The sequence below is a fragment of the Alsobacter sp. P4_H11 genome, from assembly GCF_056400925.1.
The window spans coordinates 1-55,409 of the sequence record NZ_JBFUKI010000004.1 but is presented as its reverse complement, the minus strand read 5'-3'; the positions used below and the strand labels follow the sequence as shown (position 1 = coordinate 55,409).

55 protein-coding genes (1 of these 55 running past the window's edge) are annotated in these 55,409 nt (G+C 68.4%); 28 read left to right on the top strand and 27 right to left on the bottom strand.

Annotation, left to right across the window (positions count from 1 at the left end):
* Together trxB and AC1DSZ_RS08045 are read right to left on the bottom strand one after the other, a co-directional pair.
* Positions 1-46, bottom strand: partial view of a thioredoxin-disulfide reductase gene (trxB, locus tag AC1DSZ_RS08050; protein WP_476837868.1) — the start only. It extends 917 nt beyond the left edge of the window; 46 of the gene's 963 nt are visible here — the first part of the coding sequence; it begins with the start codon at positions 44-46; the stop codon falls past the left edge of the window.
* A 39-nt stretch (positions 47-85) separates the two neighbouring features.
* Positions 86-1,072 carry a mitochondrial fission ELM1 family protein gene (locus AC1DSZ_RS08045; RefSeq protein WP_476837867.1) on the bottom strand — a complete coding sequence of 329 codons (987 nt, stop codon included), beginning with the start codon at positions 1,070-1,072 and terminating at the stop codon, positions 86-88.
* A 108-nt stretch (positions 1,073-1,180) separates the two neighbouring features.
* Between AC1DSZ_RS08045 and AC1DSZ_RS08040 the strand changes: the two genes are divergently transcribed.
* From AC1DSZ_RS08040 to AC1DSZ_RS08020, 5 genes are all read left to right on the top strand, one after another.
* On the top strand, positions 1,181-1,642 hold the full coding sequence (locus AC1DSZ_RS08040; protein ID WP_476837866.1) for an Lrp/AsnC family transcriptional regulator: 462 nt from the start codon (positions 1,181-1,183) through the stop codon (positions 1,640-1,642).
* Positions 1,643-1,752: 110 nt separating this feature from the next.
* Positions 1,753-2,844 (top strand): ABC transporter substrate-binding protein, encoded by a 1,092-nt coding sequence (locus tag AC1DSZ_RS08035; protein ID WP_476837865.1) that lies wholly within the window; start codon positions 1,753-1,755, stop codon positions 2,842-2,844.
* A gap of 273 nt (positions 2,845-3,117) precedes the next feature.
* Entirely contained in the window at positions 3,118-4,791 is a 1,674-nt protein-coding gene (locus AC1DSZ_RS08030) for an ABC transporter permease (protein ID WP_476837864.1), read from the top strand.
* Positions 4,784-5,845: an ABC transporter ATP-binding protein gene (locus AC1DSZ_RS08025; RefSeq protein ID WP_476837863.1), complete on the top strand. Its 1,062-nt coding sequence runs from the start codon at positions 4,784-4,786 to the stop codon at positions 5,843-5,845. The genes AC1DSZ_RS08030 and AC1DSZ_RS08025 overlap by 8 nt, the downstream gene beginning before the upstream one ends.
* A gap of 139 nt (positions 5,846-5,984) precedes the next feature.
* Positions 5,985-7,751 carry a M14 family metallopeptidase gene (locus AC1DSZ_RS08020; RefSeq protein ID WP_476837862.1) on the top strand — a complete coding sequence of 589 codons (1,767 nt, stop codon included), beginning with the start codon at positions 5,985-5,987 and terminating at the stop codon, positions 7,749-7,751.
* Here AC1DSZ_RS08020 and AC1DSZ_RS08015 read toward each other — a convergent pair whose 3' ends face one another.
* The gene (locus AC1DSZ_RS08015) at positions 7,752-8,006 is read right to left on the bottom strand and encodes a hypothetical protein (RefSeq protein ID WP_476837861.1); all 255 of its coding nucleotides are present in this window, start codon (positions 8,004-8,006) and stop codon (positions 7,752-7,754) included.
* A 75-nt stretch (positions 8,007-8,081) separates the two neighbouring features.
* On the bottom strand, positions 8,082-8,675 hold the full coding sequence (locus AC1DSZ_RS08010; RefSeq protein ID WP_476837860.1) for a hypothetical protein: 594 nt from the start codon (positions 8,673-8,675) through the stop codon (positions 8,082-8,084).
* A gap of 91 nt (positions 8,676-8,766) precedes the next feature.
* On the opposite strand from AC1DSZ_RS08010, the gene AC1DSZ_RS08005 reads away from it, so the two are divergent.
* Positions 8,767-8,976 (top strand): hypothetical protein, encoded by a 210-nt coding sequence (locus tag AC1DSZ_RS08005; RefSeq protein ID WP_476837859.1) that lies wholly within the window; start codon positions 8,767-8,769, stop codon positions 8,974-8,976.
* A gap of 119 nt (positions 8,977-9,095) precedes the next feature.
* Entirely contained in the window at positions 9,096-9,548 is a 453-nt protein-coding gene (locus tag AC1DSZ_RS08000) for a BLUF domain-containing protein (RefSeq protein WP_476837858.1), read from the top strand.
* 6 nt (positions 9,549-9,554) lie between these two features.
* On the opposite strand, the gene flbD is transcribed toward AC1DSZ_RS08000, so the two are convergent.
* From flbD to AC1DSZ_RS07965, 7 genes are all read right to left on the bottom strand, one after another.
* The gene (flbD, locus tag AC1DSZ_RS07995; protein ID WP_476837857.1) at positions 9,555-10,916 is read right to left on the bottom strand and encodes a sigma-54-dependent transcriptional regulator FlbD; all 1,362 of its coding nucleotides are present in this window, start codon (positions 10,914-10,916) and stop codon (positions 9,555-9,557) included.
* 11 nt (positions 10,917-10,927) lie between these two features.
* Positions 10,928-11,275, bottom strand: a complete 348-nt coding sequence (gene fliN / locus AC1DSZ_RS07990) for a flagellar motor switch protein FliN (protein ID WP_476837856.1) — start codon at positions 11,273-11,275, stop codon at positions 10,928-10,930.
* 15 nt (positions 11,276-11,290) lie between these two features.
* Positions 11,291-11,908 carry a FliH/SctL family protein gene (locus AC1DSZ_RS07985; RefSeq protein WP_476837855.1) on the bottom strand — a complete coding sequence of 206 codons (618 nt, stop codon included), beginning with the start codon at positions 11,906-11,908 and terminating at the stop codon, positions 11,291-11,293.
* Between the two features lie 37 nt (positions 11,909-11,945).
* Positions 11,946-13,595, bottom strand: coding sequence for a flagellar basal-body MS-ring/collar protein FliF (gene fliF / locus AC1DSZ_RS07980; RefSeq protein ID WP_476837854.1), 1,650 nt, complete (start codon positions 13,593-13,595; stop codon positions 11,946-11,948).
* 164 nt (positions 13,596-13,759) lie between these two features.
* The gene (gene sciP, locus AC1DSZ_RS07975; RefSeq protein ID WP_188519295.1) at positions 13,760-14,035 is read right to left on the bottom strand and encodes a CtrA inhibitor SciP; all 276 of its coding nucleotides are present in this window, start codon (positions 14,033-14,035) and stop codon (positions 13,760-13,762) included.
* Positions 14,036-14,146: 111 nt separating this feature from the next.
* On the bottom strand, positions 14,147-14,818 hold the full coding sequence (locus tag AC1DSZ_RS07970) for a flagellar hook assembly protein FlgD (RefSeq protein ID WP_476837853.1): 672 nt from the start codon (positions 14,816-14,818) through the stop codon (positions 14,147-14,149).
* Positions 14,819-14,835: 17 nt separating this feature from the next.
* Entirely contained in the window at positions 14,836-16,020 is a 1,185-nt protein-coding gene (locus tag AC1DSZ_RS07965) for a flagellar hook-length control protein FliK (RefSeq protein WP_476837852.1), read from the bottom strand.
* Between the two features lie 726 nt (positions 16,021-16,746).
* On the opposite strand from AC1DSZ_RS07965, the gene mnmA reads away from it, so the two are divergent.
* From mnmA to spdA, 3 genes are read left to right on the top strand one after another with little or no spacing between them, the layout of a single operon-like run.
* Entirely contained in the window at positions 16,747-17,928 is a 1,182-nt protein-coding gene (gene mnmA / locus AC1DSZ_RS07960) for a tRNA 2-thiouridine(34) synthase MnmA (RefSeq protein WP_476837851.1), read from the top strand.
* 1 nt (position 17,929) lies between these two features.
* Positions 17,930-18,574: a class I SAM-dependent methyltransferase gene (locus AC1DSZ_RS07955; RefSeq protein WP_476837850.1), complete on the top strand. Its 645-nt coding sequence runs from the start codon at positions 17,930-17,932 to the stop codon at positions 18,572-18,574.
* Positions 18,571-19,374: a 2', 3'cyclic nucleotide phosphodiesterase SpdA gene (gene spdA / locus AC1DSZ_RS07950; RefSeq protein WP_476837849.1), complete on the top strand. Its 804-nt coding sequence runs from the start codon at positions 18,571-18,573 to the stop codon at positions 19,372-19,374. Before AC1DSZ_RS07955 ends, spdA begins: the two co-directional genes overlap by 4 nt.
* Here spdA and AC1DSZ_RS07945 read toward each other — a convergent pair.
* Positions 19,371-19,607, bottom strand: coding sequence for a hypothetical protein (locus AC1DSZ_RS07945; RefSeq protein WP_476837848.1), 237 nt, complete (start codon positions 19,605-19,607; stop codon positions 19,371-19,373). The two genes, spdA and AC1DSZ_RS07945, sit on opposite strands and share 4 nt — an antisense overlap.
* A 188-nt stretch (positions 19,608-19,795) precedes the next feature.
* Here AC1DSZ_RS07945 and AC1DSZ_RS07940 point away from each other — a divergent pair, with 188 nt between their 5' ends.
* Entirely contained in the window at positions 19,796-20,041 is a 246-nt protein-coding gene (locus tag AC1DSZ_RS07940; RefSeq protein ID WP_476837847.1) for a hypothetical protein, read from the top strand.
* A 3-nt stretch (positions 20,042-20,044) separates the two neighbouring features.
* On the opposite strand, the gene AC1DSZ_RS07935 is transcribed toward AC1DSZ_RS07940, so the two are convergent.
* Both AC1DSZ_RS07935 and AC1DSZ_RS07930 read right to left on the bottom strand, forming a co-directional pair.
* Positions 20,045-20,452, bottom strand: a complete 408-nt coding sequence (locus AC1DSZ_RS07935; RefSeq protein WP_476837846.1) for a (R)-mandelonitrile lyase — start codon at positions 20,450-20,452, stop codon at positions 20,045-20,047.
* 128 nt (positions 20,453-20,580) lie between these two features.
* Positions 20,581-21,060 carry a response regulator gene (locus AC1DSZ_RS07930; RefSeq protein ID WP_476838154.1) on the bottom strand — a complete coding sequence of 160 codons (480 nt, stop codon included), beginning with the start codon at positions 21,058-21,060 and terminating at the stop codon, positions 20,581-20,583.
* Between the two features lie 188 nt (positions 21,061-21,248).
* Here AC1DSZ_RS07930 and AC1DSZ_RS07925 point away from each other — a divergent pair, with 188 nt between their 5' ends.
* Positions 21,249-21,479, top strand: coding sequence for a hypothetical protein (locus tag AC1DSZ_RS07925; RefSeq protein ID WP_476837845.1), 231 nt, complete (start codon positions 21,249-21,251; stop codon positions 21,477-21,479).
* Between the two features lie 45 nt (positions 21,480-21,524).
* Here the strand turns inward: AC1DSZ_RS07925 and AC1DSZ_RS07920 are convergent, their stop codons facing one another.
* A complete protein-coding gene (locus AC1DSZ_RS07920) occupies positions 21,525-21,809 on the bottom strand; it encodes a hypothetical protein (protein WP_476837844.1) in 285 nt (94 codons plus the stop codon).
* 189 nt (positions 21,810-21,998) lie between these two features.
* On the opposite strand from AC1DSZ_RS07920, the gene minC reads away from it, so the two are divergent.
* The 3 genes from minC to minE all read left to right on the top strand — a co-directional run bounded on the left by minC (position 21,999) and on the right by minE (position 23,865).
* On the top strand, positions 21,999-22,709 hold the full coding sequence (gene minC, locus AC1DSZ_RS07915; protein ID WP_476837843.1) for a septum site-determining protein MinC: 711 nt from the start codon (positions 21,999-22,001) through the stop codon (positions 22,707-22,709).
* 71 nt (positions 22,710-22,780) lie between these two features.
* Positions 22,781-23,596 (top strand): septum site-determining protein MinD, encoded by an 816-nt coding sequence (minD, locus tag AC1DSZ_RS07910; RefSeq protein WP_476837842.1) that lies wholly within the window; start codon positions 22,781-22,783, stop codon positions 23,594-23,596.
* The gene (gene minE, locus AC1DSZ_RS07905; RefSeq protein ID WP_476837841.1) at positions 23,593-23,865 is read left to right on the top strand and encodes a cell division topological specificity factor MinE; all 273 of its coding nucleotides are present in this window, start codon (positions 23,593-23,595) and stop codon (positions 23,863-23,865) included. The genes minD and minE overlap by 4 nt, the downstream gene beginning before the upstream one ends.
* Before the next feature lie 188 nt (positions 23,866-24,053).
* Here minE and AC1DSZ_RS07900 read toward each other — a convergent pair whose 3' ends face one another.
* From AC1DSZ_RS07900 to AC1DSZ_RS07885, 4 genes are all read right to left on the bottom strand, one after another.
* Positions 24,054-25,163, bottom strand: coding sequence for a mandelate racemase/muconate lactonizing enzyme family protein (locus tag AC1DSZ_RS07900; RefSeq protein ID WP_476837840.1), 1,110 nt, complete (start codon positions 25,161-25,163; stop codon positions 24,054-24,056).
* 7 nt (positions 25,164-25,170) lie between these two features.
* Positions 25,171-26,319 (bottom strand): iron-containing alcohol dehydrogenase, encoded by a 1,149-nt coding sequence (locus AC1DSZ_RS07895; RefSeq protein WP_476837839.1) that lies wholly within the window; start codon positions 26,317-26,319, stop codon positions 25,171-25,173.
* A 62-nt stretch (positions 26,320-26,381) separates the two neighbouring features.
* Positions 26,382-28,400, bottom strand: coding sequence for a hydantoinase/oxoprolinase N-terminal domain-containing protein (locus tag AC1DSZ_RS07890; protein WP_476837838.1), 2,019 nt, complete (start codon positions 28,398-28,400; stop codon positions 26,382-26,384).
* 202 nt (positions 28,401-28,602) lie between these two features.
* Positions 28,603-31,116, bottom strand: coding sequence for a GcvT family protein (locus AC1DSZ_RS07885; protein WP_476837837.1), 2,514 nt, complete (start codon positions 31,114-31,116; stop codon positions 28,603-28,605).
* A gap of 277 nt (positions 31,117-31,393) precedes the next feature.
* Here AC1DSZ_RS07885 and AC1DSZ_RS07880 point away from each other — a divergent pair, with 277 nt between their 5' ends.
* The 4 genes from AC1DSZ_RS07880 (at position 31,394) to choV (ending at position 36,564) form a co-directional block, all read left to right on the top strand.
* The gene (locus AC1DSZ_RS07880; protein ID WP_476837836.1) at positions 31,394-32,938 is read left to right on the top strand and encodes a trimethylamine methyltransferase family protein; all 1,545 of its coding nucleotides are present in this window, start codon (positions 31,394-31,396) and stop codon (positions 32,936-32,938) included.
* 422 nt (positions 32,939-33,360) lie between these two features.
* Positions 33,361-34,305, top strand: a complete 945-nt coding sequence (locus tag AC1DSZ_RS07875) for a choline ABC transporter substrate-binding protein (RefSeq protein WP_476837835.1) — start codon at positions 33,361-33,363, stop codon at positions 34,303-34,305.
* 198 nt (positions 34,306-34,503) lie between these two features.
* Entirely contained in the window at positions 34,504-35,358 is an 855-nt protein-coding gene (gene choW, locus AC1DSZ_RS07870) for a choline ABC transporter permease subunit (protein WP_476837834.1), read from the top strand.
* A gap of 3 nt (positions 35,359-35,361) precedes the next feature.
* A complete protein-coding gene (choV, locus tag AC1DSZ_RS07865; RefSeq protein ID WP_476837833.1) occupies positions 35,362-36,564 on the top strand; it encodes a choline ABC transporter ATP-binding protein in 1,203 nt (400 codons plus the stop codon).
* A 193-nt stretch (positions 36,565-36,757) separates the two neighbouring features.
* Here the strand turns inward: choV and betA are convergent, their stop codons facing one another.
* The 5 genes from betA to AC1DSZ_RS07840 form a co-directional block, all read right to left on the bottom strand.
* Complete coding sequence (betA, locus tag AC1DSZ_RS07860) at positions 36,758-38,440, bottom strand: choline dehydrogenase (protein WP_476837832.1); 1,683 nt, start codon at positions 38,438-38,440, stop codon at positions 36,758-36,760.
* A gap of 360 nt (positions 38,441-38,800) precedes the next feature.
* Entirely contained in the window at positions 38,801-39,205 is a 405-nt protein-coding gene (locus AC1DSZ_RS07855) for a GFA family protein (RefSeq protein ID WP_476837831.1), read from the bottom strand.
* Positions 39,202-40,254 carry a GlxA family transcriptional regulator gene (locus AC1DSZ_RS07850; RefSeq protein WP_476837830.1) on the bottom strand — a complete coding sequence of 351 codons (1,053 nt, stop codon included), beginning with the start codon at positions 40,252-40,254 and terminating at the stop codon, positions 39,202-39,204. The genes AC1DSZ_RS07855 and AC1DSZ_RS07850 overlap by 4 nt, the downstream gene beginning before the upstream one ends.
* A 98-nt stretch (positions 40,255-40,352) precedes the next feature.
* Complete coding sequence (locus AC1DSZ_RS07845) at positions 40,353-41,429, bottom strand: hypothetical protein (RefSeq protein ID WP_476837829.1); 1,077 nt, start codon at positions 41,427-41,429, stop codon at positions 40,353-40,355.
* A gap of 112 nt (positions 41,430-41,541) precedes the next feature.
* The gene (locus tag AC1DSZ_RS07840; RefSeq protein WP_476837828.1) at positions 41,542-42,132 is read right to left on the bottom strand and encodes a DUF1134 domain-containing protein; all 591 of its coding nucleotides are present in this window, start codon (positions 42,130-42,132) and stop codon (positions 41,542-41,544) included.
* A gap of 138 nt (positions 42,133-42,270) precedes the next feature.
* Here AC1DSZ_RS07840 and AC1DSZ_RS07835 point away from each other — a divergent pair, with 138 nt between their 5' ends.
* The 5 genes from AC1DSZ_RS07835 (at position 42,271) to AC1DSZ_RS07815 (ending at position 47,137) form a co-directional block, all read left to right on the top strand.
* Positions 42,271-42,750 (top strand): YHS domain-containing (seleno)protein, encoded by a 480-nt coding sequence (locus AC1DSZ_RS07835; RefSeq protein WP_476837827.1) that lies wholly within the window; start codon positions 42,271-42,273, stop codon positions 42,748-42,750.
* A 108-nt stretch (positions 42,751-42,858) separates the two neighbouring features.
* Positions 42,859-43,506 (top strand): histidine phosphotransferase ChpT, encoded by a 648-nt coding sequence (gene chpT, locus AC1DSZ_RS07830; RefSeq protein WP_476837826.1) that lies wholly within the window; start codon positions 42,859-42,861, stop codon positions 43,504-43,506.
* A gap of 114 nt (positions 43,507-43,620) precedes the next feature.
* Positions 43,621-46,242, top strand: coding sequence for a hybrid sensor histidine kinase/response regulator (locus AC1DSZ_RS07825; RefSeq protein WP_476837825.1), 2,622 nt, complete (start codon positions 43,621-43,623; stop codon positions 46,240-46,242).
* Positions 46,239-46,766 carry a chemotaxis protein CheW gene (locus AC1DSZ_RS07820; RefSeq protein ID WP_244643937.1) on the top strand — a complete coding sequence of 176 codons (528 nt, stop codon included), beginning with the start codon at positions 46,239-46,241 and terminating at the stop codon, positions 46,764-46,766. The genes AC1DSZ_RS07825 and AC1DSZ_RS07820 overlap by 4 nt, the downstream gene beginning before the upstream one ends.
* Positions 46,763-47,137 carry a response regulator gene (locus AC1DSZ_RS07815; RefSeq protein WP_188519323.1) on the top strand — a complete coding sequence of 125 codons (375 nt, stop codon included), beginning with the start codon at positions 46,763-46,765 and terminating at the stop codon, positions 47,135-47,137. The genes AC1DSZ_RS07820 and AC1DSZ_RS07815 overlap by 4 nt, the downstream gene beginning before the upstream one ends.
* A 76-nt stretch (positions 47,138-47,213) precedes the next feature.
* Here AC1DSZ_RS07815 and ctrA read toward each other — a convergent pair whose 3' ends face one another.
* A complete protein-coding gene (ctrA, locus tag AC1DSZ_RS07810; protein ID WP_188519324.1) occupies positions 47,214-47,915 on the bottom strand; it encodes a response regulator transcription factor CtrA in 702 nt (233 codons plus the stop codon).
* A gap of 364 nt (positions 47,916-48,279) precedes the next feature.
* Here ctrA and fliI point away from each other — a divergent pair, with 364 nt between their 5' ends.
* Both fliI and fliJ read left to right on the top strand, forming a co-directional pair.
* Positions 48,280-49,617: a flagellar protein export ATPase FliI gene (gene fliI / locus AC1DSZ_RS07805; RefSeq protein WP_476837824.1), complete on the top strand. Its 1,338-nt coding sequence runs from the start codon at positions 48,280-48,282 to the stop codon at positions 49,615-49,617.
* Between the two features lie 63 nt (positions 49,618-49,680).
* Positions 49,681-50,100: a flagellar export protein FliJ gene (gene fliJ / locus AC1DSZ_RS07800; RefSeq protein WP_188519326.1), complete on the top strand. Its 420-nt coding sequence runs from the start codon at positions 49,681-49,683 to the stop codon at positions 50,098-50,100.
* A 54-nt stretch (positions 50,101-50,154) separates the two neighbouring features.
* On the opposite strand, the gene AC1DSZ_RS07795 is transcribed toward fliJ, so the two are convergent.
* Positions 50,155-50,763 carry a GNAT family N-acetyltransferase gene (locus AC1DSZ_RS07795; protein WP_476837823.1) on the bottom strand — a complete coding sequence of 203 codons (609 nt, stop codon included), beginning with the start codon at positions 50,761-50,763 and terminating at the stop codon, positions 50,155-50,157.
* Between the two features lie 84 nt (positions 50,764-50,847).
* Here AC1DSZ_RS07795 and copM point away from each other — a divergent pair, with 84 nt between their 5' ends.
* Positions 50,848-51,210 carry a CopM family metallochaperone gene (gene copM / locus AC1DSZ_RS07790; protein ID WP_476837822.1) on the top strand — a complete coding sequence of 121 codons (363 nt, stop codon included), beginning with the start codon at positions 50,848-50,850 and terminating at the stop codon, positions 51,208-51,210.
* 167 nt (positions 51,211-51,377) lie between these two features.
* Entirely contained in the window at positions 51,378-52,409 is a 1,032-nt protein-coding gene (locus AC1DSZ_RS07785) for a lysylphosphatidylglycerol synthase transmembrane domain-containing protein (RefSeq protein ID WP_476837821.1), read from the top strand.
* A 20-nt stretch (positions 52,410-52,429) separates the two neighbouring features.
* Here the strand turns inward: AC1DSZ_RS07785 and flhA are convergent, their stop codons facing one another.
* Positions 52,430-54,574 carry a flagellar biosynthesis protein FlhA gene (gene flhA / locus AC1DSZ_RS07780; RefSeq protein ID WP_476837820.1) on the bottom strand — a complete coding sequence of 715 codons (2,145 nt, stop codon included), beginning with the start codon at positions 54,572-54,574 and terminating at the stop codon, positions 52,430-52,432.
* Positions 54,575-55,409 lie beyond the last annotated feature (835 nt).

Sequence of the window (55,409 nt, the reverse complement as noted above, 5' to 3'; positions counted from 1 at the left end):
CGGGGCCCGAGCCGAGGATGATGAGCTTGGAATGCAGAGCGGACATGTGGCGTCTCATCGAGCGGGGAGCGACGCTCAGATCGATTTAGGCGGGGGTGCTCCGATGCCGCGCGAACGCGGAGGCGATCGCCGAGGCGATTTCCGGAGTGCTATCTAATGCCGGGTATGCATAGCTTTCAAGCCGCCCTTGAAAGGAACGCACAGCTCCGAGGGCCTTTAGCGCAATAATTTGACCTGAGACGCGGCTGGCCGACCCCGGCCTGCGCTCGGACGGCTCGAAGACCAGCACTGGCCTGCCGGTCGCGCAGGCCTCGCCGACCATGTTGGTGGAGTCGGCCGTCGCCACAACGGCGTCCGCCAGCCCCAGCATGGGCACGTAGGGGTTGTCGCCCTCGCCGTCCCAGAAGAACCCGCCCTTGCTGCGCACTATGCTCTTCACCCCCTCGCGCAACGCCCCCGGCGTGCGCCGTGAGGCGGTCGCCATCAGCCCCGCTCCGGTCTGCGCCAGCGCGGCGACCTGGGCGGTGAGCCGGACGATGTCCTCGCCGCTGAACCGGTGCCCCCGGCTGTCGCCGCCGAGCAGCAGCGCCACGCGCGGCCGCGGCAGATCGGCGAGGCGCGGGTCCGGCTTGGCGCGCGCGGCCGCGATCCGCTCCGCCGTGATCCTGTGCGGCGACGTCACGGTGGCGAGCACGTTGGGCCCGCGCAGACGGTCATGCGCCGGGACCCAGATGAAATCCGCCGCGCCCCGGCCCGTGCGCGGATCCTTCAGGAACACCGTGAACGTCTTGCCGCCGGACGCCCGCTTCACCGCCGCGAGCGCCGGAACCGCGCGCCTGCCGCTCGCGATGGCGATGTCCGGCAACGGCCCCGCCAGCGGCCCGCCCTCGCGCCCCGGCGCTTCTCGGGGGTCGACGGGCCCCCACGGCGCCAGCCACGCCCAGGGCGCCCGCGGCGCGACGTGGCGCAGCTCGGGCGACAGGCCGAGCGCCTCGGCGACGCCCAGGCACTGGCCCTCGTCGCCGGCCTTGCCGTCCGTGATGATCCAGCAGGTGGTCGCGGGTGGAAGCATGGAGGGCGAGTCGCACGGAAAAGCCCGCCCGGCAAGGCCCCGCCCTTCCCCACCGCCCGGTTCACGTCTAAACAGAAGCCCGATTTTGCGCCGCAGCGGAAACCGCCCTTGCCCACACGCCTCGACGACATCGACCTCAAAATCCTCCGCGAGCTGCAGGCCGATGGGCGCATGACCAATGTCGAGCTCGCCAAGCGCGTCGGCATGTCCGCTCCACCCTGCCTTAGGCGCGTGCGGGCGCTGGAGGAAGCCGGGATCATCAAGGGCTATCGCGCGCTCGTGGACGAGAAGACGCTCGGCTTCGAGATCGTGTTCTTCGCCTTCGTGCATCTCTCCAGCCAGGCCGAGGGCGACCTCGCCGGCTTCCAGGCGCGAATCCGCGACTGGCCGGCCGTGCGCGAATGCTGGACGCTCTCGGGCGACATCGACTTCATGCTGAAATGCGTCGCCCCGGACCTGCGCGCCTTCCAGGCGCTGGTGGCCGAGCTCACCGCCCTCGCCAATGTCCGCACCATCCGCACCGCCGTGGCGCTGGACAACGTCAAGGACGAGGCCATCGCGCCGATCTGACGATCACGCCGACCTCGCGAGGGCCTGACAGGTTCACGACAGGTTCACGCGCTAATCCTTGCCGTAACGGGACAGCGATCCCGGAAACGGAAACCCAAGGAGATATCGCGATGAAGCTCGCCCTCCCGCTCGCCTCTGGCCTTGCGCTTGTGATGACCGCCGGCCTCGCGGCCGCCCAGGTCCCGGCCGGCTACCCGGCCGACTACGCCCAGACCATCGAAGCCGCCAAGAAGGAAGGCAAGGTCGTGGTGTACGGCACCACCGACGCCGCCGCCGCCAACTTCCTGGTGAAGGACTTCGAGGCGCTCTACGGCATCAAGGTCGAGTACAACGACCTCAACTCCACCGAGCTCTACAACCGCTTCATCGCCGAGGCCGCCGCCGGCCAGGGCACCGCGGACGTGACCTGGTCCTCCGCGCAGGACCTCCAGATCAAGCTCGCCAACGACGGCTACGCGGCGACCTACAAGACGCCGGAAGGCGCCGCCATCCCGTCCTGGGCCAACTACAAGGACACCGCCTACGGGGTGACCTACGAGCCCGTCGCGATCGTCTACAACAAGCGCCTGGTTCCGGAAGGCGACGTGCCGAAGACGCACGCGGACCTGCTGAAGCTGCTGCAGACCAAGACCGACGCCTACAAGGGCAAGGTCACGGCCTATGACCCCGAGCGTTCTGGCGTCGGCTACCTGTTCTTCACGCAGGATGACCTCGCCTTCAAGCAGGCCTGGGACCTGTTCAAGGCCATGGGCAAGGCCGAGATGAAGCTCTACACGTCCGCCGGCGCGATGATCGAGCGCGTCACCTCGGGCGAGCACACCATCGGCTACGGCGTGTTCGGCTCCTACGCGCTGTCGCGCTCCAAGAAGGACGCGAATATCGGCATCGTCCTGCCGAAGGACTACACGCTGATCGCCTCGCGCGTCGCGTTCCTGTCCAACAAGGCCAAGAACCCGAACGCCGGCAAGCTCTTCCTCGACTACATGCTGTCGAAGCGCGGCCAGACGATCATCGCCAACCAGGCCGAGCTCTACTCGCTGCGCGACGACGTGCAGGGCGAAGCGACGGTCGCGAAGGTCAAGGAGCAGGTTGGCGACGCCATCCGGCCGATCAAGATCGACGCGGATCTTTCGGCCAACCTCGACACCATCAAGCGGCTGAAGTTCATCAAGCAGTGGCAGGCCGCCATGAAGGGCAACTGAGCCTCGCCGGATAGCGATCGCTCACTAGCCGAACCCAACACACCCGAACCCTCATCCTGAGGAACATCGCCCCTTGGCGATGTGTCTCGAAGGACGAGGGACTCCAGCGCGCACAACGACCCAGCGCACTGGACCCCCTCGTCCTTCGAGACGCAGGCCCAAACGGGCCTGCTCCTCAGGATGAGGGGCGTTGTTTGCCCAATCGAAACAGATCCAGACGCAGGCCCTCCCGGCCTACGTCCTCTCCCCTCCGGCCGCGCCGGGAGACCCGCCATGCTGCGTTTCGCGACATTCCGCTTCGCCGTGCTGGCCATCATGGCGTCCGCCGTGATCGCGCCGATCGGCCTCATCATCTACCAAAGCTTCCTGGACGGTCCTTTCTTCACCCCCAACGTGAAGTGGACCCTGGAAGCCTACCAGTTCGTGATCGAGGACGACGAGTTCTGGGACGCGCTGCGCACCTCCATCATCGTGGCCAGCGGCATGACAGCCATCGCGGTGCCGCTGGGCGTCATCCTGGCCTTCCTGCTGGCCCGCACGGACGTTCCCGGCAAGTGGATCCTGGAGCCGCTGGTGCTGGTGCCGATCTTCATGTCGGCCGTGGTGCTGGCCTTCGGCTATGTGGTGGCGCTCGGCCCGGTGGGCATCTTCTCCACCTTCGTGAAGGGCATGATCGGCACCGTGCCGTGGAGCATCTACTCGGTCACGGCGATCACCATCATCGCCGGCCTCACGCACGTGCCGCACGTCTACCTCTACACGTCGGCGGCCCTGCAGAACCTTGGCGCCGACCTCGAGGAGGCCGCCCGCACCACCGGCGCCTCACCGCTGCGCGTCGCCGTCACCGTCAGCCTGCCGATGGTGACCCCGGCCGTGCTCTACGCGGCCGTGCTGATCTTCTTCCTGGGCTTCGAGCTCTTCGGCCTGCCGCTCGTGCTGGGCGATCCCAAGGGCGTGCTGGTGCTGGCCACCTACCTCTACAAGCTCACCAACAAGCTCGGCGTGCCGTCCTACCAGCTCATGGCCGTGGTGGTGGTCGCCATCATCCTGATCGCGATCCCGCTCGTGTACCTGCAGCGCCTTTTGCTGTCGCAGAGCAACAAATACGTTTCCGTGCGCGGCAAGGCCGCCAAGCGCGCGCCGCTGCGGCTCGGCGGCCTGCGCTGGCCGGCCTTCGGGCTCATCATCCTGTGGTTCGTCGTGACCGTCGGCATCCCGGTGTTCGGCATCCTGCTGCGGTCCTTCGTGACCACCTGGGGCGAAGGCGTGCGGCTCTCGGAAGTGCTGACGCTGTCGCACTATCGCGACCTCGTCGACTATCCCAACGCCATGCACGCCATCGTCAACACCATCCTGATCGGCGTGATCGGCGGGGGCCTCGCGGTCGCCTGCTACACGGCCGTGTCGCTCGCCATGCATCGCTGGCGCTCGGGCTGGACCCGGATCGCCGACTACCTGGTGATGATCCCGCGCGCGATGCCGGGGCTCGTGGCCGGCCTCGCGATGCTTTGGCTGTTCCTGTTCCTGCCGCCGCTGCAGCCGCTGCGCGCCACGCTGTTCTCGGTCTGGCTGGCCTACACCATCGTGTGGCTCGCCTACGGGACGCGCCTGGTGGCCGGCACCATGCTGCAGATCGGTCCCGAACTGGAGGAAGCCGGGCGCTCCGTTGGCGCCACGGCCGGGCGCGTCGCCCGCGACGTCACGGTGCCGCTGGCGCGCTCCGGCATGATCGCCGCCTGGGTGCTCATCTTCCTGATCTTTGCCCGCGAATACTCCACCGGCATCTACCTGCTCGGCCCCGGCACGGAAGTGATCGGCTCGCTCATGGTGTCCCTGTGGGGCACCGGCGCGATCGACCTCGTCTCGGCCCTCGCGGTCATCAACATCGTGATCATCTCGGTGGGCCTCGGCCTCGCCCTGCGTCTGGGAGTGCGCCTCCATGGCTGACCTCGTCATCGACAACATCAAGCTGAGCTACGGCTCCGTCGACATCCTGAAGGGCGTCTCGATGACGCTCGAAAAGGGCCAGATCGTCGCCCTGCTTGGCCCCTCGGGCTCCGGCAAGACAACGCTGCTGCGCTGCGTCGCCGGCCTCGAGGAGCCCTATGCGGGCCGTATCGTGATCGCCGGCAAGACGCTGTTCGACGGCGCCAAGGGCATCAATCTCCCGCCGGAGGAGCGCGGCCTCGGCCTCGTGTTCCAGTCCTACGCGTTGTGGCCACACAAGACGGTGTTCGACAACGTCGCCTATCCGCTCAAGCTGCGCGGCGTCTCGGGCGCGGACGTGAAGACCCGCGTCGCCAAGGCGCTGGAAAGCATCGGCATCGGCCATCTCGGCGCGCGCTTCCCGCACCAGCTCTCGGGCGGCCAGCAGCAGCGCGTGGCGCTCGCCCGCGCGTTGGTCTACGAGCCGCCCGTGATCCTGCTGGACGAGCCGCTCTCCAACCTCGACGCCAAGCTGCGCGAGGAAGCCCGCGTCTGGCTGCGCCAGCTCATCAGCGAGCTCGGCCTGTCGGCGCTCTGCGTCACGCATGATCAGGTCGAGGCCATGGCGATGGCGGACCGCATCCTCCTGCTCAACGGCGGCGTCGTGGAGCAGCAGGGCACGCCGGAGGAGATGTACGGCCGGCCGGCCACGCTCTTCGCGGCCGAGTTCATGGGCGCCAACAACCGCCTTCCCGGCAAGGCCGTGAGCGTATCGGGCGACGCCGCCACGCTGGTGGTGGGCGACACCCGTCTTGACGGCCTGCCCTGCGGGCCCGTGCAGGAGGGCGACAGCGCGCTCGGCATCGTGCGCCTCGAGCAGGTGCGCGTGGCCGACGGCCCCGGACCCAACCGGCTGCGCATGACGCTGACGGCCGAGATGTATCTCGGCGAGCGCTACGAACTCCTGTTCAAGCGCGACGACGTGACGGTGCGGATCTTCTCGCCCACCCGCATCGCGGGCGGCGAGCATTGGCTGGAGTTCCCGCGTAGCGCGTTCTGGGTCTGCAAAGCCTGACGCCGACGCGAGCGCCCGGACCGCGAGCCTCCCGGCTCGCCTCTTCCGGCGCCAAGCATGCGAGCCGGAGGCTCGCGGTCCAGTATTGACGAGTTTGCACTCTTCCCCGCCCCGGCTAGCCTGGGCGTGGAGGAAATCCATGGCGGTTCTGCTCGATCTCGAAATCCCGCGCACGCTCGACCTCCTGGTCGAGCGCCTGTCCGCGCCCGCCCTGAAGGGCGCTGACGTGGAGGCGTGGGTGTTCGAGGGCGCGGACCGTCGCGCCGCCGCCGAGCGCGCACTGTCGGCGCAAGGCGTGTCGGCGCGCATCAGAAGCGCCTACAAGCCGCTGTTGGACGACCTGCTGCCGGACATCAAGGCTGGCGAACTCCAGGCCGTAACGCTCCGCTATCCGGTCTGCTCCGGCGCGTCCGAGCGGCGCTTCCTCACGGAGGCCTATCCGCTTGCGGCCCTGCTGCCCGAGGGCGGCTTCACGGCGCAACCCGGCGCATCCACGACCTTCTACGAAGCCGACCTGCGCTTCGCCGACGGCCTCACCGAGACGCGCCGCATCTTCGCCCCGAACGCCAGTCGTCGCGACGCGCTCGGGCGCGAGACGCGCTCCCCCTGCGCGTGGCTGCGCATCGCCGGCGCCGGCGACCCCGATCTCGATTGCGACGAACCCATCCGGTCAGACCTCGCGCTTGCGTATGACGCAGCCATGGCGGCCGTGACCGGGCATGACTGGGGTAGGTCGGAGCCCTTCTTCGACCGCCTGCGCATCGAGGTCTGGATCGGCGGCGTCGAGCGGCAATTGCCGTTCATGCATGAGCGCATGAGCACACGGGAGGCGCTGCACGAGGACCTGTATTTCTCGCTGCTGGAGTGGTTCCAGCACCTGACCGGCCGCCCCGAGGGCGACCGCACCTTGCGGCCCGGCCAAATCATCCCGGACATTCGCTCTGCCGACGGGCCGACCAGGGTGCGGGTATCCGTCGAGCCCCATGAGCCAGCCGCCGCGCTGGACGCGGCGCTCCCGCCGGCCTGGGATCGCTGCGAGGCCGCTCCGCCCCTCGCGCAAGTCTACGCCAGCCTCGCCGAGATTGCGGGCGCCCCCGTCGGGGCGACGTCCCGGCAGGGCCGGGCGGTTCGCGGCGTGATCGTCGAGGGCTCGGGCCCACCCATTCTTCTCACCGGCGGCCAACACGCCAACGAGACCTCCGGCGTCGTCGGCGCGCTGCGGGCCGGGGCTGCACTCGCCAGCGCGGGCGCGGCCTTTGCGTTGATCCCGGTCGAGAACCCCGACGGCTACGCACTGCACCAGCACTTTATCGTCGAACATCCCGAGCACATGCACCACGCCGCGCGCTACACGGCGCTGGGCGACGACCTGGAATACCGCGTCGCGCCGCCGCTTTACGAGCAGGAGGCCCGCAACGCCGCGCGGACGCGGACCGGCGCTGAGCTCCACATCAACCTGCATGGCTACCCGGCGCACGAGTGGACGCGCCCGCTGAACGGCTACCTTCCACGCGGCTTCGAGAACTGGGCCCTGCCCAAGGGTTTCTTCCTGATCCTGCGCCACCATGGCGGCCTGGAGACCTACGGACGCGAATTCCTCGAGCGGTTGACCGCGCAGCTTGCCGAAGATCCCGATCTCGCCGCGCTGAACCGCGCCCAGATCGGCGCCTACGAGGCCCATGCGGGCCCGATCGGCTTCCCGGTTTTGAACGGCATAGCCTGCGCGCTGGTGGAGCGTTCGGCCCAGCCGACGCCGTTGCAGCTCATCACCGAATATCCGGACGAGACGATCCACGGCGAAGCTTTCAAGCTTGCGCACCGCGTGCAGATGAACGCCGCGCTTATCGCCCACGCGATTTTCGCCGGCGATGTCGAAGCCGGGCGCTGGCCTGTCGCAGCAGCGTGATCAGGCGCGAATATCGAGCGTACGTCCCACGACGCTGGCGCCGGCCGCAGGCTGGGCCCCATCGATTCGGCTCGCCGCCAGCGACCCTCCGAAGGTCACCGCCTCGCGGGTCTCGGACACACCGGCGTCTGCCTTGGCCTTCGCCGCCTTGGGGTCGACGTCGCCAGGCTTCGCGTTTGGATTTTCGCCGCGCTTCGCCTTGGCGATGTCCGCGCAATCAGCGCATGCGTAGCCGTTGACGATGGTGAGCGACATGCCTCGACCCCGACGCAGCGTCAACCACCGCGGATGGCGCGGCGTCCACCATGGAAGGCGAGCGTGAACGCACCCTTAGCGTCTGGCCACGCTCACGAAGCTGTGACGCCCTGCCGTGGAGGAGCCCTGCGGCGGATCGGCCGAAAGCCGCAACCGAGCCGCTGCCGGGACGTTGAGGCTGCGAACCTTGACCCCCCGGGAGGCCCCGATGGCCAGCCAATACCGCACCGTCTCGCTCCGCCGCTCAACGGCGTCCCTCATGTTGGGCTGCGCCTTGTCGGTCGCGGCCGCCATCGCGCCGGGCTTCGCGCAGAGTTCTGGCGGCGGGAGCTCGTCCGGCGGTAGTTCCTCGGGTGGGTCTTCCAGTTCAGGGTCCGCCTCGGGATCGTCCGGCGCAACGACGTCGGGATCGATCGGCGGCGCTAACCCGGCCTCGCCCAGCACCGGCGGCCTGGGTAGCGCGCCGGGTTCGCTCGCGGCTCCTCCCGGAACCGCCTTGTCGGGCCAGAACCAGCCTACCGGACCGGCCCCGATCCTCGGCGCGGGCCAACCCACGACCTCCGGCGCCACCGCGCCCAGCACGGCGCAACCGGACGCCGGCGCGAGCCGCCAGGGAAGTACGCTGTCGAACAATCCGGCCAATGTGAACAGCGGCGCGTCCGCGGCCACGAGCGGCTCCTCGGGTCAGGCCCCCACGGCCCAGCGCGGTCCGGGAGTCGCCGGCACGGCGCCCGGAGCAGGCGAAGGGGCATGCGGCGACGTGCTCGCCAATCCGAGCAATTTCACCGCCAAAATCATAGCGGATTGCAAGGCGCGCACCGGCAAGGAGGCCGCGCCGCGCTCCGCCGACATGCGCTCGAACGGCATCAACGCCGTGGATCGTCCGTCCGAAGTCCAGAAGGCGCGCGAGGCCAAGGACAAGAACGCAGTTGGAAGCATTTGCAGCGGATGTGGCGTGACGAAGCGCTAGAAGCCTCAGGGCATATACGTAGCATTCACGTTTGGCATGCATCGATCATCTGAATCGCCACAACCACAATCTTGCGCGATGCGATCTCGCCTTGCCTTACGTGAATGGACGCCCCCCGAATGCCGCTCACGCGCCTGACCTATTACTCGACCCGGAAAATCCCTCCGCAGGAGGGCTTCCGCACGATCAAGAGCATCCTCGACGCCTCGATCCGCAACAACGCGCGCGACGGCATCACGGGTTACATGATCTTCGATGACCGCATCTTCGCGCAGATCCTGGAAGGCGAAACCGCCGTGGTGTCGCGCACCTATGACCGGATCGGCGCCGATCCGCGCCATGGCGATCTCGTGCTGCTGGAGCGCCGGCCCCAGGCCACCCGGGCTTTCCCGAACTGGGCCATGGGCGCGACGCTTTTCCTCGACGAGATGAGGGACGTCATGAGCAAGCGCGGCATGACCACGCTCGACCCGAGCAAGCTCGGGCCGGCCGGCGTGCTCGGGCTGGCGCAGGCGCTTCATGCGCGAGAGCAGGCCCGCAAGCCTGCCCAGCGGATGCCGGCGGCGCGCTAACTGAGCCTAGAGGCTGGCCACGCGAGCCTCGCCTGGCCCCGGCACGGCCACGCCGTCGGCCGTGTACTCGTTCAGCTTGTTGCGCAGCGTGCGGATGCTGATGCCGAGGATCTTGGCCGCATGGGTGCGGTTGCCGAGGCAATGGTCCAGCGTGTCGAGGATGAGCTCGCGCTCGACATCCGCCACCGTGCGGCCCACCAGCGCCCGCGCGGTCGCCTCGGCGGTCTCCAGCGCGCGCGCGGCGGGGTCGCGCGGCCCCGCCCCGAAGGCCTCGCCGTCCGGCGTCAGGATCGCGTCGACGCCGATCTCCTCGCCCACCGCCAGCAGCACCGCCCGGTGCAGGGTGTTCTCCAGCTCGCGCACGTTGCCGCGCCACGGGTTGGCCAGCAGCGCGCGTCGCGCATCAGGCGACAGCGTCCGGACGGGCACGCCGTTCACGTCGGCGTATTTGCGCACGAAGTGGCCGGCGAGCTCCAGAATGTCCTGCGAGCGCTCGCGCAGCGGGGGCACCTTCAGGTTCACGACGTTCAGGCGATAGAGCAGGTCCTCCCGGAACGTGCCCTTGCGGACCTCGTCGGCGAGGTTGCGGTTGGACGTCGCGATCACCCGAATGTCCACCGGCACCGGCTTACCGCCGCCGACGCGGTCAATCACACGCTCCTGCAGCGCGCGCAGCAGCTTGGCCTGCAGCCGCACGTCCATCTCGGAGATCTCGTCCAGCAGCAGCGTTCCGCCGCTCGCTTCCTCGAACTTGCCGATGCGCCGCGCCACCGCGCCCGTGAACGCCCCCTTCTCGTGGCCGAACAGCTCGGATTCCAGCAGCGCATCCGGGATGGCGGCGCAGTTCACCGAAATGAACGCCTTGTCCTTGCGGTTGGAGCGCCCGTGGAGGAAGCGGGCGACCACCTCCTTGCCGACGCCGCTCTCGCCCGTGATCAGGATCGAGGCCTCGGACTTTGCCACCTGCTCGGCCAGCCGCACCACGCGCGCCATCGCCTCGTCGCGGAACACGAAGGAGCGCGTGTCGCGCGACACCGCCTCCAGCACGGCCGCGATCATCTCGGGGTCGGGCGGGAGGGGGATGTACTCGCGCGCGCCCGCCTGAATCGCGGCCACGGCCGCGCGCGCGTCCGTGCCGGTGCCGCAGGCGGCCACGGGCGTGCGGATGCGCTCCAGCTCGAACGAGGTCACGAGGTCGCGCACCGAGAGCACGACGTCGATCATCACGAGGTCCGCGCCCTTGCTGCGCATCACCATGAGCGCCTGCTCGACGCTCTCGGCGTTGGTGACGCTGGCGCCGCGGTCGATGGCGATCTTCGTGGCCTGGGCCAAGGGGCCCTTCATGACGCCGACGATAAGAAGCCGCATGGTCAGATCTCCTACCGGTCGGACTTGATGATTTCGGTCATGGTCACGCCGAGGCGGTCTTCCACCAGCACGACCTCGCCGCGAGCCACGAGACGGTCATTCACGAAGATATCGATCGCCTCGCCCACGCGCCGGTCAAGCTCCAGCACCGCGCCGGGGCCGAGCCGCAGCAATTCGCCGACTTCGAGACGGGTGCGGCCGAGAACAGCGGACACGTTCACGGGCACGTCGAACACGTGCTCGAGATCCTCCGCGACCTTGCCGGTCGGATGCTCGTCCTGCGCCCCTCCCCCATCATCCGCGAAGTCGAGGTCGCCGCCCTTGAGGTTGGGGAGCGGAATGTCGTCGGGTCCCGCCATGGCGGTCGTCTCCGATCAGGACTGGTGGAAGCCTGCGCCGAGATGGCGCTGGATGGCTCCCGAGATGTTGCGTTGCAAAGCGTCGGAATCGCGGCGCATGCCGCCATCCGCCCACTCGATGACAAAATCGCCTTGCGCCATGCCGTCCTCGCCGAGCACCACAAGACGGCCGGCGAAGCCGCGCTCGATGGCCTTGCGCTCCAGCACCTCCTTGGCGCTGTCGACGCATTCCGGCGGAACGCGCACGGCCAGATGCGGTGCGCCGGCCATCTCGCGGAAGCATTCCTGCGCGGCGGCTTCCAGCGGCCCCAGCGGCTCGCGAGCCAAGAGGTCGCCGGCGAGTTTGCGGGCGAAAACGATCGCGAGCTCCGCCGCTTCCAGCTCCAGGCGCTCGGTCTGGTGTTCGAGATGGGCGATCACGGCCGCGGCGGCGCCGGCCACCTGCTCGATCGCGAGCGCCATCCGCATGGCGGCTTCCTGTTCGGCTTCGCGGCGGCCTTCGATCCGGCCCCGCTCCCAACCTTCCTGCTCGGCCTGCTGCAGCCGCTCGACATCGGCCTGGCGGCGCATGCTCTGGCTGCGCCGATCCGAACCGAAGTCGTTGTCGAAGGAAAATTTCTGGGCGTTGCTCATGAGGCTCGGTCAGCGCTGAAGGGGGATTGGGGCTGGATCACGCGGCTTCCTCGTTGATCCATTGCCGGAGGATGGTCGCGGTGCCGGCCGGGTTCTCCTTGACGATTTCGCCGATGCGCTCGACCGAGCGGGCCTGCACCTGACCCTGGACGCGCGCGATGTCGAGCATGCGGCTGGCCTCGGTCTCCTCGACGACCGGCGGCTCGCGTTTGGCCGGCCCCGCAATGGCGCCCTGCCGCACGCCATCCGGTCCGACGCCGGCCCCGGCCAGCGCCTCGACCAGCCGGGTCTGCGGCCCCAGCGGGGCGAGGATGGTGCGCACCAGCGGCCGGACCACCACGAGGGTGACGATCAGCACCAGCAACGCCAGAACGGTCAACTCGACGCCGCGCATCATGTCGTCGCGCGTGGGCGTCAGCAGGGCTATGAAGCCGGTCGGAGCGGCGGGCGTCTCGGCCAGCGGCGGCGCCTCGGCGAAGCGCAGGTTCACGACCTCGATCTGGTCGCCGCGTTTCCCGTCGAACCCGATCGAGGAGCGGACCAGGGCGGCGATGCGATCCAGCTCATCCTGCGGCCGCGGCTGATAGGTGACCTCGCCGGCGGCGGACTTCGTATACACGCCGTCCACCAGAACCGCGACGGACAGGCGCTTCACGCGGCCGCCCTCCACCACTTCGGTGCGCGTGGTGCGGGAGATCTCGTAATTGACGATTTCTTCCGACTTCTGCGACTGGTCCTTCTGCTGGCCGTTTGCGTCGGACTTCGCTCCTGGCAGCTCGTTGCCGACCGTGACCTGCCCGTCCTTGGCTTCCGTGCTCGCCTGGCTTTCGTTGCGCGTCTGGGTGGAGCGCACCACGCGGCTCTCGGGATCGAAGCTCTCGGAGGTCTGCTGGACCCGGTTGACGTCGATTTCGGCCGCGACCTGGACCCGGGTCCGGCCCTGCCCGACGATGCTGGCCACGATCTCCTCGACCTGCGTGCGCATCCGCCGCTCGTAGCTGAGCTGCTTTTCCTCGGCGGCCGCCGCGCCGGTGTTCTCGCCGCGCGCGCCGTCGGCGAGCAGCCGGCCGCGATCGTCGACGATGGAGATTCGCTCGGGCTTCATGCCGTCCACCGCGGACGCCACAAGATGGCGAATCGCCCGGACCTGGCCCGAGTCGAGTTCGCCTGAAACCTTGAGGGCGATGGAGGCGCTGGCCGGCTCTCGGTCGCGCTCGAACAGCTTGCGCTCGGGGATCACGAGATGGACCCGGGCCGATTGCACCTTGCTGAGCGACCGGATGGTGCGCGCGAGTTCGCCCTCCAGCGCTCGGAGCTGGTTCACGCCCTGCACGAAGCTCGTGGACGAGAAGGCGTCGCCCTTGTCGAAGATCTCGTAGCCCACGCTGCCGCCGGCCGGCATGCCCTTGCTGGCGAGATCCATGCGCAGGCGGGCGATATCGCTGCGCGGCACCGAAATCGCGCGGCCATCCTCGCGCAGTTCGAACTTGATGGCGCGTTGCTCGAGATCCTTGACGATCGCGCTGGAATCCTCGGGGCCGAGATCCGCATAGAGCACGCCCATGGCGGGCTGCGTCACCCGCATGATCACGAAGGCGAAGAAGCCCACGAGCGCAAGCGTAACGGCCCCCATCGCGGCGATGCGCGCAGGCCCTAGACGGTTCAGAAATTCAACGAGGCCGTTCAAGCCTTTGACCTCAACAAACACGCCCTACGGCGGATTGCCCGCCGGCTAGGCAATATTTGCCCGGCTCACGGTTATCAGTCGGTTAACGACGGAAGCTTGAGCATCGCCGGAATGCAAAAAGCGCCGGCGGAGGCCAGCGCTTTTCGAGATCGATGCGAAGACGGTCAGTGACGATATTGCTGGATTCGGGTGGTCCGAAGACCCGCAAGCCCATGCTCGTCGATGGACGCCTGCCAGGACAGGAACTCCTCCACGGTGAGGGTGTAGCGCGTACACGCTTCCTCAAGGCTGAGAAGCCCGCCGCGAACAGCGGCGACCACCTCGGCTTTGCGCCGGATCACCCAGCGTCTCGTGTTGGAGGGCGGAAGATCCGCAATCGTCAGCGGGCTTCCGTCCGGTCCGATTACGTATTTCGCCCTCGGGCGGTAGGTTTCGGTCATTTTACGCTCACACAACACAACCCGACTGACCAGTGTCTGGAAGGAAGATAGAGCCGTCTCACTTAAGATTTGCCTAAGCGCAACCTGTAGTTTTTCCACGGGTCAAGCCCTTCAAGCGGCTGTGCGGCGCAGGGTCAAAACCTTGTCGACCGCAACCGAGATGTTGCCGATCTTGAGCACCGGGGTCGTGCCCGTGAAATCGACTCCGTCCACCACGCCAGCGACCTGCGTCTTGACGTTGACGCCCGTGTTGGAGGAGTCCTGCGCGGCCACCGAGATCGTGTAGTCGCCAGCCGGTTGCTGCTGGCCGGACATGTCCTTGCCATCCCAGGTGAAGTCCTGCGCGCCGGCGCTCAAGCTGCGCGAGCCCGTGTAGACCACCTGTCCGCTGCTGTTCTTGATCGTGATGGTGGACTGCGCCGACCGCGCCGCATCCAGCGACCACGTTGCTTTGCCGTTCTTCAGCGCCGTCGTGGCGCCGTCGGCCGTGATCGTGGCCCCGAGGAACGTCGCCGCGCTGGTGGCCGTGCTCGCCTGCGTGGCCGAGAGCAGGCTGGTCAACTGCGTGTTGGTCTTGATCTGCTGTTCAACCGACGCGAACTGCACGAGCTGCTGGGTGAACTGGTTGGTGTCGAGCGGGTCGAGCGGGTTCTGGTTCTTCAGCTGCGTCGTCAGCAGCAGGAGGAACTGGTCGAAGTTGCTCGCCAGCGTGCTGCGATCCGTCGATCCCGCCGCTTTCGCCGCGCCGGTTGTGGACGAGGTGGTTGATCCCACGGTGCTCATCTGCGTCTCCGGGGTGGTCAGATCTGGATGTCGAGGCCGGTCGCACCGGTCCTGATGGACCGCAGCGCCGCCGCGAGATCGGCCGGGATGGCCTTGGGTTCAGGGGTCGGCGAACCGGGCGAGCGCCGATGCTGGTGCTGCTGCTCGCGTCCGGGCTGGTCTCGTGCGGCGTTATCGCCGCCGCTGTTGTTCAGCGAGAACTGAAGGCTGTTCTCGTTGGTCTTCAGCCCGGCCTGCTCGAAGGCGCGCTCGAGCGTCTTGGCGTCGCGCTGCAGCATCGTGAGCGCCTCGACCCGATCAGTCGAGATCTGCGCCGAGACGGAGCCGTCGTCACTGATGTCGAGCTTCACGTCGACGCGCCCGTATTCCTCGGGATGGAGCCGGATCTGGAAGCTCTGCGCGCCGGCCAGCGCCCGCATGCCGATCTCGATCGGCACGGCCGAGACCGGAACGGCCGGCGCCTGCTGCGCGGCGCGAAGGTCGGCGCCCGGTTGAGCGACGTCCTGCGGGGCGCCATGCGCCGCGGCGCGCCCTGCCGAGCCCATCTGGGCGGCATCGAACACCATGGCGTGGAATGTTTCGCCAGGCGCCGCCGCCTCGATCTTGTCAGTCCGCTTGGCCGCTTCGCGAACTGTCTCGAACGCCGCCGCATGCCCGCCATGGACAGCCGCCGTTTCGACGGGCGCGACGGGGGCCGCCGCCTGCGCAGTTCCGACCGGGGGCGCCTGAACCGCCGGATCGCGCAACGCGGCCGGCAGTCCGGCGCCGATCTGCGTCCAGGAAACGTCCGCTTGGGGCTTGGCGCCCGATGCAGCCTGGCCCGGCGCTTCGGCCGAAGCCAAAGATTGGCCGGAAGCCGGAGCGGCCGGAGCTGGCGGCGGCGTGACGCCGTCGTCCGCCGCTTCAGCGTCGGCCTCTCCCTTGGCGGTGGGCTTGGCTTCTCCCGGCGCGGCGCTGCTGGCCGCCGTTTTGCGTCCGGGTCCGCCCGAAACCATGCCGACCGTCGTGTCGGCAGCCCGCGAGCCGCCGGCGAGCTGGACCTGGTTGGTCACGGTCGGCTGCGCGACGACGACGTCCTGGGATGGTCCCGCGGCCGGAGCATCCTGGCTGGGTTCTGCCGGCGGGGATACGCCGCTATAGGCTGCAACTTCCGGCGATTGGGGAGCGGGCTGCGGCTGTTCCGAGAAAGCCGCTGGCGCCACGTCCATCTCTTTCGTCGTGGCCTTTGATGGCTCTTCCTTCTCGGCCGCGATCAGGTCGTCTTCAGCCCGCGCCTTGTCGGCGGGCGCATCACGTTCGGCACGCGCCGTGCTGTCGAGCGTGTCGGCCTTCGCCGTCCGGGACGCGCCGGGCTCCCGATCATCACGCGCGGTCGCGGGAGCATCATTGTCCGCTTGGTCCTTGCCGCGGGGAGCATCGGCCTTCTTCGGGGCCTCGCGCCTCGCATCGGCGCTGGTCGGAGTGGGCTTGTCGCGTTCGGAGGTCGCCCGGCTTTCCCTGGCCGCATCCGGCCGCCCTCGCTCAACCCGGGGCGGGACCGGAGCGTCTGCGCGTCGATCGCGCTCGTGTGGAGCCTTCGCGAGCGTGGAGCCGAAGTCATCGGCGTCAGACGCAGGGCGACGCGTCGTCGGGCTCGGCGGAGCCTGAGGCGTCTTGAAGAGCGAGGAAGTAGGCGACGAAACGGACATGCCACACGCGCTTGTTGATCCAGCTGCCCATCCTGCAAAGCGCGCGCCACCGGCGTCGCCTTGAATTCGCCAGTGTTCGCCTACACTTGAGCGTTCCGGGACGACGCGGCGGCGCGGTCATCCTTGCCGTGACGGCAGATTCTGCCGAGTTCACCCGGCAGGCTGGTTCCATGCCGCGCCTCCCTGTAGAATGAGAGCACACAGCCGGGTTCCCCCCCGGCCCTCAACGCAGGACGGCACATGCTCAACAGCCTCGATCTTCCGGGACGCCCGGAAGACACGCGGGTCGTCGTCGCCATGTCGGGCGGCGTCGATTCATCCGTCGTGGCCGCGCAGCTGAAGCGCGAGGGCTACGATGTTGTGGGCGTGACGCTGCAGCTTTACGACCACGGCGACGCCGTTCACCGCGCTGGCTCCTGCTGCGCAGGCCAGGACATCCACGACGCCCGCCGCGTCGCCGAGCGGCTCGATATTCCGCATTACGTGCTCGATTACGAAAGCCGGTTTCGTCACGAAGTGATCGACCGCTTCGTGGAGAGCTACCTCGCGGGCGAGACCCCGGTGCCTTGCATCGAGTGCAACCGCAAGATCAAGTTCCGCGACTTGCTCGACACCGCCCGCGAGCTCGGCGCGCAGGCGCTCGCCACCGGCCACTACGTGGCGAGCCAGCGCCTGCCGGACGGCCGCCGTGGCCTGTTCCGCGCCGTGGACCCGGATCGGGACCAGAGCTACTTCCTCTACGCCACCACGCCTGAGCAGCTCTCGCTGCTAAGATTCCCGCTGGGCGGCATGGAGAAGCCGCAGGTGCGCGAGCTGGCCAGGGAGTTCGGCCTCTCGGTCGCCGACAAGCACGACAGCCAGGACATCTGCTTCGTGCCGACGGGCCGCTACACGGACGTGATCGAGAAGCTGAAGCCCGAAGCCTCCGCGCCGGGCGAGATCGTGCATGTGGACGGCCGGGTGCTCGGCTCCCATGAGGGCGTGATCCGTTACACGATCGGGCAGCGCCGGGGCCTCGGCGTCGCCGCCGGCGAGCCGCTCTACGTGGTCCGGCTTGACGCCGAGCGCGCGCGCGTCGTGGTCGGCCCGCGCGAGGCGCTCGCCACGCACGCAGTGCGCCTGCGCGAGGTGAACTGGCTCGGCGACATGCCCGTGGACGCGATCCCGGCTGAAGGGCTCGAGATCGCCGTGCGGGTCCGCTCCACCCGGGCGCCGCAGGCCGCGCTGCTGCGCGCGCGCGACGGCGCGCTCGAGGTCGAGCTTTTCGTTGGCGAATACGGCGTCTCGCCCGGCCAGGCCTGCGTGTTCTATGACAGCGCCGAGCCCTGCGCCCGGGTGCTGGGCGGCGGCGTAATCAGCGCGGCCCGGCCCGACCAGGCTTTCGAGGCCGTCGACCGTCCCCTGGCCTACGCGAGCCGCTGAATTGGGTGAGCTCGACAACAAGGCGGTCGAGGCCGCCTATGCGCGCTGGGCGCCGGTCTACGATCTCGCCTTCACGGCTGTGATGGCGCCCGGCCGGCGCGCCGCCGTGGCGGCCTCCGAGCGGCCCGGCGGATTGATTCTCGACGTGGGGGTCGGCACCGGGCTCGAACTCCCGATGTGGAGCGGTCAGACCCGGATCGTCGGCGTCGACCTCTCCGAGCCCATGCTCCGCAAGGCGCAGGAGCGCGTCGGCCGTGACCGGCTCGGCAACGTGGCGGGCCTGTGCGTCATGGACGCGACCCGCCTCGCCTTCCCGGACGGCTGCTTCGACGCCGTGGTGGCCCCCTACGTGATGACGGTGGTCCCCGATCCGAAGGCCACGCTGGATGAACTCGCCCGCGTGCTGAAGCCCGGCGGCGAGATCGTGCTGGTCAACCATGTCGGCGCTGACAGGGGCCTGCGCGCCCGCGCGGAAGCCTGGCTCGGGCGCCACGGCGCGCGCCTGGGCTGGCGGCCGGAGTTCCCATTCGCGGTGATCGGCGACTGGATCGACGCCCGGCCGGACATGACGCTGGCCGAGCGCCGCGCCCTCCCACCGCTCGAGCTCTTCACGTTGACCCGGATCCGCAAGGCAGACGCCGCATGACCGCCCCGTCGAAAGTGATCGTCCTCACCGATCTGCACCTCCTCCCCGAGGGTGGCCGGATCATCGGGCTCGATCCCTTCCAGCGGGTCGCGGCAGCCATCGCGCACATCAACGCCCACCACCCGGACGCCGAGCGTGTGATCGTCACCGGCGACCTCACGCATCGGGGCGACGCGGCATCATACGAACGGGTCCGTGAGTTGCTGGGGAGACTGGTGGTCCCCTGCAGCGTTATGCTCGGCAATCACGACGATCGGGACGCGTTCTTTGCCGCTTTCCCGGATGCGCCGCGCGACCCCGACGGCTTCGCGCAGCATGTCGCGACGGTGGGCGGCTATCGCCTCGTGATGCTCGACACCGTCAAGGAGCGAAGCCCGGCCGGAACCCTGTGCGCGCGCCGGCTCGCCTGGCTCGGCGAAGCGCTGGCCGACCGCGCGCCCGCCATCGTGTTCATGCATCATCCGCCGCACCCGACCGGTTTCGCCGGAATGGACGCCATTGCGCTCGACAATGGAGACGCGTTTCACGCCCTCGCGGCCCGCGCCGGGAATGTGCGCCTGGTGGTCGCCGGCCACGTGCATCGCACGATCTCGGGCGTCCATGACGGCCTGCCCTTCGCGGTGTTCAAGAGCCCCGTTCACCAGCAGCCCATGGTGCTGAACGCGGGCGACACGTCGTTGTCTGTCGACGAGCCGGGCGCCTACGGCATTCTGCTGCTCGGCGAACGCGGCGTGACCGTGCATACGGACGACTTCGGCCTGGAGACGGCCGCCGCGACCTACTCGACGACGACCGACTAGACGACGGCTTCGGCGGACTCCGCCTGCCGAACGGACACGCTGGCATGCGCGAGCGCGTCGACGATCCGGGCCGCAAGCGCGATAAAACTATGCCTTTCGCGCTCCGAGAAGTCCGTATCGATATCGAACTGCATATCGCCCGGATAAGCGCCAAATCCCGCGAAGGCCTCTGGAATTGTATTCGCTATTACGGTTGCGACGACTTTGACGTCGTCAGGTTTGCACGCGATCATGGCCCCCCCATGTGTCGTTTGCGAAACGGATCCTGTGAAAAACCTGCCAAGCGCAGGTCTCTGCCTGGATCCAAGCCACACCATACTTCTACTTTCCTATTGAACTATTTTCAACCTTAAATTGAAAAGTATCTAGGTTACTAGTATATCGGCTGGACTTATCCACACGCACAGTCACGGAGCTCGACTTGAAGGCATTCATCATCCGGGCGTCGCTTTCGGGAGCGCAATCGCCTGTCGTTACATACCACTTGTCAGTGGCCGACACTGCGGATGACGCAGTACGTTACGTCCAGGAAGAACTCGCTTTATTTGATGATTCAGTGTCGCTGATGGACGAGTTGCCCGCCGCCGAAGCCGAAAGCGCTCACGTCGACCTCGGCAGCCGCGGCTACAAGCGCCGTTGGACGCTGGCGAGCCGCGGCGAGCGTTGATCGTCAGGCCGAGGGGGCCTGCGCGTAGTCCGCGTCTGTCACCTGCTCGAGCCAGTCCACGTGGACGCCGTCGAGCGCCTCCTGCATGGCCAGATGCACCATTTCGGTGGACGGCGCGGCCCCGTGCCAGTGCTTTTCGCCCGGCGGAATCCAGACCGTGTCCCCGGCCCTGATCTCGCGGACGGGCCCGCCCCAGACCTGCGCGCGGCCGACGCCCGACAGCACGTGCAGCGTCTGGCCCAGCGGGTGTGTGTGCCAAGCCGTGCGCGCTCCGGGCTCGAACGACACCCGGGCGGCGCGAATGCGAGCCGGTGCAGGAGCTTCGATCACGGGATCTTGCCAGACCACGCCCGTGAAGGCGTCGGCTGGCGCGCGCTTGGTGGGGACGGAACCTGCGGGACGAATATCCATTCGGCGAACTCCTGTTGGAAACAGGATCATGCACCGAACGTCAGCGCATCGCATCAGCAGGGCGACGGGATCACGCTATCCGGCCGGGCAAAGCCGCCAGGTCAACGCGTGGCATGCGGCGGTCTGCCTCAGCGCGAGCCCGTGAACGTCCGAACCCGGCGGTCGACCGTCTGCGGCTCGATCGCGATAATCTCGGGAGCGTCCACGTGGCAGCCCATCGGCAGAACCTCCTCCATCTTGCGACGCAAAGCGTCGGCGCTGAAGGGTTTCAGGATGTAGGCGTCCGCCCCGCGATGGCGGGCGATGTCGACGTTTTTGGCGTCGAGGCTCGCCGTCATCATGATGAACGGGGTCTCGGCGATCTCCAGCGTATCGCGAACCGCACGTAGAAGGTGGAACCCGCTATGCGGCTCCATCTGCACGTCGCAGATCACGATGCCGAAGGCGCGTTCGTTCATGATCTTGAACGCGCTGGTCGCGTCGGGAGCGTCGAGCACGTTCTCGACCTCCAGCTGCCGCAGGATCCGGCGGACGACGGTGCGCATCGTTGCGCTATCGTCGACGACCAGAACGGTGCCAGCTCTCTCGGCCAAGCTGAAGCTTGGCATGGTCGGCGATTGAGCGTCAGCGCGCGAGGCCATTCTCTCGTTCCTGCATCCACAGGTTGTATATGCGCGCTTAGGTTGAACGTCCGGTTAACGTGCCGAAATCTTAGCAGGCGACAAACGGCAATGATCAAGCCGGCATCTGGGAACCGACGACCTCGCAAACCCGTTGCCCTCCCGAGGAGGCCATCATGGCTGCACAGAACGATGCGCCCAAGGGCGCGGAAGCCTTTCCCGCGCAGCGTCAGGCCGACAGGCCAGACGGCTCCCGCAAAGCCGACGAGCAGGCCCGGGAAGATGGCAGGGTCGTTTCTCCGGCGGGACCGCACGCCAAGCCGTCTCTTACCGATAACGAGAAGACGCCAGGCGCCGGCACGCTGCCCGAGAACACCGCGAACGAATCAGATCCCGGCGCAGGCTGACGTCAGATTCTCCGCAGTGACGCCGCTTCGATGGGCGCACGGCGATCACCCATGCGCCAGTTGGGGCGTTTCGGCGACCTGGAGCCAGCCTTCGACCACCAGAGCGTTCTCGATCATCTCGGTGGCGATCTGCACCGCTTTGGCGTGCCGCAGGCCGAGCGCGCGAGAAACCGCGCCCGCCGTCGCCATCCAATGCAGGCTTCGCCGCTCCGCCTCGTTCAGGGCCGAGAGCAACTCCACGGCGTCCCGTACCGTCCGAAGCAGGCGCGTTTGGCGGCTGTGCAGGAACCGGAATTCGAGAGACCAGGCGAGATCGACGTCCTTGAGCATGGGGAAGCTCCCTTCCGCAGTGACGCCTGGGGCGATGCATCGCGCGTGCCAGCCGCACCGGCGTGAGACCTACCGCCGGTCGTGAGACGATGCTCCCACACCCGTAAACAAGATCTCTCGCAGGACGCAGGCTCTTAACCCCGCGTTAACCATCCGGCGCTCAGATCATACGGAAAGGGAATCTTAACCGTGACGATCACAGCGCCCCCCCGCACTTCGATCCGCTTCCGTGGCCGCTCCTTTCTGGCGCTCGTTCTCGCGCCGGAAGCGCCCGTCGAAGGTTGGCTCGAGCAATTCGACGCCTGGGCGGCGGAGTCGCCCGGCTTCTTCGTTGGTCGGCCCGTCGTTCTGGATGTCACCGGCCTCGAGCTGGACAAGGCGGCCCTGGCCAAGCTCGTCAGCGACCTGAACGAGCGCACCGTTCGAATCATGGGCATCGAGGGCTCGGATCCGGGCACGTGCGGCCTCGGCCTGCCGCCGTCGCTGAGCGGCGGTCGCGAAAAGGCCGTGGCGGACGTGCTCGACGCGCAGGCCGCGGTGTCCCTGCCGCCGGCCCCGCCGCGCAAGAGCAACGACCCGCTCGTGATCGACGGCGCGGTGCGCTCCGGCCAAGTCATTATTCATCCGGAAGGCGACGTGATCGTCACCGGATCGGTCGGCTCCGGGGCCGAGATCGTCGCGGGAGGCTCGATCCACGTTTATGGAACGCTGCGCGGCCGCGCCATCGCGGGCACCACCGGCGACGCCAAGGCGCGCATCTTCTGCCGCAAATTCGAAGCCGAACTCATGGCCATCGACGGGCTCTACAAGACCGCCGACAGCATGAGGCCAGAACTCCGCAGCCACGCCGTTCAGGCCTGGCTCGAAGGCGACGCCATCATCATGGCGGCGATGAACTGACCCTAACTGCAACCAACCGCCCGACGGCTGAAGCCGACGAACCGGGTTTGAGTCGAGGAGGACGAACGGAAATGGCCAAGGTCTTGGTCGTGACTTCGGGCAAGGGGGGCGTGGGAAAGACCACCTCCACGGCCGCTCTCGGCGCCGCGCTGGCGCAGAGCGGGCAGAGCGTCGTCGTGGTCGACTTCGATGTCGGCTTGCGCAATCTGGATCTCGTGATGGGCGCCGAGCGCCGGGTCGTCTACGACCTCATCAACGTGACGCAGGGTGACGCCAAGCTCTCGCAGGCGCTGATCCGCGACAAGCGGCTCGACACCCTTCACCTGCTGCCCGCCTCCCAGACGCGTGACAAGGACGCGCTGACCGAGGAAGGCGTCGCCAAGGTGATGGAAGAGCTGCGCGCCAAGTTCGACTGGGTGATCTGCGACAGCCCGGCCGGCATCGAGCGCGGCGCCTGGCTCGCCATGCGGCACGCCGACGTGGCCGTGGTGGTGACCAATCCGGAAGTCTCCTCGGTCCGCGACAGCGACCGCATCATCGGCCTGCTCGACTCCAAGACGCTGAAGGCCGAGCGCGGCGAGCGCATGGAGAAGCACCTGCTTCTCACCCGCTACGACACCGGCCGCGCCGAGCGTGGCGAGATGCTGAAGGTCGACGACGTCCTCGAGATCCTGTCGATCCCGCTGCTCGGCATAATCCCGGAGAGCGAAGAGGTGCTGCGCGCCTCCAACCTGGGCACGCCCGTCACCCTCTCCAACCCGGCCAGCACTCCGGCCCGCGCCTACGCGGATGCGGCCAAGCGGCTGAACGGCGAGAGCATCACCATGATGGTGCCGCAGAACCGCCGGAGCCTCTTCGGCAAGCTGTTCGGAAGGAAGGCTGCATGAGCATCCTGAACTTCTTCAACCGCCGCACCTCGGCGCCGGTTGCGCGGGACCGCCTGCAGATCCTCCTCGCGCACGAGCGCGCCATGGTGGGCCAGAACGACCTGGTGGGGGTTCTCCGCGAGGAGATCCTCGCCGTGATCGCCAAGCACGTGCAGGTGGAGCCCGAGCACGTGCGGGTGAAAATGGAACGCGGCGACGCCATCTCGACCCTGGAGGTCGAGGTCGACATCCCCGCCCAGGCGAAAGTGCGCATCGCGCTCTCGGCGTGAACCGCCGCGCAGAAACGAGCTGAACGGCCGCCCTGGGCGGCCGTTTTGCGTTTGAGGCTGCAACCCTCACCCCAGCCCTCTCCCTGTTCCAGGGAGAGGGGGCGCGGCGAGGCTCACCGCCGGGCGCGCCCTTCGCCCCGGCACGGGGAGAAGGTGGCCCGAAGGGCCGGATGAGGGGCAGCTCCCCCTCACCCCACCCGCGTCGCCTTGAGCCCGTCCTCGTCCGGCGCATAGCCCAGCCCCGGCGCGTCCGACATCACGATCCAGCCGTCCGCGTCCACGCGCAGCGGCTCGGCCATCATGTAGTCGCGGCGGTCCAGCCCCCACTCGGGCGGATCGAACGGATATTCCAGGTACACGCCCTCCGTCAGCCCGCAAACCAGGTGGGCGTTGGCCGTCACCCCCATGCCGTTGGTCCAGGTGTGCGGCGTGAACACCAGGTTCGCGGCCTGCGCCATGGCGGCGATGCGGCGCAGGCCCGTGATGCCGCCTACCAGCGCGGCGTCGGGCTGCAGCACGTCGAGACACCCGTCCGCGATGAGGTCGCGGAACTCGTAGAGCTCGCGCGTCATCTCGCCGCCCGCGACGCGCACGCTGGTCATCTCGCGCAGGCGCCGCATGCCTTCGCGGTCGGCCCGGTGCAGCGGCTCCTCCATCCAGTACACGCCGAGCCGCTCCAACTCGCGCGCCACCGGCAGCGCATCCTTCAGAGACCAGGCCGGGTAGGTGTCCCACGGCATGCGCCAACCCTGGTTGCAGTCCACCATGAGCTCCAGCCGGTCGCCCACCCGCGCCCGCACGGCTTCCAGCGCCCGGATGTCCTTGCGCCAGTCGCCCCGATGGAAGCGGATCTTCAGCGCCCGGAAGCCCTGCGCGAGGTAGCCCTCGGCCGCCTCCGCCAGCGCGGCGGGATCGCGCAGCGTGCCGGACGACGCGTAGGCGCGCACCCGGTCGGTGAGGCCGCCGAGCAGCTTGTAGACCGGCTGGCCCGTGATCTTGCCGGCGAGGTCCCACAGCGCGAGGTCCAGCGGCCAGCAGCGGCCATAATGGAACTGGATGTTCTCCAGCACCCGGTAGTGGCGCTCGATCGCGAGCGGGTCCTGCCCGACGAACAGGTGCTCGTGCCCGGCGAAGCCCACCATCATGTCGCCGGAGCCGACGCCCGTGATCCCCGCGTCCGTATGCACGCGCACCACCGTGGCGTCGAACGACGTGCGGGGCTTGGTGTCCCAGCTCGCGTGAAACGGCGGATCGTAGTCGAGCCGGTGCTGCGTGATCTCGATGCCGGTGATCTTCATGACGCCCTCAGCTCTGGCTCAGCACGGTCGCCGCGAAAGCGTCGATGTCGGCGTCCGTCACCGCCCGGCGGTTGGAGCGCCGCATGGCCTCGTTCTCGGGCCTGCGCATCTGCGCGGCGAGTTGCGCGGGCGTGACGCCCTCGCATTCGGCCGCCAGCGAAATCCGCACGCCTGTGGCCCGCATCAGCCGCTCGAACGCAACGGGCACGCGCGCGGCGTCCGCCCGCTCGCCCATCGCGGCCGCTACTGCCGCGAAGGGCCCGTCGTCGCCCTGGACGTTCCACGCCAGCGTGGCCACCATGGCGCAGCCCACCGCGCGGCCATGGTGGATGGGGCGCAGGGAGCCGAGCGCATGGCCGATATTGTGCCCGATCGCCGTGCCGGCGTTGTCGATCGCGACGCCCCCGAACGCCGCCGCGATCTGCATGGCGGCACGGGCCTCGAGGTCGCCCGGATGCGTCACGGCGCGTTCGAGGTTGGCGGCCGCGAGCCGGATCGCCGCACGCGCGTAGACGTCGTTGGCGGCGTTGCGGTTCGTGTTGGTGGAAGCCTCGATGGCGTGCACCAGCGCGTCGATGCCGGTGGCCGCCGTGAGGTGCGGCGGCAGGCCCACCGTCAGCACCGGATCGAGCACGATGCGGGCGGCCTTGAGCTCGTCGCCCCAGAACCACTGCTTGGAGCCGTCCGGCCCGCTCACGATGGCGACGCGGGTGGTTTCCGAGCCGGTGCCCGACGTGGTGGGAACGCAGATCACCGGCAGCGCCCCGGCCGGCAACGCGGCGGCGCACAGCGCATACGTCATGGCGGGCGCGGTTGAGCCCGCCACGGCGGCGACCAGCTTGCCGGCGTCCATCGCGGAGCCGCCGCCCAGCGCCACAACGGCGCGCGCGCCGGCCTCGCGCGCCAGCGCCGCCCCGGCGTCGACCTGCGCGTGCGTAGGGTCGCTCTTGATGTCCGCGTAGAGCACGGCCCCGAGCCCGGCGGCCCGCAGCGCCGCGAGCGCCTCGTCCACCATGCCGGACGCCTTGAGGCCGGGATCCGCCACCAGCAACACCGCCGCGCCCGGGCCGGCCAGGGCGGCCGCATGCGCGCCGATCTCGCCCAGCGCCCCCGCCCCCTGGATCATCGTCGGTATGCGATCGAGCGTCGCCGCCATGCTGTGTCCCCTCCGGCGCGCCGCGCCCATGTCAGCCTAGCTTGCGCTGGCCGGCCCGCAAGTCACTCCGCTAGCGGCGTGCCCCAGCACTCCGCCACAACCGTCGCGGCCACGAGCCCACGGTCGCCTTCCATGCCGGGCAGGTCGACCCGGTCCACATGGACGTCGATTTCCGGCGCTGATCCGCCCATCGCCAGCGCCCGGGTGCGCGCCGCCTCCACGGCGATCTCGCGGGCCCGCGCCAGAGCCTCCGCGGGGTCACTCATCGCGATGGGCTCGCCCTCCGCGTGGATGCGGTAGGCGCCGACCCCGGAGGACGAGATGTCCACCACGGCCTGGGCCTTCACGACGCCGACCGCCGCCCCCACCGCGTTGGCGACGTCGCCATGCGCGGGCAGCACGACCTCGCTCCCAAGTCGCCGGCCCACTTCGGGATAGAACACCGGCGCCGGCCCGCCCACCGCCACCACGGGCGCGACAGGCCCGATCGCGACCCGCAGGTTGCGCCAGCGCCCCTGCCCGCTCACGACCGCGTCCACAAGCCCGGCGGCGTCGCCCTCCAATGGCTCGCTGGCCAGCGCCTCCACGATCACGCGCGCCGACTTGGCCGCGGTGGCGTCGAACACCTCGGCGGCGAAGCGCCGGGCCGCCGCATCCGCCTCGGCCGGCCCGAGCGGCCCCGCCATCCGCAGCCGCCGCTCCAGAACAAGCGCGCCGAGCCGCGCGCCCTCCGCCGACCATTGCCCCTGCAGCCCCAGCACATGCGCGGCGTCGCTGGGCGTGAACCCTGCCACCGCGACCCGTCCCGCGCCAACCAGCCGCGCCAGCGCCTTTTGCTGCAGCGGCCCGTGGATCACTTCGCCCATCGGCGCCGGCCCCTTCGCAATCGAGGCCAGGATGTCGCGCTCCCGCCCGGCGCTCTCGCCAAGGTCCGCGCCCGCCTGTCCGAACGGCCGCAGCAAAAACTTGCCCGCATAGGGCGCGCCTTCGGGATCGTTGAGTTGGGCTTCGAGCCGCCGCAGCATCTCCGGATGCCGGTGCGCAAGCAGCGACAGCGGCACGACCTTGCCGGGCGCTAGCGTCACTCGGTTCCGCGCGTCCACCAGCACCTCGCTGTCGCCCCCGAGCCCGAAGGTCCGCATCGCGATGGCGCGCACCAGCGTGCGCCGCCCGCCGACCTGCGCGCCCTCGCGGTCGAGCTTGGGCCAGCCATTCTCCAGCACGGCGACGTCCGTGGTGGTGCCACCCACGTCCGCGATCACGAAGTCCGACAGGCCGGACAGGAACTTCGCCCCGATCACGCTCGCGGCCGGCCCCGACAGGATGGTCTCGATCGGACGCAGCGCCACGCTTTCGGCCGGCGCCAGCGTGCCGTCGCCCTTCACGACCATCAGCGGCGCCGCGATGGCGTGCCGCGCCATGACGGCGCGCACGGCCCCGATCAGCGCCGTGATGGCCCCGATGATGCGCGCATTCAGCGCCGCCGTGAGCGCCCGGCGCGGCGCGTCGAGCGCATGCGCGAGCTCGCTGGAGAGCGTCGCGGGCTTGCCGGCGATGCGCTCCACGATCTCGCGCGCCTGCCGCTCGTGGCCGGGATTGCGCACCGACCATTGCGACGCGACAGCGTAAGCCCCAACCTGCCCAGCCGTTTCGCGCACGAAGGCTTCCAGCGCCGTGACGTCGAGCCGCGCGGCCTCGCCGCCGCCATGGTCGTGCCCGCCCGCGATGCGGCCGATCCGCGTCCCGGGCAGCGCCCCCACGATCCCGGTCCGCTCCGCCATCGCGTCGTCGAAGCCGATCAGGATGGCGGCGATCGGCGAGCCGTGCCCCTCCACGATCGCGTTGGTGGCCAGCGTGGTGGAGAGCGACACCAGCGCGATGTCGTCGCCCCTGAGCCCGCCCGGCCTCCCCTCCCCGGCCGCGATCAGCACCCGGTCCAGCGCCTCGCCGACCCCGATCGCGAGGTCGCCCTTGGTGGTCAGCGCCTTGGCGCTCGCGATCACCCGCCGCGCGCCAGCGTCCACCACCACGGCGTCCGTGTAGGTTCCGCCCGTGTCGATGCCGACGACGAGGCGGGTCATGCGCCGGTCGCCCAGACGCGCCCCCTTCTCCCCCCGGGAGAAGGTGTCGGCGAAGCCGACGGATGAGGGACTGAAAGTCCGCGACCAGGGCTCAAAAGGCCAGCCTCGATGACGGACCGCCAGGCCCTCATCCGGCCCTTCGGGCCACCTTCTCCCGAGGGGAGAAGGGCGCACGCGTCTTCATCGTGGAGAAATGCTCTCCTCACGCCCGCAGGCGCTCGTTCTGCGGGTCGAACGGGCTCTCCTCCACCACCGTGCAGCGGTGCTTCTCGCCCAGGATGGTGATCTCCAGCTCCTGCCCGATCTCGCCGAGATCCGGCCGCACCATGCCGAGCGCCAGCGACTTGCCGCAGCGCCAGCCGTAGCCGCCGGACGTCGAGCGGCCGACAAGTTCGCCATTGAGCCACAGCGGCTCGGAGCCGCGCGCGTCCGCGTCCGTCACGCCGTGCACCTCGAGGGTGACGAAGCGGTTCTTGAACCCGCGCTCGCGCCACGCCACCAGCGCGTCCCGGCCAATGAACGCGCCCTTGTTGGGATGGACGAACCGATCCAGCCCGGATTCCAGCGCCGAATATTCGATCGAGAGTTCGCGCGGAATGAGCCGGTAGCTCTTTTCCAGCCGCAAGCTGTCCATCGCCTTAATGCCGAACGGCCGGATGCCGTACGGCTTTCCTGCCTCCATCAGCCGGTCGAAGATGTAGTTCTGCATCTCGATGGAGTGGTGCAGTTCAAAACCGAGCTCGCCCACGAAATTGACGCGCAACGCCCGGGCCGAGGCCGCCCCCACCGAAATCGTCTGCCCCGACAGCCACGGGAAGGCCCCGTTCGACAGGTCCGTATCCGTGAGCGTCTGCAGCACCTCGCGCGAGCGCGGCCCGGCCAGCACCAGCACGCCGTATTGCGTCGTCACCTTCTGCAGGTCCACCGAACCGTCGCGCGGCCGCAGCTTCTGCAGATAGTCCCAGTCGTGCCGCTCATAGGCGCCGGCGCCCACGAGATAGAAGCTCTGCGGGCCGATGCGCAGCACCGTGAACTCGCATCGCACGCCGCCGTTCTGCGACAGCAGATGCGTCAGCGCCAGCCGGCCGATCTTCTTCGGGATCCGGTTGGCCAGGATGGAGTCGAGCCACGCCTCAGCGCCCGGCCCGCTCACCACGTATTTGGCGAAGGCCGACATGTCCTGCAGGCCGACATTCTCCATCACGTTGCGGCATTCCTCGCCGACGAACGGGAAGTAGTTGGAGCGGCGGAAGCTCCAGCGCTCCTTCACCTTGCCGTCGCTGGTCGCCGGCGCGTGGTTCTCGTTGGTGAGCACGTCGTCGACGTTGAGCTCCTCCCCCGGAACCTCGTAGCCGGGCGGCGCGAACCAGCCCGGCCGCTCCCAGCCATAGACCGAGCCGAACACGGCCCCGAGCGCCTTCATGCGGTCGTAGCAGGGCGTCTGCCTGAGCGGCCGCGCCGCGGCGCGCTCCTCGTCCGGGTAATGCGTGGTGAAGACGTTGGCGTACGCTTCCTCGTTCTTGGCGCGCAGGTAGCCGCGAGACGCGTAGGGGCCGAAGCGGCGCGGGTCGACGCCCATCATGTCGATGGTGGGCTCGCCATCCACGATCCACTCTGCGAGCTGCCAGCCGGCGCCGCCGGCCGCCGTGACGCCGAAGGAATGGCCCTCGTTGAGCCAGAAGTTCTTCAGGCCCCAGGCCGGGCCGATGATCGGGCTGCCATCGGGCGTATACGCGATGGCGCCGTTATAGACCTTCTTGATGCCGACCTCGCCGAAGGCCGGCACGCGTGTAATTGCGGTCTCGATGTGCGGCGCCAGCCGGTCGAGGTCTTCCTGAAAGAGTTCGTACTCGCTTTGCGCGTCCGGGCCGTCCACGTAGCAGCAGGGCGCTCCGGTCTCGTAGGGGCCGAGCAGCAGGCCGCCGGCCTCCTCGCGCATGTACCAGGAGGAGTCGCTCTCGCGCAGCACGCCCATCTCGGGCAGGCCGTTGCGCTTGCGCTCCTGGATCGCCGGATGCGGCTCGGTCACGATGTACTGGTGCTCCACCGGGATCACCGGCACGTCGAGCCCCACCATCTGGCCGGTCTTGCGGGCGAAGTTGCCGGTCGCCGACACGACGTGCTCGCAGGTGATGTCGCCCTTGTCGGTCTTCACCAGCCACTCGCCCGAGGGCGTCTGCTCGATGCCGAGCACGGCCGTGTAGCGATAGATCTCGGCGCCGCGGCTGCGCGCGCCCTTGGCCAGCGCCTGGGTGAGATCGGCCGGCTGGATGTAGCCGTCCTGCGGATGCTGGATGGCGCCCAGGATGCCGTCCGTCTCGCACAGCGGCCAGATCTCCTTCAGCTGCGCGGGCGTGAGGACATTCACCTCAATGCCGCCGATCGTCCGCGCCACGCCGGCGTAGTACATGAACTCGTCCCAACGCGCCTTGGTGCGCGCCAGTCGGATATTGGACACCTGCTGGAAGCCGACATTCTGGCCGGTCTCGGCCTCCAGCGTGGCGTAGAGCCCCACCGAGTACTTGTGGATCTGCCCCACCGAGTAGCTCATGTTGAACAGCGGCAGCAGGCCGGCGGCGTGCCAGGTCGAGCCCGAGGTGAGCTCCTTGCGCTCGATCAGCACCACGTCCGACCAGCCCTTGCGGGCCAGGTGATAGAGCGTCGAGACGCCCACCACGCCGCCGCCGATCACGACCACGCGCGCGTGTGATTTCATGGTCCTGCTTCCCTCGACACGAACAAACCGGCGCATCGGCCCCGCCAACGCCGCAGCCTCGACTGTCGAGGCCCGCCGCGCAAGCGGCTCACCGCCCCCCGACCCCGACTGTCGGATGCGCGCCATGTCCCCCTCTGCCCGGGACGGGGCGAGGGGCTCGGTCGCGCCGGGACAACTCAGCGCCGCCCCCGCGTGAGGCGGCGGGGCGGCGCGCGCCTAGCGTGAGTGAAAGCGGACCGCATCCCCGGCGGCCCGACAAGCAGGCGCGAGGAACCGCATGAGCGACGAGGTCCAGAATCCCCGCGAGGCGCGCCGCGGGCGCGAGGCGCGCCGGGCCGCGCGGGCGCACCGCTCCGCCCTGTCGATCCCGTACATCACGCGAAACCTCCCGCTCACAGACGTGCTTTCGGCCGAGGGGCTGGAGATCATCGAGCGCAACGCCGAGACCATCCTGCAGGACGTCGGCATCGAGTTCCGCGACTACCCCTCCGCGCTCAAGCTCCTGAAGGACGCCGGCTGCGACATCCAGGGCGAGCGCGTGCGCTTTCCCCGCGGCCTCGCCCGCAAGCTGATCTCGACCGCGCCGAGCGACTACATCCAGCACGCCCGCAACCCGAAGCGCAGCGTCCACATCGGCGGCAAGGACACGGTGTTCGCGCCCGTCTACGGCTCGCCTTTCGTGCACGACATCGACAAGGGCCGCCGCTACGGCACCATCGAGGACTTCCAGAATTTCGTGAAGCTCGCCTATGCGAGCCCCTACATGCACCACTCGGGCGGCACCGTGTGCGAGCCCGTGGACCTGCCGGTCAACAAGCGCCATCTCGAGATGGTCTACGCGCATATGCGCTACTCGGACAAAGCCTATATGGGCTCAGTCACGCATCCGGACCGCGCGCAGGACACCGTGAACCTGTCGAAGATCCTGTTCGGCGAGGAGTTCGTCGCCAACAACACGGTCTGCACCAGCCTCATCAACGCCAACTCGCCGATGGTGTGGGACAACACCATGCTGGGCGCGGCGGAGGTCTACGCCCGCAACATGCAGGCCACCATCATCACGCCCTTCATCCTGTCCGGCGCGATGAGCCCCGTCACGGTGGCGGGCACGCTCGCGCAGGTGCTGGCCGAGGTGCTGGCCGGCGTCTCGTTCACGCAGCTCGTGCGCCCCGGCGCGCCCGTGATCTTCGGCACCTTCGTGTCGACGCTGTCCATGCAGTCCGGGGCGCCCACCTTCGGGACGCCCGAGGCGGCGCTCGCGATCTACGGCGCCGGCCAGCTGGCGCGCCGCTACAATCTGCCCTTCCGCACCGGCGGCTCGCTTTGCGCCTCCAAGCTCCCGGACGCGCAGGCCGCCTATGAGAGCGCGCAGACGCTGGTGCCGACGATCCATGCCGGCGCTAATTTCGTGCTCCACGCGGCCGGCTGGATGGAGGGCGGCCTCGCGTCTTCCTACGAAAAGTTCATGATGGACTGCGACCAGCTCGGCGCCATGCACGTACTGGCCAAGGGCATCGACCTTAGCGAAAACGGCCAGGGCATGCAGGCCTTCGCGGAGGTCGCGCCCGGCGGCCATTTCCTCGGCTGCGCGCACACGCAGGCGAACTTCGAGACCGCGTTCTACCGCTCCACGATCTCGGACAACAACTCCGTCGAGCAATGGGAGGCCGAGGGCCGCCTCGACGCCCCCCAGCGCGCCAACGCGTTGTGGAAGAAGACGCTGGCCGAATACGAGGCGCCGCCCATCGACCCCGGCGTGGACGAAGCCCTGCGCGAATACATCGACCGCAAGAAGGCCTCCATGCCAGACGCCACGCACTGAGCGAGGCGTTAGGCTGCGCTCGAACGCAGACGCAACCTCCCCGTCATTGCGAGCGACAGCGAAGCAATCCAGTCTAATTGTCTGGCCGTTAGGCTGGATTGCTTCGCCTCCGGCTCGCAATGACGGACGCGCGGCCCAAGCTGATGCAAGCAATTGGCGGCTCGATGGGCCGTCATCCCCGGCGACCTGCGCAGCAGGTCGGGAAGGGGATCCAGTGGCCATGGGCGCAGCTGCCCTGGATCCACTTCCCGGCGCTGCGCGCCGCCGGGGATGACGGAGAGGTCGGTGACCGCAATGCCCGGAATGGTCGCAGGGCGCGCCCGCTGCTCGCGCCAGCCCACACCCCTTCCCCATGACAGTTTTGTGATCCACCATGCGCCACACCGCCGCGCTCGAGGCGGGATAGCCGATTGGAGCACCCGATGCGTTTCAGCCGTTTCACCATTTCCGTCGCGGCCGTTCTGGCCACCACCTCGCTGGCCGCCGCGGCCGACCCGGCGTCCTGCAAGACGGTGCGTTTCTCGGACGTCGGCTGGACCGACATCACCGCCACCACGGCCGCGACCTCGCTGGTGCTGCAGGGCCTGGGCTATACGGCAAAAACCGACGTCCTCGCCGTGCCGGTGACCTACACGTCCATGAAGAACAAGAACATCGACGTGTTCCTGGGCAACTGGATGCCCACCATGGAGGCGGATCGGAAGCCCTATGTGGACGACAAGTCCGTGGAGGTCGTCGGCGTCAACCTGGAAGGCGCCAAGTACACGCTCGCGGTGCCGGCCTACACCTATGAGGCGGGGCTGAAGACCTTCGCCGACATCGCCAAGTTCAAGACGCAGCTGGCCGGCAAGGTCTACGGCATCGAGCCGGGCAACGACGGCAACCGGCTGATCCTCGACATGATCAAGGACAACAAGTTTGAGGTGAAGGACTTCGAACTGGTGGAGTCCAGCGAGCAGGGCATGCTCGCCCAGGTGGAGCGCGCCACCCGCCGCAAGGAGCCGATCCTGTTCCTCGGCTGGGAGCCCCACCCGATGAACACCAAGTACCAGATCAAGTATCTGGCCGGCGGCGACGACATCTTCGGTCCGGACCTCGGCGGCGCCACCATCTACACCAACACGCGCGCCGGCTATTCGGCCGAGTGCCCCAATGTCGGCCAGCTGCTGAAGAACCTGAAGTTCACGCTGCAGATGGAAAACGAGATCATGGGCGCGATCCTGTTCGACAAGCAGGAGGCCGACAAGGCCGCGGGCGACTGGCTCAAGAAGAACCCCGCCGTGCTCGACGGCTGGCTCAAGGACGTGACCACGCTGGACGGCAAGCCCGGCCTCCCTGCCGTCAAGACCGCGCTCGGGTTGAAGTAACTGATATGCGCGGGCGCGCCTTCTCCCCCTGGGAGAAGGTGGCCCGAAGGGCCGGATGAGGGACTAACGGCCGGGATTTGGTTGCCGGAGAAGCTCTTCCGGCGAGGCCAGTCCCTCATCCGTCCGCTCCGCGGACACCTTCTCCCGGCGGGAGAAGGACACCGTCGGCGATGTCGTGCGTAGCGGGAAAAGAACGCCATGGAGAGCTGGTTCACCGGAGCGGACAGGAAGATCCCGCTCGGCAAGTGGATGGAAGCGGCCGTCGGGGCGCTGAACGACCACGCGCAGGCGGTGTTCGACGCTATCTCGTTCGGCCTCGGCGCGGTGATCATGGCGTTCACGGCGGCGCTGCTCTGGTTCCCGCCGGTCGTGCTGATCCTCGCCTTCGCGGCGCTCGCCTATGCGCTGCACCGCTCGTGGGGCCTGAGCCTCTTCATCGCGCTCGCCTTCGCGCTGATCGTGAACCTCGGCTACTGGAAACCCACCATGGAGACGCTCTCCCTGGTGCTCTTCGCCACGCTCACCTGCGTGCTGATCGGCGTGCCAATCGGCATTGCGGCGGCGCACCGGGCCTGGCTCTACACCGCCATCCGGCCGGTGCTGGACCTGATGCAGACCATCCCGACCTTCGTGTACCTGATCCCCACCCTGATCCTGTTCGGCCTCGGCGTCGTGCCGGGCCTGATCTCGACCGTGATCTTCTCGCTGCCCGCGCCCATCCGGCTCACCTATCTGGGCGTCTCCTCCGTCCCCACCCCGCTGATCGAGGCCGGCGAGAGCTTCGGCGCGACCAAGCGCCAGCTGCTCTGGAAGGTGGAGCTGCCCTACGCGCTGCCCACCATCATGGCGGGCGTCACGCAGTGCATCATGCTCAGCCTCTCCATGGTGGTGATCGCCGCGCTGGTCGGCGCAGACGGGCTCGGCAAGCCGGTGGTGCGGGCGTTGAACTCCGTCAATGTCGCGATGGGCTTCGAGGCCGGGCTCGCGATCGTGATCCTCGCCATCGTGCTCGACCGGCTGTTCAAGCAGCCCGAACGCCGGCGCGGAAACTGAGCCATGGCGGAGACCGAAACCGCGATTGCATTCCGCGACGTCGACATCATCTTCGGCGATCGGCCCAAGGAGGCGCTGCGCCTCCTCGACGAGGGCCGGACGCGCGCCGAGATCCAGGCCGCCACCGGGCAGGTGCTCGGCGTCGCGGGCGCCAGCCTGGCGGTGCGGCGCGGCGAGATCTGCGTGCTCATGGGCCTGTCCGGCTCCGGCAAGTCGACGCTGCTGCGCGCCGTGAACGGCCTCAACAAGGTGACGCGCGGCGAGGTGCTGCTGCGGCACGAAGGCCGCATGGTGGACGTCGCCTCGGCCGACGCCGCGACGCTGCGCGCCGTGCGCACACAAAGCGTCGCCATGGTGTTCCAGCAATTCGCCCTGCTGCCCTGGCGCACCGTGGCCGAGAATGTCGGCTTCGGCCTCGAATTGCGCGGCATGCCCAAACCCGAGCGCGACCGCATCGTGGCCGACAAGCTGCGCATGGTGGGCCTCGACAGCTGGGCGAACCGCTACGCCAACGAGCTCTCGGGCGGCATGCAGCAGCGCGTCGGCCTCGCCCGCGCCTTCGCGACGGACGCCGACATCCTGCTGATGGACGAGCCCTTCTCGGCGCTCGACCCCCTGATCCGCACCAAGCTGCAGGACGAGTTGCTGGACCTGCAGCGCAATCTCGGCAAGACGATCCTGTTCGTCAGCCACGATCTCGACGAGGCGCTCAAGATTGGCCGGCACATCGCCATCATGGAGGGTGGCCGCATCGTCCAGTTCGGCACGCCCGAGGACATCGTGCTGCGCCCGGCCGACGACTACGTCCGCGAGTTCGTCGCCCACGTGAACCCGCTCAACGTGCTCACCGCCTACAACGTCATGCGCGACTCGCGCGATCTTGAGGGCGCCGGCGACGGCTGGGTCTGGCTGGACCGGCGTCGCACCACGCGCTTCCGGGTCGACGGCGACCGCAAGGTCACGGCGGCGGAGCGCGACGGCGCCGCGGCGCCATGGCAGGATTGCAGCGTCGACCCGGCCGGCTGGCTGAAAGGCCCCGCGCTGGCCTTCTGGGCCCGCCAAGACACGCCGTTGCGCGACGTCATGGTGGCCATGCAGCGCAATGCCGCCCCGGTTGCGGTGTTCGACGCCGATGACCGCTTCGTCGGCGCCATCGGCGTCCGCGACGCGCTTGCCGGCGTGCTGCGGCGGAGCGAGGGGGAGTAGGGCAGCGCTAGGCGGGTTTATGAGGCTCCACCTCCGAGCGCGATCCCTCTCCCTCTGGGAGAGGGGCAGGGGTGAGGGCCTAGAAGCAGCACGACGGCCAAATAACCGGCAGCAGCACGGCCCGGCCGCCCTCACCCCTGCCCCTCTCCCGCCCTGCGGGAGAGGGAACGCGCTCCGTCACGGAGCAAAATGCCTACCGCTGCGCCGTCTCCCACTGCGGGTGCACGAAAGCCGGCGCGTTGCTGGCCGGCGGCGGCTCCCGCCCCCGGATCAGGTCCGAGGCCTTCTCGCCAAGCATGATCGCGGGCGCGTTGAGGTTGCCGGTCGTGATCGTCGGGAACACAGACGTGTCGGCCACCCGCAATCCCTCGACGCCGATCACCCGCAGCTCCGGATCCACCACCGCCAGCGGGTCGTCCGCCGCGCCCATGCGGCACGTGCCGCACGGGTGGTAGGCGCTCTCCAGCTTCTCGCGCAGGAACGCGTCGATGGCCTCATCGGCGACCACGCCCGCGCCCGGCTGCAACTCCTCGCCGCGATAAGGGTCGAACGCCGCCTGCGCGAAGATCTCGCGCGTCAGCCGCACGCTGGCGCGCATCTCCTCCCAGTCGTCCGGATGGCTCATATAGTTGAAGCGGATCACCGGCTTGGCGAACGGGTCCGGCCCGCGCAGGCGCACATGGCCGCGGCTCTTGGACCGCATGGTGCCGACATGGGCCTGGAAGCCGTGCGCGTTGGCGAGACTGCGGCCGTCATACGTGATGGCGAGCGGCAGGAAGTGGTACTGGATGTCCGGCCACCGCACCCCGGCGCGGCTGCGAATGAAGCCGCAGCTTTCGAAGTGATTGCTGGCCCCGAGCCCGGTCTTGAACGCCATCCAGCGCAGCCCGATCAGCGCCTTGGCCCAGAGGCTCATGGACGAATACAGCGTGATCGGCTGCCGGCTCGCCACCTGGAAGTAATATTCCATGTGGTCCTGCAGGTTCTCGCCCACACCGGCCCGGTCGGCCAGCACGAGCAGGCCGAGCCGCGCCAGCTCCGCCCCCGGCCCCACGCCCGAAAGCTTCAACAGCGCCGGCGAATTGATGGCCCCGCCCGCCAGGATCACTTCGCGGCGGGCCATGACCTGCCGTTCCGGCCCGCTTGGGCCCCCGACACGGTACGCGACGCCAACGGCGCGTCGCCCTTCAAAGAGGATCCGCGTCGCCATCGCGAGCGGCGTCACGCGCAGGTTCGCCCGCGCCATCGCGGGGCGCAGATAGGCGTTCGCGGCGCTCCACCGCCGGCCCGCATGGATGGTGCGGTCCATCCGGCCGAAGCCTTCCTGCCGAAAGCCGTTGATGTCGTCCGTTTCGGCGTAGCCGGCCTGCCGGGCGGCGTCGATGAATGCGCGATACAGCGGATTGGCCATGGGCCCGTAGCTGGTGTGCAGCGGCCCGTCCCCGCCCCGATAGGCGTCGCCGCCCTCCTCCCGGGTCTCGGCGCGGCGGAAATAGGGAAGCACCCGGGCATAGTCCCACCCGCGCGCGCCCTGCTCGGCCCAGCCGTCGAAATCCTGCGCGTTGCCGCGCACATACACCATGCCGTTCACCGAGGACGAGCCGCCCAGCACCTTGCCGCGCGGCACGTGCAGCACGCGGTTGTTGAGGTGCGGCTCGGGCTCGCTCGCGTAGCGCCAGTCGTATTTGGCCGAGTTCATCGGGATCGACAGCGCGCTCGGCATCTGGATGAAGGGCGAGCGATCGCCCCCGCCCGCCTCCAGCACCGCGACCGTCACGGCCGGGTCCTCGCTCAACCGGTTGGCGAGCACGCAGCCGGCCGATCCGGCGCCCACGATGACGTAGTCGAAGCTGTCGACCGAGGATCGGGAAGGCATTCGGTTCCGACGCTGCTCCTGCCGCGACGCACGGCGCGCCCATACTGGACGCTGCGCGCCGGGGCGCAGCGAGTCCATCCGCCCCCTTCTGGCCTGGAAGCGTCAGCCGTTGCCGGGGGGAGCTGTGGGGAGCGCCCCCTCCCCACACAAGTCCCCTCTCGAAGCGCCCCTCCCCACCAACCACACCCCTCATCCTGAGGAGCAGGCCCCCTTGGGCCTGCGTCTCGAAGGACGAGGGGATCCCAGGAGGCTGCTTGGCCGAGCACACTGGAGTCCCTCGTCCTTTGAGACGCATCGCCAAGGGGCGACGCTCCTCAGGATGAGGGACTTAGTAGCGGGTAGTGGGTGCGAGGCGCGAGACTACGCGCGGTCGCCGCCAAACCGCGGCTTGCCGTTGCTCAGCTCATAATAGTCCGACTTGTCGTCGCAGAAGATGTGCTCGCGGATCGTCAGCCCGGTCGGCGGGTCGAGCGAACCGGCCGCGATGCTGGTCACGTCGCCGCCGGTCGGGCGCCAGAACAGCGCGCCGCCGCAGCGGCCGCAGAAGCCGCGCTCGGCTTCGGGCGAGGAGCGATACCAGCGCAGCGTCTCGTCCGACGAGAAATCGATCGCGTCCGTCCGGGCCTGCGTGGCGGGCAGGAAATGGCCGGTGGTCTTGCGGCACTGCGAGCAGTGGCAGGCGACGATGTCGCGCAGCGGGCCCCTCACCTTGAAAGCCACGCCGCCGCACAGGCAAGAGCCGGTGGCCCGCACCGGCTCCGTCACTGCAAGCCTCGCCGCTCGTGCGAGGGCGTGCGGCCGAAGTGCTCGCTGTAGCATTTGGAGAAATGCGACGCCGACACGAAGCCGCAGGCGAGCCCGATCGTCAGGATCGGCATGGAGGTCTGCCGCAGCAGGAAGCGCGCCCGGTTCAGCCGCAGGCTGAGGTAATACTTGGTCGGCGCCTCGCCGATATATTTGCGGAACAGCCGCTCGAGCTGCCGCGTCGAGAGCCCCACCTCGTCGGCCAGCTCCGCGCAGGAGAGCGGCGTCTCCAGGCTCTTCTCCATCTCGGAAACGACCGCCAGCAGCTTGGGATGCGCCACGCCCAGGCGGGCCCGCAGTTCCATGCGCTGGCGCTCGTGCGAGTCGCGCTGGCGATGGTGGATCAGCTGGTCGGTCACCTGGGCGGCGATCTCCGGCCCCTTCTGCTTGGCGATCATCGACAGCATCATGTCGATTGCGGCCGTGCCGCCCGCGCAGGTGAAGCGGTTGCGATCGATCTCGAACAGCTCCTGGGTGACGTCGATGTCCGAGAATTCCTCCCGGAAACTGTCGTTGTTCTCCCAGTGGATGGTGCATTTGCGACCCGCCAGCAGCCCCGCCTTGGCGAGCACGTGCGTGCCGGTGCACACCGCGCCGATCTGCACGCCGTAGAAGGCCAGCGTGCGCAGCTTGGCGATCAGCGCCCCATGGTCGAAGCGGTGCACGTCCACCCCGGCGCACACCACCACGGCCGGCATGGGGCCGACATCCGCATATCCGCCGTCCACCGCGATGCTGACGCCGTTGGAGGCCGTCACGGGCTGGCCGTCCGGGGAGAAGATGCGCCAGCCATACAGCGTCTTGCCCGAGCAGCGATTGGCCAGGCGCAGCGGCTCGATCGCGGACGTGAACGCAATCATCGAGAAGTCCGGCACCATCAGGAACCCGAAGGTGTGCACGCTTTCGGGCGCGCCGAAGGTGGACGCGGTCGCGACAGGCGCGGGCGGAGCCTCGCCGACGGATGACAATTGTGGCGTGCGAAACATCGTGACGTATCCCCTCAGCGACATCACGGCATCAGCTTCCGACCGATTGAAGCACGAAGCCTATCGATTGGCGACACGCGATGTCGCCAATGGGATATTCCGACGGGGGATTGACGTCGGCGTCAGCCGGAGGCGGCCGGCTTCGCTGGTTCGGAAGCGACAGCCGTCAGGCGCCCGCGGCGGCGCTCGACCGGCGGCTCCGCCGCGCCGCCCTCGCTCACGCTGCGGCGCAGGGTCTCGATCTCCTGCTGCAGGGCGCGCCGGTCCGCCCGGGCGGCTTCGAGGGCCCCGTCGGCGGCCGCCTTTTCGGTGCGCAGCTTCTCGACGAGGTCGGCCCGGGTGGTGAGCGCCGAAACATCCATCGCGTGGGCTCGCTCGGAGGCCGCAAGCGCCGCCTCGGCCCGCATCGTCTCGGTTTCGAGCCGTCCCTTGAGATCCTCGATTTCGGTTCTGGCAGCCTCGATCGCCGCAACGTCCTCCTCGCGCTGGGTGCGCAAGGTTTCGATCATCCGGTCGCGGTCGTCGCGCTCCTGTCCGAGCGCCTCAACCTTGTGATCGAGAACGGCGCGGCGCGTTTCAAGCTCGCTGAGCCGCGTGTCGCGCTCGGCGACCTCGATCCGCGCCTGGGCGAGGCTGCGCTCCGCGTCCGAGATGTGCAGGCGCAGTCCGTCCACGGAGGTCTCCAGGGTGGCGATCACGAGGCGGCGCTCCTCGCTGAGTTCTTCCAGGGCCGCATGGGCGCGCTGCAGGTTCTCGAGCTCCTGGCGCCGGGCGACGAGGTCCTCGGTCGTGATCTTCAACTCGCCGGCGGTGCGGTCGAGGTCCGCGGCCGTGGCCGCGAGCGTGTCGCGCGTCGTCACGAGATCGGCGTCGAGCTCTGCGATGGTCTGGTCACGCGTGGCGACGACGGTCTGGAGATCGCTGATCTGGACGGCTCGGCGGCCCAGCTCGGCCATGTCGTCGGCGTGCGACTTCGCCACCGCGTCGGCGCGCAGTTCAACGCGTCGCGCCTCCACGGCCATTTCGGCGCGCAAATGGTCTCGCTCGGCGGCGATTTCGGCGAGCGACATCGGCAGCCGGGCCTCGACCCTGCGGCGGGCGAGGCGCTCGGCCCGGCGCGATAGCGCGGGCAACACCAGAAGAGCCAGCAGGGCCGCCGTCAAAAAGCCCAGGGCGAAGATCATCCCGGTTTCGATCACCGCCGCGGGCCTCTCCGATCACTCTCGCGGCTGAGCATCGCACGCCGACGAGTTCTTTTCCAACCCGCAACGCCGGCTTGCAACCGCTGGCCCCTGCCCGGGGCGAATTCGTTCAGAAGGGGTTCCAGGTCGAGCTCGGCGTGAACTTGAGGTAGCCGACATTGACGCCGAGACGCGCGCCGACCCCCGAGCTGATCGGCACCACCACCATCTGGTCCGCCACCAGCGCCGTCATTCCAAAGCCGCCGACGAAATAGGCCGAGCCATCCACCCCGCCGAAACGCTGGAACAGCGCGTCCGTGGACGGCATGTTGTAGACCAGCATCATCGTCCGCGCGCCCTGGCCGCCGAAGTCGAAGCCGAAAGACGGACCCTGCCAGAAGATGCGCCGGTCGCCGGCGTTGCGGGTGTAGAGCACGCCCTCGCCGTAGCGCAGGCCGCCCACGAAGGCCGCCCCGCCCTCCTGGCCGAGGATGTATCCGTTCGGCTGGCCCCATCGGCGCGTCGCCTCCTCGATCGTCAACGCGAGACCGCGGGTGACGTTGCCGAAGAAGCGATGTCCGGAGTTCACCAGCTCGTCGGACGAATAGGCTGCCGGGGGCGGAGGAGGATTGCGCCTGTTCTGCGCGAGCGCAGCTTCGGCCGAGCACACGGAGAGGATGAAGAGGGCGGCGCGCGCCAGATGGCGCATGCTGATGATCATGAAGCTCCTCCCGTCACGCGCGCAGCGAATCGCCGGGTGGTGAACCGCGTCAACGCAACTGCAAGCGCCATCGTGCTAGATGCAGCCGGACGGCCGCATGGTGATCGAATCAACCCGATGTTACAGTCCAGACGAAGTATGACGCAGGCAAGGCCCTTTCGCGCCTCCATCTTGGCCTTGGCCCTGTTCTGCGCGCTCGCTCCCGCAAAGGCTGACGACATCGGGGTGACGACGCAGCGGATCGTCGTGGATCCGCTCAGCGGGCTCGCGCTCTACGGCTATGATCCGGTCGCCTATTTCATCGACAAAACCGCAGCGGCGGGGCGTCCATCCTTCGAGTGGCGCTGGGCCGGCGCCACCTGGCGCTTCGCCTCGGAGGCCAACCGGGCCGAGTTCATGCGCAACCCGGAGGCGTTCGCCCCCGCTTACGGCGGCTATGACGGCGAGGGCGTGCTGCGCCGCACGCCGATCGCGGCCGATCCCACGATCTTCGTGCTGCGCGACGACCGCGTTTTCCTGTTTCGCTCGCCGGAAGCCAAGCAGCTTTTCTTCTCGTCTGGCGGCATCGAGGCGGCGGACAAGCTATGGCCCGGCATGCTGAAGGAGCTCATCCCCTGAGCGGCGCGGGCGCACTCGGGTCGCGCCTCACTTTCAAGGCGGCGCTGGGCGGTGTATCCGCATGAGGGCGGCCTTTGCCGATTCGGCGCCGAACGGCGGAGATACTCAATGACGGCCATCACTCTCGACGCACTCGACCTGTCGGCGCTGCTGTGCAGCCGCGTCTGCCACGACGTGATCAGCCCCGTCGGCGCCATCGTGAACGGTCTCGAGGTGCTCGAGGACGAGAAGGACGAGTCCATGCGCGGCTTCGCGCAGGACCTCATCAAGAAGAGCGCCCGCCAGGCCTCGGCCCGGCTGCAGTTCGCCCGCCTGGCCTTCGGGGCCGCCGGATCGGCCGGCGCGGCCATCGACACCGGTGACGCCGAGCAGGTGGCGCGGGGCTTCATTCACGACGAGCGCACTACCCTGAACTGGCACGCGCCGCGCGTGCTGCTCCCCAAGAACCAGGTCAAGCTGCTGCTCAACCTCCTGGTGATCGCCACGACGACGATCCCGCGCGGCGGCGTCATCGACCTCACCCTGACGGTAGAGGGCGACAAGGGCACGTTCCACATCGCCTCGAAGGGCATCAACGCCCGCATCCCGCAATCGGTGCCCGGCCTGCTCGCCGGCGCGCCCGAAAGCGGCTCCGTGGACGCCCACGGCATCCAGCCCTTCTACGCCGGGCTGATCGCCCGCGCGGCCGGCATGAGCGTCGATCTCACCATCGAGGGCGACACGGTCACCATCCTGGCCAAGCCGCAGGTGGAATAGCGCGGCGGCGATACGGTTTCCTCGCGAAACCTGGGCCACCCGCAACCTATCATCAACGCTTCATGGGCATGAATGGTCGACGGCGCCGGACGCGGCGCCTGACCGGGAATCCCCATGGACGACGTTCTTCGCGAGTTTCTGACCGAGACCTTTGAAACGGTCGAAAACGTCGATCGCGAACTCGTGCAGTTCGAGCGCGAGCCGAACAACGCCACCATGCTGGCGCATATCTTCCGGCTTGTTCACACCATCAAGGGCACCTGCGGCTTTCTCGGCCTGCCCCGTCTCGAAGCGCTGTCGCACGCGGCCGAAAGCCTGATCAGCCGCTTCCGCGAGGGCGCTCCCGTCACCACCGAGGCGGTGACGCTGATCCTGCTCACGATCGACCGGATCAAGATGATCCTGCGGACCCTGGAAGAAAGCCAGGCCGAGCCCGACGGGCAGGACACCGACCTGATTGACGAACTCACGGCGCGCGCCGAGGGCCGCGAACCCGAGCACTCCGTCGTCGACCATGCGCAGCCGGAGACAGCCGTGGCGGAGCGCGCTCCGAGCGCGCCGGCCCCGGCCGCGCAACTCGTTGCGGATTCCGCGCCGGACGGCGTCGAGCATGCCGAAGCGCAGCGCTCCCGGGCGCACCCCGGCAAGGCCATGCCGGCTCGCCCGAACGGGCAAGGCGGCGCCAATTCAGCGCAGTCCATTCGAGTCGGCCTCGACACGCTCGAAGGCTTGATGACGATGGTCTCGGAGCTGGTGCTGACCCGCAACCAGCTGGTCGAACTGGCCCGGCACGACGAGAACAGCGATTTCAAGGGACCGCTCCAGCGGCTGTCGAGCGTCACCGCCGAGCTGCAGGAGCGGGTCATGAAGACCCGCATGCAGCCCATCAGCACGGCCTGGCAGAAGCTGCCACGGCTGGTGCGCGACCTTTGCGCCGAACTCGGCAAGGACATCGAGCTCGCGCTGACGGGCGCTGAGACCGAGCTGGACCGCCAGGTCCTCGAGCTTATCAAGGACCCCTTCACGCACCTCATCCGCAACGCGGCCGACCACGGCATCGAGACGCCCGAGGAACGCCGCCTCGTCGGCAAGCCGGCGCGCGGCACGATCCGCATCTCGGCCGTGCACGAGAGCGGCACCATCACGATCGAAGTCGCGGACGATGGGCGCGGGCTCGACGTCGGCAAGATCGCCGCCAAGGCGCTTGAACGCGGCCTCGTCAGCCCCGGCGAACTCGAGCGCATGAGCGACGAGCGCATAGCCCGCTTTATCTTCGAACCCGGGTTCACCACGGTTTCGCACGTTTCGCACGTCTCCGGCCGCGGCGTCGGCATGGACGTGGTCCGCACCAACATCGAGTTGATCGGCGGATCGGTCGACGTCCGCTGGGTGCCGGGCGAAGGCTCCACCCTGACGATGAAGATCCCGCTCACGCTTGCGATCGTGGCGGCGCTGATCATCGAGGCCGGCGGGCAGCGCTTCGCCATCCCGCAGGTGGCGGTTCTCGAACTCGTTCAGCCGCGCGCCACGTCCGAGCATCGCCTCGAATCCATCAACGGAACCTGGCTGCTGCGCCTGCGCGAAACGCTGCTGCCCGTGGTGCGGCTGAGCGCAATCCTCGGGCTCGACCCGGTCGGCGAGCGCTTCGATCCCGAGGACGGGTTCGTGGTCGTCCTCAAGCTCGGCAAGCGGTCTTTCGGGCTGGTGGTCGACAAGGTTTTCCACACCGAAGAGATCGTCGTGAAGCCGATCTCCAACATCCTGAAGCCGATCAACATCTTCTCTGGCAACACGATCCTGGGCGACGGCCGCGTGATCCTGATCCTGGATCCCAACGGCATCGTGCAGCGGATCGGCCACGGTCCCACGATGACGCGTCCGGAGCGCGACGAAGTCGCCCCGCGCCGCCGCGTGCAGGAGGACAAGACCTCCTTCCTGGTCTTCCGCGCCGGCCAGGGCGAGGTGAAAGCCGTGCCGCTCGCAGCCGTGACCCGGCTCGAGGAGTTCGACGTCTCCAAGATCGAGACCGTGGGCGGCCGCATCGTCGCCCAGTACCGGGGCGACCTGATCCCGATCGTCCCGGCAGTGCCTGGCTCTCCCCTCCACGCCAGCGGCATCCAGCCCGTCCTGGTGTTCTCCGAGGGCGATCGCACCGCCGGCATCGCGGTGGACGAGATCGTCGACATCGTCGAGGACCATCTCGACATCAAGGCGACCGGCCAGGCGCCCGGCATTGTCGGCTCCGCCGTGATCCGCGGGCGCGCCACCGAGATCATCGACGTCGCGCATTTCCTGCCGCTGGCCTATCCGGACTGGTTCCATAACGCCGCCTCGCCGACCCCTGCCCGCTCCAACCGGGTGCTGCTGGTGGACGGCGCGCCCTTCTTCCGCGGCATGCTGCTGCCCGTGCTCAAGGCCGCCGGCTACGACGTGGTCGCGCTCGCCGAGTTCGACGCCGCGCTCGCGCTGGCCCAGCGCAGCGCCGACAGCTTTGCGGTCGTAGTCGCCGACATCGAGTCGCGCGGCCGCAACGGGTTCGATCTGGCCGAAGGCCTGCAGGCGGACCGGCGCACGGCCGAACTGCCCATCATCGGGCTCGCGTCGCGGCTGCAGCCGGCCGCGCTCGAGCGCGCCCGCGCGCTCGGCATCTTTGACGTGGTCGCCAAGTTCGATCGCACCGGCCTCATCGAGGCGCTCGCCGAGGCGACCCAGCACAGGGAGGCCGTGGGCTCATGACGCTGATGCCGCGATCCGGCTTCGAGGACGTCGAGACGACGTCCGAAACCCGCGAATTCGTCACCGTGCTGGTGGACGGGCAACTGTTCGGCCTGCCGATCGAATGCGTGCACGACGTGTTCATCGCCGCCGAGGTCACGCCGGTTCCGCTGGCGCCGCCCGAAGTGGCCGGCCTCCTCAATCTGCGCGGCCGGGTCGTCACCACCCTGTCGCTGCGCCGCATCCTGAAGCTCGACGACGTCGACCAGAAGCCCAGCCGCATGGTGGTGGGCGTCGAATATGGCGGCGAATCGTTCGGCCTCGCGGTGGACGGCGTCGGCGAGGTGCTCAGCCTCGGCACGGCCGAACTGCAGCCCAATCCGATCAACCTCGATCCACGCTGGGCCAGGATCGCGGCCGGCATCCACTGGCTCGAGAACGGGCTTCTCGTGGTGATCGACATCGAGGCCATTCTTGGTCCCGCTTCGCATTCGGAGGGCGCCCGGCTGGCGTCGTTCTCCCCGTCAAAGGGATTTCAATCATGAAGACCTGTCTCGTCGCCGATGATTCTCCCGTGATCCGCAAGGTCGCCCGCCGCATTCTCGAGGGGCTCGATTTTCGCGTCGAGGAGGCGGAAGACGGGCAGCAGGCGCTCGCCGCCTGCCAGCGCAGCATGCCGGACGCCGTGCTGATCGACGGCTTCATGCCGGTGATGGACGGCTTTGACTTCTGCAAGGCGCTGCGGCGCACGCCGGGCGGCGGCGTCCCCAAGGTGCTGGTCTGGAACACCGAGAACGAGGTCGCCGTGATGGCCCGCGCCATTCACGCCGGCGCCGACGACGTGCTGCTCAAGCCCTTCGACCGCGCCCAGATGACCAACAAGCTCACCGAAGTCGGCCTGATCCAGGCGCGCTGACGCCCGCCACGGCCGCATGCAAGCGCAAAAAACCCCGCCGGCGGCGGGGTTTTTTAGTTGGTTCGAGCGGGTGGCCTCAGGCCGGGATGCGCTCTTCGGTCTCGTTCGGCTCGCGCAGCACGTAGCCGCGGCCCCAGACGGTCTCGATGTAGTTCTTGCCCTGCGACGCGTTGGCGAGCTTCTTGCGCAGCTTGCAGATGAACACGTCGATGATCTTGAGCTCGGGCTCGTCCATGCCGCCGTAGAGATGGTTCAGGAACATCTCCTTGGTGAGCGTGGTGCCCTTGCGCAGGCTCAGGAGCTCCAGCATCTGGTACTCCTTGCCGGTCAGGTGCACCCGGGCGCCGGAGACTTCCACCGTCTTCTGGTCGAGGTTCACGATCAGGTCGCCCGTGGTGATCACCGACTGGGCGTGCCCCTTCGAGCGACGCACGATGGCGTGGATGCGGGCGACCAGTTCGTCCTTGTGGAACGGCTTGGTCAGGTAGTCATCGGCGCCGAAGCCGAGGCCGCGAACCTTGTCCTCGATGCCGGCCAGGCCGGAGAGGATCAGGATCGGCGTCTTGACCTTTGCGACCCGAAGGCTGCGCAGAACCTCGTAACCCGACATGTCGGGGAGGTTCAGGTCGAGCAGGATGATGTCGTAGTCGTACAGCTTGCCGAGGTCGATGCCTTCCTCGCCGAGATCCGTCGTATAGACGTTGAAATTCTCGGACTTGAGCATCAACTCGATGCTCTGGGCGGTAGCGCTGTCGTCTTCGATGAGAAGTATGCGCATTTCAGGTCTCCAAGCTCGTCCCTTGGTCCGCAACCGCAGCATCGACCGGCGGGACCCGGCTGAAGCTCTCAAACGCCCTCTCGGACGTCCGTGTGATCTCGACTCGCAACGCTACGCCGCAATGGTTAACAAAACCTGATTCTGATCCGCAAGCCTCATCGGACCCGACCTTCGCGAATCGGGATAAAATGTTGCTCTTGAAGCAGAAAAGGCGAGCGTTGGATCTCATGTGGCGGATTAAGCATCTCTGGTAACCGACTCTCAGGACTCACCCTTCGGAACAGCGCTTCCGATTGGGCGGGACATGCGGGTTCGGCAAGGGCATTGTTAACGGGACGGGTAAACGAATCGTTACGGACCAGGCATGCCTGTTCATGAACATGACCGTCTGCATGCCTTGCGCGCAGATTTGGCCGACATTGACGACCTGACGGTCTATGGCCGCGTCGCCAGCGTTCGCGGTTTGATGATCGAGGTCGCCGGCCCGCTGTCGACCATGCATGTCGGCGGGCTGCTCGACATCGAGGTCACGCCCGGCCGCACGGTGCCGTGCGAGGTCGTCGGCTTTTCGGGCGACCGCGCCCTCGTGATGCCGTTCGGCGTCATCGAGGGCCTGCGCCGCGGCTGCCGGGCCATCGTGCGCTCCGCGCCGGGCGGCGTGCGCCCCTCGCGCGCCTGGCTGGGGCGCGTGATCAACGCCATGGGCGAGCCCATCGACCGCAAAGGCCCCCTGCCGGCCGGCCAGAACCTCGTTCGGCTGAAGCAGGACGCGCCGCCTGCCCATTCCCGCAAGCGCGTCGGCGCTCCTCTCGACCTTGGCGTGCGCGTGCTCAACACCTTCGTGACCTGCTGCCGCGGCCAGCGCATCGGCATTTTCGCAGGCTCTGGCGTGGGGAAGTCCGTGCTCCTGTCCATGCTGGCCCGCAACGCCGGGTCGGACGTGGCCGTGATCGGCCTGATCGGCGAACGCGGCCGGGAGGTGCAGGAGTTCCTGCAGGAGGACCTCAAGGAAGAAGGCCTCGCCCGCGCGATCGTCGTGGTGGCGACCTCTGACGAGCCCGCGCTGATGCGCAAGCAAGCCGCCTACCTGACGCTGGCGATCTCCGAATATTTCCGCGACGAGGGCGCGGACGTGCTGTGCATGATGGACAGCGTGACCCGCTTCGCCATGGCGCAGCGCGAGATCGGCCTCGCCTCCGGCGAGCCGCCGACCACCAAGGGCTACACCCCGACGGTGTTCACCGAGTTGCCGCGCCTTCTGGAGCGCGCCGGCCCCGGCGCGGGCGAAGGCACCATCACGGGGCTGTTCACCGTGCTGGTGGACGGCGACGACCACAACGAGCCGGTCGCCGACGCGGTGCGCGGCATCCTGGACGGCCATATCGTGATGGAGCGCGGCATCGCGGAGCGCGGCCGCTACCCGGCCGTGAACGTGCTGAAGTCGGTGTCGCGCACCATGCCGCGATCCTGCGACCCGGAGTTCTGGCCCGTGGTGCAAAGCGCCCGCCAGGCCATGGCGACCTATTCGGATATGGAAGAACTTATCCGACTTGGCGCTTATCGGGCCGGGTCATCCGAAGAAGTCGACACGGCGATCCGCCTGAATCCACATCTCGAAGATTTTCTGCGTCAAAGTAAGGAAGAAGCAACCTCGTTGCGTGAAGGATACATCCGTCTCGCGGAGATCATGGCCGGCGCCTGACGGCTGATCGCCAGTGCAAACTCGGAACCGCCCCGACCGGCTCCGCAGCGTGAGTAGATGGGTATGAAATCGCGGGATACCGTCATGCGCTTGAAGCGCTTCCAGGTGGACGAAAAGCGTCGCCGGGTCGCGCAGATCGAGATGATGATCGCTGACTTCGAGCGCATGGTGCATGAGCTCGAGCGCGAGATCGCCTCCGAGGAGCAGAAGTCGGGCATTTCCGACAAGGCTCACTTCGCCTACCCGACCTATGCGCGCGCCGCCATGACGCGCAAGGAAAACCTCCAGCGCTCCGCCGACGAGCTGAAGACCCAGCTCGAAGACGCCCGCGTCGAGCTCGAGGCCGCCTTCCAGGAGCTCAAGAAATTCGAGATCCTGGACGACCGCGAGCAGGCGCGCGAACGCGCCGCCGAGGCCGCCCGCGAGCAGTCCGACCTCGACCGCATCGGCCTCGCCATGCGGGCGGGCTTCGCCCGAGCCTGAGCCAGGGCGCCGGCTCTTTTCGAAAGCCCGGTCGCGCTGACCGGGCTTTCGCGTTCACGGCCGAACCAGCGGGATCTCCGGAAACGCCTCCGGATCCAGCGCGCCCGTCAGCCTCGGGTCGTCCGCGATCTCGACGGCCAGCTTGAAAGGCGAGAACCCGAAACGCCGGTAGAAGCCAACCGCGCCCGGGTGATCGAGCGTGCATGTGTGCAGCCAGCAGCGGCTGATCGGACGCGCCCACGCGAGGGCGAGCGCCTCGCGCATCATCCAGCCGCCGAGCCCCTGCCCGACCGCGCTGTCCACCAGCCCGAAATAGACGATCTCGGCCTCGCCGGGCTGCGTCAGGTCGAGTTCGAGCAGCCCCAAATCGACCCCGTCCCGCGTGGCCGCATAGGCCTCCACGCCGGGGCTGGCCAGAACGGCCGCGAGGTCGTCGTCCCCGATCGACAGCCGCGAGAACCAGAACCATCGCTCGCCGATCTGCCGGTAGATGCGCTTGTAGCGGCCAACGTCGGCGGGGCCGAGGCGGACCAGCTCCAACCCGTTGGCAGGGCGGGATGTCGGGTCAGGCTTCCGCCGCATCTCCAGAAACGTCACCACGGACGCGATCTTGCCGGGAGGGACGTCCGTGTACCCGTCCGGCAGCGCCTGCTGAGTTGACATCGTTCCTGTCGTCCTTATGTGCCGGGCATCGGGATTGTAGCGTCGCCCAGCCCGCTCACAATCCGCCAAGGGAGCCTCGGGACCATGAAGACGCACCTGTTCGCCGCCGCCTTGATCGGCGCTCTGGCGGCATCGCCCGCTTTGGCGCAGCAGAACCACAGCGGCCATTCGACGCCGATGCCGGCGCGCCAGGGCGCTTCCAACGCCGGCTACAAGGCCGCGATGGACAAGATGCACAAGGACATGACCGCCCCGCTGACCGGCGATGCGGACGTCGATTTCGTGCGCGGCATGATCCCGCATCACCAGGGCGCAATCGACATGGCGCGCGTGGAGCTGCAGCACGGCAAGGACCCGGAATTGCGCAAGATGGCCGAGGAGATCGTCAAGGCCCAGGAGGCCGAGATCGCCACCATGAAGGCCTGGCTGGCCAAGCGGGGCAAGTAAGCGGACACCTCCGCACGCGGGAGAGACGGGGCGGCCCGCGGGCCGCCCATGCCGGCCAAAGGAGCCGCGGCTGCGATGAGGCTTGCGGCAGTCACACGCTTCGTGCAGGACATGCCGCCAACGAGGCCTGCACGGGGGCGACCAGGTCGGCTGGCATGAAGCGCATCATGGATTTCATCTGGCCCCTCGTCGGGCTGGCCGCGGTCGTCTGGTCGATCGACCTCCTGTACAAGAAGCTGAAGATGGAGGCGGGCGCCGACCCCGCCGTCCGCGCGCTGCTGGACCAGGGCTCCGTCTGGGCGAACGTGAAGACGATCGCGTCCGTGATCGCGGCGAAGATTGTCGAGATCCCCCCGCATGCCTACCTGCTTTGCGCGCTCTCGACCCTCGTCGCCTATGCGGCGCTGGCCTGGTACGACCGCATCGCGCTGATCCACCTCAAGAAGCAGAACGGCATATCGTGGTTCTACATCGCGACCTGCTCGTTCGTGACCTACGCGCTGTCGCACAACATCGGCGCCTCGGTATTCTCGGGCGGCATGGTCCGCTACCGGGCCTATACGGCGAAGGGGCTCTCGGCCGCCGAGGTCGCCATCTTGGTGGCGCTGTGCTCCTTCACGTTCGCGTTCGGCACCATCCTGCTGCTGGGCCTCGTGCTGGTGGGCGAGCCGCAGATCCTCGGGCCGTTGCAGACGCTCTCGCCCTGGTTCGCCATCAATCCCAACGTCGCAAGGCTGGTGGGCATCGGACTGCTGGCCTTCTGCGCGCTCTACACGCTGGGCTCCTGGCGGCATTTCAAGCCCATCCAGTTCGGCCACTTCGAGGTGGTCTACCCGCGCCTGCCGATCGTGCTTCGGCAGTATTTTGCAGCTCCGCTGGAGCTGATGGGCGCCGCCGGCATCATCTATTTCGCCCTGCCGGAGGGCAGCCCGCACTTTTTCATCGTGCTCGGGGCCTTCCTGATGTCGTTTTCGGCCGGCCTCCTGTCGCAGGTGCCGGGCGGCGTCGGCGTCATGGAGGCGGTGTTCCTGGCCATCATGCCGTCCGTGCCCGCCCCCTCGGTGGTGGCCGCGCTGCTGGTCTGGCGCCTCTTCTACCTGATCCTGCCGCTCGTCATGTCGCTGCCGGTCGTGTTGCTCTTCGAGCGCTCGCAACTCGCCCAGGCCGCCGCTCCGATCGAGCCGAAAGCTCCCGTCTGATCGGCCGAGACGGCGTCGCATCAGACGCTGCCCACGGTCTTCAGCCGCGCCCGCGTGTGGATCTCGGCCTGCGAGATCACGGGCGTTTCGCGGCGGAAGCGCTCGATGATCGAGCGCACGAAGGGTCGTGCGTAGGCCGACGTCACCAGCACCGGGATCTCGCCCATGCGCGCCGCCTCCTCGAAGCGGTCGCGCACCACCATCACGAAGTCCTGCAGCCGCGAGGGCTGCATGGCGAGGTGCCGCTCGTCGCCCTGCCCGACGATGGATTCGGCGAAAGCCGTTTCCCAGGCCGGCGACAGCGTGATGATCGGCAACTGGCCCTGCGCGTTGGCGTATTGCGCGCAGATCTGCCGCGCGATGCGCTGGCGCACGATCTCGGCGATGTCGCGCGGGTTCTTGGTCATGTTCACCGCCTCGGCGATGCCCTCCAGGATGGTGCCGAGGTCGCGGATGGACACGCGCTCGCCGAGCAGGATCTGCAGCACGCGCTGGATCGTCGTCATCGGGATCTGGTTCGGGGTCAGTTCCTTGACGAGGTCGGCGTGCTCCTTGGGCAGGTCCCGCAGCAGCTTCTGCAGCTCCACATAGGACAATAGCTCGCCGACATTCGCCTTCAGGATCTCGGTGAGATGCGTGGAGATCACCGTCGCGGCGTCCACCACAGTGTAGCCGCGGATCTGGGCGTCGTCGCGCAGCGAGGCGTCGATCCAGGTCGCCGGCAAGCCGAAGGTCGGCTCGATCGTGTGCTGGCCCGGCAGCTCGATGGCGCCCCCCATGGGGTCGATGGCCATGAACTGGCCCGGGTAAACGACGCCCTGGCCGGCGTCGACCTCCTTGAGCTTGACGATATAGAAATTGGCCTCGAGCTGGACGTTGTCGAGGATGCGCACCGACGGCATCACGAAGCCCATCTCGCTCGCCAGGGTCCGGCGCAGCGCCTTGATCTGCTCGGTGAGGCGATCGCCGCCATGGGGATCGTTGACCAGCGGCAGCAGCGCGTAGCCGATCTCGATCTTGAGATCGTCCATCTTGAGCACCTCGGCCATGGTTTCCTCGCGAGGGGCCTGCCCGGCGGCGGCTCCCGGCGCGCCGGGAACGCCCTCGGGGTCGGCGTGGGCGGCCGCTTCCCGGGCGATATGCAGCTTGCGGGCGAACCACGCCGCGCCAGCCGCCAGGCCGAAGAAGGGCAGCATCGGGATGCCGGGCAGCAGGCCGACCGCCACCATGACGGCGGCCGACATGCCGAGCGCCTTGGGCATGGTGGCGAGCTGCTTGGACAGGGCCTTGGCGGCCGAGCCGGAGACGCCGGCCTTGGAGACCAGCAGGCCCGCGGCCGTAGACACGATCAGCGCCGGGATCTGCGACACGAGGCCGTCGCCCACGGTCAGCAGCGTGTAGGTGCGGCTCGCCTGCGAGAAGCTGACGCCGTGCTGCACGACGCCGATGATGATGCCGCCGATCACGTTGATGAAGGTGATCAGCAGGCCCGCGATGGCGTCGCCACGCACAAATTTCGACGCGCCGTCCATGGCGCCGAAGAAGGACGACTCGTCCTCGAGATCCTTGCGGCGCTTCTTAGCGGTGGCTTCGTCGATCAGGCCGGCATTGAGATCGGCGTCGATCGCCATCTGCTTGCCCGGCATAGCGTCAAGGGTGAACCGCGCCGCCACTTCGGCGATGCGGCCCGAGCCCTTGGTGATGACCACGAAGTTCACCACCAGGAGGATCGCGAACACCACGAGGCCGATCACGAAGTTGCCGCCCATCACGATGGCCCCGAAGGCCTCGATCACGTGCCCGGCGCCGCCCGTGCCCGTATGGCCGTTGGCCAGGATCAGGCGCGTGGACGCAAGGTTCAGCGCCAGCCGCAGCATGGTGGCGATCAACAGCACGGTGGGAAACGACGAGAACTCGAGCGGCGCCTCGATAAACAGCGCCGTCATCAGGATCAGCACCGACAGGATGATCGAGACCGCCAGCAACAGGTCCAGCAGAAACGCCGGCAGCGGCATGATGAGCACCACCAGGATGCTCATCACCGCGATCGCGAGCGCGATGTCCGACCGGCCCAGCAGGGCGCCAATCTGCCCGAACGACGGCACGCCGCTGCCGTCCGGTGCGGATTTGGCGGGTCTGCCGTCGACCACCGAAAGGTCGGTCATGCGCGTGCGGTCCTCGATGTCGGCCGCGTCCAGACGCAGCTCTGGGCAATTTCTGCCGGGTGCATGGTTAGCGGCCCGTTAACGAGCGCCATCCAGCACGCGTGCGGGCGACTTGCTGGGTCCAACACTCCCCCGCCGTCATCCCCGGCCGGAGCGCCGAAGGCGCGGAGGGGAAGGGGATCCAGGGGCCATGGGCCTGAGTGTCCGCCCAGTCCCCTGGATCCCCTTCCCGGCGCTGCGCGCCGCCGGGGATGACGGCGGAGGGATTGTGCCCTCTTGGCCCTTCTCCCCCGCCCGGCGGCCCCTTCTCCCCCCGGGAGAAGGTGTCTGCGCAGCAGACGGATGAGGGTCTAGCCGAACGAGATCTTGGCTCGACGTCGCGCCATCTGGACTCCCGCCAGTCCCTCATCCGGCCCTTCGGGCCATCTTCTCCCGGGGGGAGAAGAAGCGCGCGTTAAACGGCATGCGTCCGCGTTCTCCGTCCAGGCGGAGGTGAGGCAAGCAGTTGGAGGGGCGCCGCGAGGCGTCGGTCCATCAATGGTTTTACGCGTAGGTTCGGACGGACCGACGCCCCGCGACCGGCGATTTTGAACCTTCCCGACCCGCGCTCCTTCCTCGGGGCCGCTCCTTGTGGGCAGCAACCGCGAGGGTGTTAAGGTGGCCGCGTCCACGGCCCCACCATAGTGTGGGGCGGGCGGGCTGACTGCCYGACTTAGGGTCGGCTGAGGCTGTTACCCCTCGAACCCGCCGTCCGGCCGCTCCGGAAAGGCCTCCCGGGAGGGTGGGTCCGGTATCCCCACCCGCGCAGGCGCCGCGCCCCGACCCCGCAACGGAC

Bases quoted from the DNA above. Each gene is read 5' to 3' on its own strand.
- AC1DSZ_RS07875 (WP_476837835.1), top strand. From the start codon at position 33,361: ATGCGTTTCAGCCGTTTCACCATTTCCGTCGCGGCCGTTCTGGCCACC.
- choW (WP_476837834.1), top strand. From the start codon at position 34,504: ATGGAGAGCTGGTTCACCGGAGCGGACAGGAAGATCCCGCTCGGCAAG.
- AC1DSZ_RS07920 (WP_476837844.1), bottom strand. From the start codon at position 21,809: ATGCTCAAGGACGTCGATCTCGCCTGGTCTCTCGAATTCCGGTTCCTG.
- AC1DSZ_RS07840 (WP_476837828.1), bottom strand. From the start codon at position 42,132: ATGATCATCAGCATGCGCCATCTGGCGCGCGCCGCCCTCTTCATCCTC.
- flbD (WP_476837857.1), bottom strand. From the start codon at position 10,916: ATGCGGCTTCTTATCGTCGGCGTCATGAAGGGCCCCTTGGCCCAGGCC.
- AC1DSZ_RS08015 (WP_476837861.1), bottom strand. From the start codon at position 8,006: ATGTCGCTCACCATCGTCAACGGCTACGCATGCGCTGATTGCGCGGAC.
- betA (WP_476837832.1), bottom strand. From the start codon at position 38,440: ATGCCTTCCCGATCCTCGGTCGACAGCTTCGACTACGTCATCGTGGGC.
- AC1DSZ_RS07895 (WP_476837839.1), bottom strand. From the start codon at position 26,319: ATGGCGGCGACGCTCGATCGCATACCGACGATGATCCAGGGGGCGGGG.
- AC1DSZ_RS07985 (WP_476837855.1), bottom strand. From the start codon at position 11,908: ATGAGCAACGCCCAGAAATTTTCCTTCGACAACGACTTCGGTTCGGAT.
- AC1DSZ_RS07795 (WP_476837823.1), bottom strand. From the start codon at position 50,763: ATGTCAACTCAGCAGGCGCTGCCGGACGGGTACACGGACGTCCCTCCC.
- copM (WP_476837822.1), top strand. From the start codon at position 50,848: ATGAAGACGCACCTGTTCGCCGCCGCCTTGATCGGCGCTCTGGCGGCA.
- minD (WP_476837842.1), top strand. From the start codon at position 22,781: ATGGCCAAGGTCTTGGTCGTGACTTCGGGCAAGGGGGGCGTGGGAAAG.
- AC1DSZ_RS07930 (WP_476838154.1), bottom strand. From the start codon at position 21,060: ATGCCAAGCTTCAGCTTGGCCGAGAGAGCTGGCACCGTTCTGGTCGTC.
- AC1DSZ_RS07925 (WP_476837845.1), top strand. From the start codon at position 21,249: ATGGCTGCACAGAACGATGCGCCCAAGGGCGCGGAAGCCTTTCCCGCG.
- AC1DSZ_RS07900 (WP_476837840.1), bottom strand. From the start codon at position 25,163: ATGAAGATCACCGGCATCGAGATCACGCAGCACCGGCTCGACTACGAT.
- AC1DSZ_RS08035 (WP_476837865.1), top strand. From the start codon at position 1,753: ATGAAGCTCGCCCTCCCGCTCGCCTCTGGCCTTGCGCTTGTGATGACC.
- AC1DSZ_RS07820 (WP_244643937.1), top strand. From the start codon at position 46,239: ATGACGCTGATGCCGCGATCCGGCTTCGAGGACGTCGAGACGACGTCC.
- AC1DSZ_RS08030 (WP_476837864.1), top strand. From the start codon at position 3,118: ATGCTGCGTTTCGCGACATTCCGCTTCGCCGTGCTGGCCATCATGGCG.
- AC1DSZ_RS07885 (WP_476837837.1), bottom strand. From the start codon at position 31,116: ATGAAATCACACGCGCGCGTGGTCGTGATCGGCGGCGGCGTGGTGGGC.
- AC1DSZ_RS07935 (WP_476837846.1), bottom strand. From the start codon at position 20,452: ATGGATATTCGTCCCGCAGGTTCCGTCCCCACCAAGCGCGCGCCAGCC.
- fliI (WP_476837824.1), top strand. From the start codon at position 48,280: ATGCCTGTTCATGAACATGACCGTCTGCATGCCTTGCGCGCAGATTTG.
- mnmA (WP_476837851.1), top strand. From the start codon at position 16,747: ATGCTCAACAGCCTCGATCTTCCGGGACGCCCGGAAGACACGCGGGTC.
- AC1DSZ_RS08025 (WP_476837863.1), top strand. From the start codon at position 4,784: ATGGCTGACCTCGTCATCGACAACATCAAGCTGAGCTACGGCTCCGTC.
- AC1DSZ_RS07945 (WP_476837848.1), bottom strand. From the start codon at position 19,607: ATGATCGCGTGCAAACCTGACGACGTCAAAGTCGTCGCAACCGTAATA.
- fliN (WP_476837856.1), bottom strand. From the start codon at position 11,275: ATGGCGGGACCCGACGACATTCCGCTCCCCAACCTCAAGGGCGGCGAC.
- flhA (WP_476837820.1), bottom strand. From the start codon at position 54,574: ATGACCGACCTTTCGGTGGTCGACGGCAGACCCGCCAAATCCGCACCG.
- AC1DSZ_RS07815 (WP_188519323.1), top strand. From the start codon at position 46,763: ATGAAGACCTGTCTCGTCGCCGATGATTCTCCCGTGATCCGCAAGGTC.
- AC1DSZ_RS08045 (WP_476837867.1), bottom strand. From the start codon at position 1,072: ATGCTTCCACCCGCGACCACCTGCTGGATCATCACGGACGGCAAGGCC.
- AC1DSZ_RS07890 (WP_476837838.1), bottom strand. From the start codon at position 28,400: ATGACCCGCCTCGTCGTCGGCATCGACACGGGCGGAACCTACACGGAC.
- chpT (WP_476837826.1), top strand. From the start codon at position 42,859: ATGACGGCCATCACTCTCGACGCACTCGACCTGTCGGCGCTGCTGTGC.
- spdA (WP_476837849.1), top strand. From the start codon at position 18,571: ATGACCGCCCCGTCGAAAGTGATCGTCCTCACCGATCTGCACCTCCTC.
- choV (WP_476837833.1), top strand. From the start codon at position 35,362: ATGGCGGAGACCGAAACCGCGATTGCATTCCGCGACGTCGACATCATC.
- AC1DSZ_RS08020 (WP_476837862.1), top strand. From the start codon at position 5,985: ATGGCGGTTCTGCTCGATCTCGAAATCCCGCGCACGCTCGACCTCCTG.
- sciP (WP_188519295.1), bottom strand. From the start codon at position 14,035: ATGACCGAAACCTACCGCCCGAGGGCGAAATACGTAATCGGACCGGAC.
- AC1DSZ_RS07880 (WP_476837836.1), top strand. From the start codon at position 31,394: ATGAGCGACGAGGTCCAGAATCCCCGCGAGGCGCGCCGCGGGCGCGAG.
- AC1DSZ_RS07825 (WP_476837825.1), top strand. From the start codon at position 43,621: ATGGACGACGTTCTTCGCGAGTTTCTGACCGAGACCTTTGAAACGGTC.
- minE (WP_476837841.1), top strand. From the start codon at position 23,593: ATGAGCATCCTGAACTTCTTCAACCGCCGCACCTCGGCGCCGGTTGCG.
- ctrA (WP_188519324.1), bottom strand. From the start codon at position 47,915: ATGCGCATACTTCTCATCGAAGACGACAGCGCTACCGCCCAGAGCATC.
- AC1DSZ_RS07850 (WP_476837830.1), bottom strand. From the start codon at position 40,254: ATGTCGCTGAGGGGATACGTCACGATGTTTCGCACGCCACAATTGTCA.
- AC1DSZ_RS07835 (WP_476837827.1), top strand. From the start codon at position 42,271: ATGACGCAGGCAAGGCCCTTTCGCGCCTCCATCTTGGCCTTGGCCCTG.
- AC1DSZ_RS08000 (WP_476837858.1), top strand. From the start codon at position 9,096: ATGCCGCTCACGCGCCTGACCTATTACTCGACCCGGAAAATCCCTCCG.
- AC1DSZ_RS07785 (WP_476837821.1), top strand. From the start codon at position 51,378: ATGGATTTCATCTGGCCCCTCGTCGGGCTGGCCGCGGTCGTCTGGTCG.
- fliJ (WP_188519326.1), top strand. From the start codon at position 49,681: ATGAAATCGCGGGATACCGTCATGCGCTTGAAGCGCTTCCAGGTGGAC.
- AC1DSZ_RS07970 (WP_476837853.1), bottom strand. From the start codon at position 14,818: ATGAGCACCGTGGGATCAACCACCTCGTCCACAACCGGCGCGGCGAAA.